The organism is Clostridium sp. AM33-3 (assembly GCF_003480315.1).
GTDB lineage: Bacteria > Bacillota > Clostridia > Lachnospirales > Lachnospiraceae > Brotaphodocola.
This window is the reverse complement of the sequence record NZ_QUIV01000001.1, coordinates 115,344-172,859: the sequence shown is the minus strand read 5'-3', so window position 1 is coordinate 172,859 and position 57,516 is coordinate 115,344. Positions and strand designations below refer to the sequence as shown.

Below are 57,516 nucleotides of genomic sequence, written 5' to 3'. Positions count from 1 at the left end.
CCGGAAAAGAACCGTCCGGAAGCTGTCTGGCGGAATGAAAAGAAAACTGATGGTCTGCCGTGCACTGTTAACAGAACCGGAAATATTATTGTTGGATGAGCCAACAGCCGGAATGGATGCTCTGGCCCGCAGACAGATGTGGAACCTTTTAAAAAAACTGAACCAACAGAACCTGACGATTCTTCTTACTACACATTATATGGAAGAGGCGGAATCACTCTGCGACCGTGTCGGCTTTATGTGCCGCGGTGTGCTACGAGAAACGGATACGCCCAGGCACATGATTGAAGTGCTTGGGCGCTATGCGGTAGATGAAACAAAACCGGACGGTGTCAGATGTCATTATTTTTCAGAGAAGGAGGAAGCAATCCGTTATCTGTCCGACTCGCCATATGAGACATCACTGCGCAATACAACGCTGGAAGATGTCTTTCTTGAGCACATCGGAAAAGAAATGGAGCGCAGATGACCATGGGAATTCTTACTGTATTATGGGAAAAATGGGTGGAATTCCGCCACAATTTTTTTAAGATCACATCCGCAGCCATGATTGCTCCACTCCTGTATATTCTGGTATTTGGCTTTGGTGTCCAGACCGTATCACACGGCCAACCCTATCTGAACTTTCTGATCCCAGGTGTAGTGGCTCTTACTACCATGAACGGAAGCTTCAATGCTATTGCCCAGACACTGAATGTACAGCGCCTGTATGAAAAGGCATTTGACCAGGTCATGATCTCGCCGACTCCTCTCTGGCAGTTTATTGCGGGTCAGATCATCGGTGGAAGTCTGCGTGGTGTCTATGCGGGAAGTGTAATCATACTTCTGGTCCTTCCTCTGCGGACCGGCCTCTGCTTTAACGGCTGGTCATTTCTGTTTATGTTTCTGAACGGAGCGGTGTTCTCCACCATTGGTGTTGTAGTTTCCTTTTACGCAAAAAACCATGCAGATGTGCCGCGGTTTTCAAACTATGTTATCATGCCGATGGCGTATCTGTGCAACACCTTTTTCTCCGCCCAGAATATGCCTGACGGGATCCGGCAGCTGATCAGCTGGCTGCCTCTGTCACAGACCAGCGCTGCCCTGCGTCAGATTGCCAATCAGGAAGCATTCTCCCTCACAGGAATCTGGATTCTGGTATTATATCTGGCCTGCTTTTCTGCTGCCGCATCCTGGTTTCTATACAAAAAGAAAAACCTGTGATCAAAGCTCCTTCACTGCAGCAAGCAGCTCTTCGGCTGCTTTTTTCGGATCATCTGCCTTCATGATAGCAGATACCACTGCAATACCGTCCGCTCCGCTCCCCTTTAAAATATCCATATTTTTCCGGTTCAGTCCTCCGATGGCAACCGCCGGGATCGGAACGGCCTTGCAGATGGCCGCTAGTGTAGAAACCTCTGTAAGCACTGTGGTCACCTTGGTTGTGGTCGGATAAATTGCTCCGACTCCAAGGTAATCTGCGCCATCCTGGTAAGCCTTCTGCGCAGCTTCAACGGTTTTCGCGGTTGCTCCCACAATTTTATCCGGTCCGAGAAGACGGCGAACCTCTGCTACCGGAAGGTCTGATGCACCAACATGAACACCGGCAGCACCGCAGGCCATGGCAACATCCACACGGTCATCGATGATCAGCGGAATATGATAACGGTCTGTAATCGCACGAAGCTTGCAGGCTTTTTCCAGATAATCCCGCCCGCCGGTATTCTTCTCGCGAAGCTGCACCATAGTAACACCACCCTTGCACGCTTCCTCTACGGTATAAAGAAGAGATTCTTCGGTATGGTAAGTACTGTCAGTTACAAGATATAAGCTTAAATCCAGGTTGTTTTTCATCTTAAGTTCCTCTTTTCTATGAATGGCATCTGTGTTACCCGATACGGCGTATCTGTGCTTGATTCTGGAGCTGACTGTCAGTCATGCAAAAAACCTCATCCAGAAGAGCTGCCTGAAAGCTTCCGGGACCTTTGGAGCCGGATGCGGCATGTTCTCCTGAAATTCCCATGGTAATGGCTGCCAGCAATGCAGCAGGTGTACCGGTGAAAGCCAGTGCTACGCTTGCGGGAAGGTATGCCGCAGTCAGTGCTCCAACCATACAGCCGGTTCCCGTAATGCCGGATAATGCAGTATGTCCGTTGGCGATCAGAAATGCCTGATTCCGGTCTGCGATCAGATCCAGTTTTCCGGTAGCCATGACCGTACACCCCAAATGCTCTGCAAGCTTTTTGGCGGTAGTGCAGTAGCTTGCCTCATTCGCCTGTGATATCGCATCCTGGGAACCGGCATCGATTCCGGTTCCGTGAAAAGGGAGATCTGCCGCAGCCAGGATTTCAGAAATATTCCCCTTAATCACGGCAAACCTTCCATCTGTCAGCAGTTTTCTGGCAAACTCGCGCCGCAGACTGCTGCAGGTGACACCGACAAGATCCAGCAGCACCGGGATTTTTCGTCGGTTTGCTTCTTTCAATGCGCGCTGAATTGACTCAATGCGGGCATCCGTGATATTGCCAAGATTTAGCATCAGTGCAGAGGCAACTGCTGTAATTTCAGCAACTTCTGCCGGATGCTCCGCCATGATCGGGCGGGCACCGGCAGCCAGAATGATATTGGCGCAGTCGTGAATTGAGATCGGATTTGTGATGCAGTGGATCAGAGGCGCTGCTTCTTTAGTATACTTTCGAATTTCCGCTATATTCAGCTCCTGCGGTATTGTGTTCGCTTTTTCTTGTATTTCTGTCATAAACTTTTGCTCCCAGACTTTCCTGAAATTTCGCAAGCATTCCTGTCTGGCTTAACGCCTTCAGAAAGATGTATGCGGCAATTCCGCCCATGATCGTAGCGGAAATAAACATCGGCGTATAATAAAATGCGTTCAGTCCTTCTCTTCCCATCAAAAAGGCCATGACCGGATAAGATACCAGGGAACCGATGATGCCGGTTCCAAAGATCTCACCAAGTACGGCGCAGATGATTTTTCCTTTGGATGCCCGGTAAAATACACCGGAAATAAAGGCTCCAAACACGGCACCGGTCAGCGCTAACGGCGGGATTCCCATAAACATCATGCGGATGACGCCGATCATGCATGCACACAGCAGAGAATACCATGGTCCCATAAATACAGAACAGGTAATGTTGATCAGATGTGCGGTAGGACACATTCCCTCAATTCGTAAAATGGGGGAGATTACGACACCAATTGCTACCATCATTGCCAGAAACACCATGCGAAACGTTTTCATTCTTTGTTTTTCCATTCTTCATTCCTCCTGTTTTTCCGGATTCCTGCCGCCAAAACTTCGAAATGAATTTCCAGAAAAAAAGCGACAGTTATCCCTTTTTCGGTCGAAGTTCCATTACTTCCTCTCACTCCGAAAACACGGATTCCCATCGCTATGTAAACTCCTTCTGCCCGGCCGCAGGGCGCTCCCCCTCCGGTCTTCTTTGCCAGCACGGAACAGATGTACAGACACTTTCCGCTGTGCAGTTGGATTTTGTGTTCTTTTTATTCATATGAAAAGGAATGTGCCTTGGCGCATCCTCGCGGAGCGTTTTTGTATGATAGGACGTAATTTCCTATCATACAAAAAAAGTACACCCTCCGGCCAATGCCAGAAGATGCACCTATATTCTTGTTGCTTCCCTCCGTTGGCATGACCCAAATCAGGTACGGTCGAAGATTTATCTTCCTCTCAGCCTGTCACACAGACTCCCGCGCTTTTATTGTCCTTATATCGAAGGTAAGCATAGCACAGACCTTATTTTTTGTCAACAACTGACTTTTAGACAGTAGCAGCACTGCTTGCGCAGCTTTGGGATTCCTGTGAATGTAAGCAGCATTATGACTACTTTCCATCTCTCACTGCTTTCATTCCGAGCTGCCAGAATGCAACGGCGCTGGCAGCTGCCACATTCAGGGAATCCACTCCATGAGACATAGGAATACGGATGGTGTAATCGCAATCGGCAATGGTTTTTTGGGCAAGCCCGTCTCCCTCTGTTCCAAGCACAATGGCCAGTTTTTCTTCCGCAAGAACAGATGGATCATCAATACAGACTGACTTGTCCGTCAGAGCCATTGCAGCAGTTTTAAAACCAAATTTCTGTAATTCCGACATAGCAGGCTGCGGCCATGCGTGTTCACGGTCAAAGATGGTCCATGGAATCTGGAATACAGTGCCCATACTGACACGAACAGCTCTGCGGTATAAAGGATCACTGCAGCCGGAAGTGAGAAGCACGGCATCCATATTCAGAGCCGCAGCAGAACGGAATATGGCTCCGATGTTTGTGGGATTGACAACATTCTCCAGAATGGTAATACGGCTTGCTCCTGCACAAATCTCTGCCACAGAAGGAAGCGGCCTGCGGCGCATGGCACAGAGCAGACCACGCGTCAGAGCAAAGCCCGTCAGCTGCGTGAGCACCTCCCCCGGTGCCGTATAAACAGGAATACCGTGACAGCGGCTGATCAATTCTGCGGAAGCGCCATGTAATTCACTTTCTTCTACCAGAATGGAGATCGGCTCATAACCGGCATCCAGAGCCCGGCCGGCTACAATAGGGCTTTCGGCTATAAAGATGCCTGGTCCCGGTTCAAAATAATGAAGCAGCTGATTTTCTGAAAATCTGGAATACAACTCCAGTTCCGGCAGTTGCAGATTGGTTACATGTATAATATTTGCATGCGGCATTGATTCTTCCTCGCTCAGTATAGAATAAATAAAATAATAAAACAAATCTAATTATAACCAATACCGCTGCGATATGCAATCTGCAAATTATTCCGCGAAATATACGACCGTCAGATATTCTCCTGAGTGAAGCTGTTCCGATTTCAATCCGTTCATGCGCTTCAGCTCATCTATGTACTCCTGACGGGAATAACCACTCCCTTGGCGGTATTTGTCTGCCAGGTTCCAGAGACTGTCTCCCTGACGGATCTGAACACTGGTATAATAGCGGTTCCATTCCGGACGTGCCTTCTCCTCTGCTCTTGCGTTCAGCAGTGTGTGGCCGAAAAAGCCGGAGCAAAATGCAAGGATCATAAGCAGAATGACAGTAAGATTACGAAGATGGCGTCTGATAGTTCTTCTGGTTCTCATAAGGATTCCCCCTGTTCGGATAATTCGAACGTACGTTTGTTATGTTTCTATTATAGGATCCGAACATTTGTTTGTCAATATGTTTTTGCAGAAAAACCGAACAAAGGTTTGCTTTTTACAGAAAGCTGTGTTACTATATTTGTAGAAAAACATACACCACAGAATAGAATACATCCGCATGGAGGAAACAATATGGGTCAGGGTAAGATTACCGCAAAACAGCAGGAAATTTTAACATATATCAAAGAATGCATCTTAAAGAAGGGCTATCCGCCGGCAGTCCGCGAAATCTGCGAGGCTGTTCATTTAAAATCCACATCATCCGTCCACTCTCATCTGGAATCTCTGGAAGCCAACGGCTACATCCGCCGGGATCCCACCAAGCCGCGTGCTATTGAGATCCTGGACGATGAATTTGCGCTGAACCGCCGCGAGATGGTCCAGGTACCCATCATCGGCACCGTGGCCGCAGGAGAACCAATCCTCGCTCAGGAACATATTGAGGACTACTTCCCGATTCCTGCAGAGATCCTGCCGAACACTGACACCTTTATGCTGAAGGTAAAAGGCGAAAGCATGATCAATGCCGGTATCTTCAACGGTGACCGGGTCATCGTTGAACAGACAAACACCGCAGAAAACGGAGAGATCGTCGTTGCGCTGGTGGACGACTCTGCCACGGTTAAGCGTTTTTACAAGGAAAACGGTCATTACCGCCTTCAGCCGGAGAATGACACCATGGAGCCGATTATCGTAGATCACGTGCAGATTCTCGGCAAGGTCATCGGACTGTTCCGCATGATGGACTGAATGGTCCGGGTCTGAAACGTGCGCCGCCGGGCGCACTCACAGAATGAGGGCTTCCCATCACCCGATGGGAAGCCCTCATTCTGCATATGATAGGAAATTCACCAAATGTTCACCATTTTGAAAAAAACTTAATAAAAAATCAATGGTATTTTGAATGGCTTTGTAGTAAACTCATCATTGTCGATTTCTTATTTCCAGTCGGCAAAGAAAAATCAGAGGAGTGATATATTATGAAAAAGGCATTACTTATTACTGCTATCGCAGCAGTTTCCATCAGTGCAGCAGCCTGCTCCAGCAAAAAAGCAGCAGAGACCACTGCAGCTCCGGCAGAAACAACCACCACAGCTGCTGAGACTTCCAGCGAAGCTGAGACTGAGGAGGACTACACCAGCGGCGTGATCACCGCAATTGACGGTGATATCCTTACCGTAAAAGATGATTACGATGACCAGGAAAGAAAGTATGATATCTCCAAAGCAGAGGTTACCAAAGATTTTCCTCTCTCCGAAGGTGACTGGGTAGACCTTACCGTCCCGGCAAACAATGCAGAGGATCCGATTCCGGCTATAGCCATGGAAGTTACTGCTTCCATGTTGGAGCAGAGCATGGATCCGGTTGCTGACGGCACCGTCAAGGATGTTGCTTCCGATTCCATGACCCTGGAGGTTGACGGAGAAGACTACAAGGTTCTGACCGGCAACGCATATGTTGTTGGCAAGGACGGTATCCAGGCCGGCGCAGCCGCAGAGGTAACCTATCTCGGTGATCTGGATGATGAGCCGTTAGCCATCAAGATCGTTATGGATGACGCAAAGGATACTGACGAAGCCCAGATCGACGCATTTGTCGGCAAGGTTGCACAGCTTGGTGAAGACGGTGATCACATCGTTCTGGAAGCACAGACCGGTGACTTCTTCACATTCGTATCCGACAGCATCGATCTCAGCCAGTACGCTGAGGGTGATACCCTTCAGATCCAGTATGACGGTTCTATCAACGACAAAGAGATCAAGGCTGTAAAAATCACCAAAAAGTAATTTTCTATCATGAAAGCGTGCGCCTCTGGGCGCACAACGCAAAAAAGGCCGCCACTCTGTGACGGTCTTTTTTGCGCGAGAATGTACCATTCAGATATCATATCCGATCATGCGGATATAATCCTTGATCAGCTCAACGACCTGATCCAGTTCCAGCTTACTTGCATTGATCGGCAGATCATAGTTTGTGACATCTTCCCATTCTTTTCCGGTAAAATACTTATGATAAGATTTACGCTGTTTGGTGATCCTGTTTAATTTGTTAAGTGCTTCCTTGGTATCGGTGATGCCATCGGTTTCCTGGGTTCTGCGTACACAGGTGGAAAGGTCTGCATACACAAAGATCTTGACCAGATCCGTCTTTCCGGAGGTCTCCAGAATATAATCTGCACAGCGGCCCACGATGACGCAGGACTCTGCGGAAGCAAGTTCACGGATAACCTCAGCCTGGAAACGAAACAGGTTATCCGGAGAGGTGACATCTCCTTCTTTTTTCGGTTCCTCAAAAATGCCGACAGGGAAACGGAGATTGCCTACGATCTTACGCAGCAGGTTATTTCCTGCCTTTTCATCAGCAAGACGGAAATACTTCTCTCCTACCGCACTTTTCTCTGCGGTCATACTTAAGATTTCATCATCATAAAAAGAAATACCCAGCTCCTCCGCCAGCTTTTTTCCGACGATACGTCCGCCGCTTCCGTACTGACGCTCAATGGTAATGACCAGTTTGCTTTTATCCATAAGAAATCCTCCTTTGGGAAATCAAAATCCAACTGTATTTATTATCTTTAGTATAGCACAAAACCGGCAGAGTGCCAAATCATTTACACACTGCCGGTCATTCTGTACCAGTCTTTTATTTTGCAAGCATCATACGGTCATTTGCAAACTCCTCGCCGCTGGCCTCCTCAAATTTATGCAGCAGGTCATCCACGGTAAGATTCTTCTTTTCCTCCCCAGCCACATCATAAATAACATTTCCTTCATGCATCATGATCAGGCGGTTGCCCATGTGGATGGCATCACGCATATTGTGCGTGATCATCAGAGTGGTAAGCTTCTGCTCTTCCACCATTTCTGCCGTCAGATCCAGCACCTTCTTTGCGGTTTTCGGATCCAGCGCCGCGGTATGCTCATCTAAAAGCAAAAGCTTTGGACGCTGCAAGGTGGACATAAGAAGCGTCAGTGCCTGACGCTGTCCGCCGGAAAGAAGTCCCACCTTAGAGGTGAGACGGTCCTCCAGACCAAGGCCAAGCCGTTTTAACATATCAACATAAAGCTTGCGCTCTTCATTTTTGATTCCCGGCTTTAAGCTTCGCATTCTTCCGCGCCGCAAAGCCAGAGCAAGATTTTCCTCGATGCCCATGGTTGCCGCAGTTCCATTCATCGGATCCTGAAAAACACGGCCGAGAAATGCGGCACGCTTATATTCCGGAAGTCTTGTGACATCCTTTCCGTCTATGACAATGGCACCGCTGTCAACCGGCCAGACACCGGCTATCGCGTTCAGCAATGTGGATTTTCCTGCACCGTTGCCTCCGATCACCGTTACGAAATCCCCGTCATTTAACGTAAGATTCACACCGCGCAGCGCCTTCTTTTCATTGACGGTTCCCTTGTTGAAGGTTTTTGTGATATTTTTTATCTCCAGCATACGTTCCTACCCTCTCTTTCCCATATTTGAAAAATAGCGGCTCTTCCAGGTAGGGATAGCCAGGAACACGGCAACAACTCCTGCGGATAACAGTTTTAACAGATCTGTGTCGATGCCGAGCCAGATCACGACCTGCAAAACCAGGTAATAGATGATCGAGCCCAGAGCAACCGCAAGCAGCTTGAAGCCAAAATTGCGGAACACTTTTCCAAAGATCGCTTCACCGATGATAACTGCAGCCAGGCCGATGACAATAGCACCGCGGCCCATATTGATATCTGCAAAGCCCTGATACTGGCAGAGCATAGCACCGGAAAGTGCTACCAGACCATTGGAGATCATAAGTCCCAGCACACGGTTAAAATCAGTGTTGATGCCCTGTGCGCGGGCCATCTTATCGTTGCAGCCGGTAGCGCGTAAGGAGCAGCCAAGTTCCGTACCAAAAAACCAGTATAAGACAACGATCAGAAGAATGATCGCAATCGCCACGATCAGGATCGTGTTTTTATAAAACGGAACCTTCCGGATAAAGCGCAGGGAAACCAGCAGGTCATACTTGTCGACATTGATTGCCTGGTTTGCCTTCCCCATGGTCTTTAAATTGATGGAATACAGACCAAGCTGGGTCAGGATTCCGGCCAGGATCGCCGGGATTCCCATAAAGGTATGAAGGATTCCAGTTGCAAGGCCGGCTGCCATGCCGGCTGCCGTTGCGCCTGCCATGGCTACCCATACATTCTGCCCGGACAGCATCAGCATAATACATACCGCACCGCCGGTTCCGAGGGATCCGTCTACGGTCAGATCTGCGATATCCAGGATACGGAAGGTCAGATACACTCCGATCGCCATAATGCCCCAGATCAGGCCCTGTGCCACTGCGCCAGGCAGGGCATTTATCAAACTCATCATATGTCAGTTACTCCTCGATCGCAATATAATCATCCGGAACGGTAATGCCAAGAGCCTCACAGATGGTCTTGTTATATTTCTTGGTAAACTGCGGAGCATACTCGATCGGCATCTCAGAAATGTCAGCTTCGCCGGTCAGGACCTTCACAGCCATCTTGCCGGTTGCCACACCCAGGTCGTAGTAGCTGATGGACAGAGTAGCCGCGCCGCATCCGCTGCAGATTCCTTCCTCACCTGCAATGATCGGCACCCCTGCCGGCTGACAGATGTTGTTGATGATCTCAGTGTTTGCTGCAGCAGTATTATCAGTCGGGATGTAAATCACATCACAGCCGTTTGCTGCGTTCGTGGCAATGGTTGCCAGGTCATTGGAATCAGAGAATGCGTAATATTCACATGTATAGCCAAGCTTCTCCAGCTCTGCCTTTACGGTATCTACCTGATACTGGGAGTTTGCCTCTGCGGAACAGTATAACAGACCTACGTTCTTTGCATTCGGGAACAGCTCTTTTAACATGGCTGCCTGCTCATTCAGCGGCGCAAGATCTGCGGTTCCGGAAATATTTCCGCCGACAGTTCCGTTAAAATCATCAATGCCAAGTGCCACACCATACTCAGTAACTGCGGTTCCGAGAACCGGAATGGTATCGGTACCTGCCTGTGCTGCCTGAAGGGCCGGCGTTGCGTTCGCAAGGATCAGGTCAACATCCTCTGCGACAAAATTGTTGATGATGGTAGAACAGGTATTGGAATCACCCTGGGCATTCTGCTCATCAAAGGTCACCTTGTCACCGAATTCCTCTGTCAGCGCATCTTTGAAGCCTTCTGTCGCTGCGTCCAGCGCCACATGCTGTACCAGCTGGCAGATACCCACTTTATAGGAAGCTCCGTCAGCTGAAGCCTCTTCTTTTGTCTCATCTGCTTTTTCTGCAGCAGTATCTGCAGCAGCCTGTGTGGTTTCTGCAGCTTTACCGGAGCCGCATGCGGTCATGGATGCGGTCATCAGTCCGGCCAGGATCAGTGCGAGTGCTTTCTTTGTCTTTTTCATAATACATCTCTCCCTTTATCTCATATTCTGGCTTCAATGCGAAACGATTGAACTTTTTCCATCATACTACACTTTGAGCACTACGTCAATTTAAAGCTTTAATTTCATGTGGATTCAACGCATTAAAGTGATAGGGACATCTTTATATAGGTCATAACTTATTAAGTATTTGCACTTTATATAGTATTCACCTATAATTATATACGTAACAACTAAGTAGTGTTCTGAAATCCAATACAGCTTCTGTTTCAAAACCGATGGCGTTCAAATCCGATTTCTGCCAAATGATCGTGAAAAGCTTCTGCCATGCGAATGAAATAAGAAGCTTTATTGGCATATATAAATTTATTTATGCACAGGGGGATTTTTATGGAAGAAGTTAGCCTGCAGGAAATGCTTGCTGCCCGCGAACAACGCTCTGCTCTGCAGACCAGACTGCTGCAGCAATACAAAAAAAGTCTGATCAGTTTCACCTTGAACATCCCGGGTCCGGTAAAAGTCCCGGATGGTGTTCCCCAGGCATTTGCCACCGGCTGCCAGCGGATCGAGGCATTGCTGAAGGACCGCCTGGTTCTGGTCCAGCATATGGAAACGATCAAAGAAAAAACCGGATATGAGGCGTTCTACTGCATAGACGCGAATCCGGAATTCATCAAGACACTGATGGTCACTCTGGAAGACCAGGACCGCCTTGGCCGCCTGTTCGATATTGATGTCATCCGGCCTGACGGCAGCAAGGTTTCCAGGGAAGAGCTTGGCCGCCCGTCAAGGACCTGCCTGCTGTGTAAAGAACCTGCCCATGCCTGCAGCCGCAGCCGCCGTCACAGCGTGGCAGAGCTCACGGCCGAGATCGGCCATATTTTAAAAGATCTGTATTGATATCTGCATTGGGGAGGAATTCGGGGATTATGATCTCTTCTGTTTTTTCAGAAACATGTGCCTACGCACTGATGGCGGAAGTAGGCGCCACACCAAAGCCGGGCCTGGTAGACCGCTGGGACAGCGGTGCCCACGCCGATATGAACTATGCAACCTTTGAGGCCAGCACAGCTGCTATTGTCCCATATCTGACTCAGATGTTCGAGCAGGGTACAGCATGGGAATCCCATGATTACAATATGCTGTTCGAAGCCATCCGTCTTACCGGAATCGAGGCAGAAAAAGCTATGTTCGCTGCCACAGATGGCGTAAACACTCACAAGGGCATGATTTTTTCCATGGGCACCATTGCAGCAGCAGCCGGCCTCTTCTACCGGCGCCACGAACACTTTGACGCGGAAAAAATCCTGATGCTTGCCGGTTATCTCTGTTATGATGCCGTGCGAAAGGATTTTCAGAAAATCGACCGGAAGAATCCGAAGACCAACGGAGAGCTGCTCTATCTGCGCTACAGCAACAAGGGAATCCGCGGAGAAGCGCAGAAGGGCTTTCCTTCGGTCCGCACGATCTCTCTTCCGGCAATGCGGACTGCCTTCTCTGCAGGCCAGACCGAAAACGAAGCTTACCTGGACACACTTCTGACGCTCATGGCCAATGTCGATGACACCAATGTCTTAAGCCGGACCAACACCGTGACACAGGGATATGTCAAATCCGAGTCTGCCCTGATCCTGAAGATGGGCGGAGCCTCCACCCCGCAGGGAATGGAGGCTCTGAAAAAGCTGAATCAGAAATTTATCCACTTGAATGTCAGTCCCGGCGGCTGCGCCGATCTTCTGGCTGTCACCATACTGCTGTACCGTCTGGAAAACGGTTTATAACAATTCCTTATATACACGCAATACATTTTCAGAAAAGACTGCTTCGATCTCTCCGGTGGAAAAGCCTTCACGGCTCATCTCATCTGCCAGGAGCTGCATTCCGGAGCAGTCTTTCATTTCAACCGGACTTCCAAATCCATCAAAATCTGATCCAAGACCAATACAGCCGATTCCGCCGACCTGTTTCATGTGCTTCATATGTGCCACCATATCCCTGCAAAGAGAAAGAGCTGCTTTTCCGTCCACGCGGTCTTTCACAAAGGCATCAAAATAGTTGATTCCGGCTACACCGCCCCGATCAGCCAGGGCACGGATCATCTCATCCGTCAGATTGCGCGGATGCCCGGCCATTGCTCGCGCATTCGAATGACTGGCAACAAACGGCTTTCTCGTGTAGCGGAATACATCCCAGATGCCTGCATCGTTCAAATGCGAAATATCTATAATCATGCCAAGCCGTTCCATCTCCTGCACAAAGGCAATGCCGGTTTCCGTCAGTCCATGCACCGTATCCGGAATGGCCCGGGCCGGAGTCACACTCTCATCTTTTCCGTTTGGAAAACCAAGCTCATTTGGAAAGTTCCAGGTGATCGTCATCATTCTGGCCCCCATCCGGTAAAAATCCCGCAGGCAGGAAAGATCACCGCGGCAGACGCCTCCCTCTTCGAGGGTCAGCAGGGCTGACATCCTTCCGGCCTTTCGGTTCTCTTCAATCTCCTTCCAGTTCTTTACGATGCCGATCCGGTCGGAATATGGTTCCAGTTCCGTGTAAAACAGATCGATCAGTTTCATTGCCGTATAAAACGGATCCTTCTCACGTCCGAGATGCACAAACATGGCAAAATTCTGCAGAAGATAATCTCCCTTCTGCATTTTGTTCAGATCGATCTGGAGATGATTCTCCAGCATGGTGTCATGCTCCCACTGCTTTCTTATATGCAAAAGCTCCGAAATGGTATCACAATGCATATCCACAACCTTCATAATACATCCTCCCTGTTCAGATTCGAAAAAGGACGCGCCTGCAACGCGTCCTCAGTTTCAGGCAGCTTATAAGGTTTCTGCCCGTTCCTCGATATTCCGTTTGAAATTGATGACCTCATGCTGGTAATCTCTGTTCATGAAACAGGATGTGATCATGAAGTCCGCGGTGGCCTTATTGACCGCCATAGGAATGTCGTAGACCTGAGCGATACGCATCAGGGCCTTCACATCCGGATCGTGAGGCTGTGCCGTCAGCGGATCGGAAAAGAATACTACAAAGTCAATCACGCCTTCTACGATCTTGGCTCCGATCTGCTGGTCGCCACCGAGAGGGCCGCTGTTGTAGCCTTTTACGGTAAGACCGGTCTGGTCCGTGATCATGCGGGCCGTTGTGCCGGTGCCGTAAAGATTATGCTTCATAAGTTCGTCTTTATGCTCCCTGCACCATTCAATGAGCTTCGGTTTTTCGTTGTCATGAGCGATCAATGCAATGTTCTTTTTGCTGCCAATAGTAAATGTAATGTATTCCTGAGACATATAACAGATCCTCCTTACTTTTCTTTATAGAATGTATAGAATAGTTACAACGTATCACACATTTTAAAAACACTCAAGTGAAATCTTCGTAAAATCTGTCTGATGTTATTCAGACTCTGTCACCGGCTCTGCCATTTCCGGAGCCGGATTCTGCAAAGACTCAATGAGCGCCCAGATTTCATCTCTTCCCTGCTTGGTCTCGGCGGAAAACGGGATCAGAATATCCTCCTTCGCAAGACCAAGTCCTTCACGGACCATCTTCACATGCTTCTGGATCTGGCTGCGTTTCAATTTGTCCAGCTTCGTGGCAATGATAACCGGCTTGTAGCCATTGGATACGATCCAGTCATACATCAGCTTATCGTTCGCTGACGGATCATGGCGTATATCAATGAGCAGGAAGATGCATTTGAGCATCTTTGATTTTTTCAGATAACGCTCGATCATCTTGCCCCATTTTGCTTTTACCTCAACTGATACTTTTGCATATCCGTAACCCGGAAGATCAACAAAATACAGATCATCATTGACATTGTAAAAATTGATCGTCTGGGTCTTTCCGGGCTGTGAGGAAGTCCTCGCCAGCGCACGGCGGTTCAGCAGGCCATTGATCAGGGAAGATTTTCCAACATTGGACTTCCCGGCAAAGGCAAATTCCGGCAGAAGATTTTCCGGCAATGTACTGGTAATGCCGCAGACCGTCTCCAATTCCGCTTTTCTAATAATCATCGTTCTTCCTCACTTTTCCTTTTATGCAAGTGCTGCAGCCAGCACATCCTCCATGCTCTTCATATAGAGAATGGTCAGTCCCTTTGTGATTTCCCGGGAGAGCTCCGCAATATCCGCGCGGTTCTTCTCCGGCACCAGAACAGTCTCCATGTGAGCCATTTTCGCCGCCAGGATCTTCTCCTTCAGGCCGCCGATCGGAAGTACACGGCCGCGCAGCGTGATCTCGCCGGTCATGGCTACTTTAGCCAAGACCTTGCGGTTAACAACGGCTGAGAACATGGCGGTTGCCATGGTAATTCCTGCTGACGGGCCGTCCTTCGGAACTGCTCCCTCCGGGATATGAATATGGATGTCATGCTTTGCAAAATAATCATCCGGCACATCGTACTGCGGACAGATGGAGCGCACGTAAGTCAATGCAGTCATGGCAGATTCCTTCATGACATCGCCCATCTGGCCGGTAAGCTTTAACTCGCCCTTACCCGGCATGACATTCACCTCGATCTGAAGGGTGTCACCGCCCACACTGGTCCATGCAAGTCCCCGGACAATACCAACCTGATCCTCCTCATTGGCATCCTCAAAGGTAATCTTTTCCTTGCCAAGATATTTTTCCAGATTGGATTCTGTCACACGGATGTGCTCTTTTTTATGCTCCAGGTACTCTCTTGCCGTCTTTCTGCAGATTTCTCCTATGCGGCGCTCGAGATTTCGGACACCGGCTTCACGGGTATAATTATGGATGATCTTTTTCAGCGCGGAATCTGAGATTACCAGCTGGTCTTTCTTCAGGCCGCAGCGGTCTTTCTGCTTCTCCACCAGGTAATTGCGGGCAATATGGAACTTCTCATTTTCTGTATAGCTGTTGACCTCAATGACCTCCATACGGTCTAACAGCGGTCCCGGAATAGTCTGGGTCGTATTGGCTGTGGCAATAAACAGTACATTGGAAAGATCGATCGGAAGCTCCACATAATGATCGCGGAACTTCACGTTCTGTTCGCCGTCCAGGACCTCCAGGAGAGCAGAGGACGTATCTCCCTTGTAGTCACTGCTGACCTTATCAATCTCATCCAAAAGCATCAGCGGATTGGATACACCTGCCTGGCGCAGTCCGTCTACCAGACGTCCCGGCATGGCCCCAACGTAGGTCTTTCTGTGGCCGCGGATTTCCGCTTCATCATGGACGCCGCCCAAGCTGATGCGCACATACTTTTTATTCAGGGCCCTGGCTACAGAGCGGGCAATAGACGTTTTTCCCGTTCCCGGAGGTCCCACCAGGCAGATGATCGGGCTGTTGCCCTTCTTTGCCAGAACGCGGACCGCAAGATACTCCAGCACCCGCTCTTTCACCTGCTCGAGACCATAATGGTCCTCCTCCAGGATCTGCTTTGCATGCCTGATATCGTTGTTGTCCTTCGATATTTTATTCCACGGAAGCTCCAGCAGGGTCTCGATATAGGTGCGGATGACATTGCTCTCCTGACCACCGCCCGGCATACCCTTTAAGCGGTCAATCTCCTTCTGGAGCTTCTCCTTGACCTCTTTATCTGCCTTTAAAGATGCCAGCTGCTTTTCGTACTCATCTGCATCCGATAAAGGATCCTCGCCAAGCTCCTCCCGGATTACCTTCAACTGCTCCCGCAAAATGTAATCCTTCTGGTTTTTGTCAATATTCTCCTTAACCTTTTCCTGCAGCTCCCTGTGGATCTGGGATACCTCAATCTCATGGATCAGATTTGAGAGCAGTACCTCGTACTGGCCTGCCAGCGTAGCCTCTTCCAGATATGCCTGCCGGATCCTGTAATCCCACGGAAGGTCACTGGCCATCTTAAGCATCAAACTCTCGAGATCTTCACAGACCATCATGCCAGGCAGGATCTCCTTGGCAAATTTCGGATGCTGGTGTCCATAGGATTCCAGCTTTTCTTTCAGGATGCGGGACATAGCCTCCGCTGCAGCACCGTCAACATCTGCCTCCTGTTCCTGCGTAAACAGGACTTCGCCCATCAGGGACGGCTCTGTGCTGTCAAGATCAAGAAGCTCAGCGCGTTCCTGGCCTTCTGCCATGACGCGGACTATGCCGCCCGGCATTTTTACAAGCTGCTTTATGTAAGAAACCGTGCCAATGTGGTAAAGCTGATCCAGAGACGGATCCATGATTTCCGGATCCTTCTGTGCCACCAGGCAGACTCTCTGGTCACCGACCATCGCCTTTTCCACAGCCGCGATCGATTTCTTTCGGCTGATATCAAAGCTGATGGTCATCTCCGGAAGCATGGTAAGTCCCCGGAGGGCGATCACCGGCATGGTTATAATCTTTGTATCTTCCATCAGGTTCCTCCTAAATAGATATGAACAGACTGAAACATAAAAATGGGAGCTTATAGCTCCCATTCTCGCCATCCGGCATTATGCGATCTCGCCGGATGTTTCTTTCTTCAGTCTCTGGGAGAGTGTTTTGCGCGGCACAGCCGTATCCCGGTATACCAGCTCCGGCTCTCCTGTTTTGTCTACGACATCTTTGGTAATGGTGCAGATGCCGATATTATTGTCAGACGGGATCTCATACATCAGATCCATCATGACGGATTCCAGAATAGAACGAAGTCCTCTGGCTCCGGTTTTTCTCTCTACCGCAAGCTTTGCAACCTCTTCAATGGCTTCCGGGGTAAATTCCAGTTTAACGCCATCCAGCTCAAACAGCTTCTGATACTGCTTGGTCAGGGCATTCTTCGGCTCGGTCAGGATCCGGCTTAAGGAATGCACATCGAGAAGGTCCAGGGAAACCGTTACAGGTACACGGCCGATAAACTCCGGGATCAGGCCGAATTTCACAAGATCGTGCGGTTCTACCTGGCGTAAGAGCTCATCGATGTCGGTCTTGTTCTTGTCTAAGACCTCTGCGTTAAATCCAATAGAGCCGGCGCTTAAGCGGCTCTCGATGATGCGCTCCAGACCATCAAACGCTCCTCCGCAGATAAACAGAATATTGGTCGTATCGATCTGCAGAAGCTCCTGATGCGGATGCTTTCTTCCTCCCTGCGGCGGCACGCTGGCTACGGTTCCCTCGAGGATTTTTAAAAGTGCCTGCTGGACACCCTCACCGGATACATCACGGGTGATAGATACGTTCTCAGATTTCTTCGTGATCTTATCGATCTCATCCACGTAGATAATACCGTACTCCGCCTTGCTGATATCGTAATCTGCCGCCTGGATCAGCTTTAAGAGAATATTCTCAACATCCTCACCTACATAACCGGCCTCAGTCAGCGCGGTCGCATCCGCGATGGCAAATGGTACATTTAAGATTTTGGCCAGAGTCTGTGCCAGATAAGTCTTACCGGAACCAGTCGGTCCCAGCATAAGAATATTGCTCTTCTGCACATCCACATCACTGCCTGCACCGGAGGTGATACGTTTGTAGTGATTGTAAACCGCTACAGACAGTACCTTCTTGGCTGCATCCTGTCCAATGACATACTCATCCAGAAATGCCTTGATCTCCTTCGGCTTTAACAGGTTAATGCCAGCTAACGGAGATACCGGCTCCTTCTCTTCCTCCTCTTCCAGCTCCTCCGCGAGGATTTCTCCGCAGAGTTCAATACATTCGTCACAGATAAATACATTGTTGGAACCGGCAATCAGTTTTCTTACCTGATCCTGGGTCTTTCCGCAGAAAGAGCATCTGACCCTGTCATCTGTTCTTGTCGGCATAAAATAACACCTTGTCCTTTCCTGGTTGTAAGAATTCTTGAGCGTAAAGCAGCCTTAGTGCTTTGCGATCACCTGGTCGATCAAGCCATATTTTAAGGCTTCTTCCGCGGTCATGTAATTGTCGCGTTCCGTATCGCGGCAGATGACCTCGTAGGGCTGTCCGGTATTGGCTGCAAGAATCTCATTTAATTTCTTTTTGGTCTGCAGGATTTTCTCAGCAACGATCTGAATCTCGGTTGCCTGACCCTGAGCACCACCAGACGGCTGGTGGATCATAACCTCTGCATTCGGAAGCGCGAAACGTTTGCCCTTTGCGCCGCCGGCCAGAAGAAATGCACCCATGCTGGCTGCCATACCGATGCACACGGTAGATACATCGCATTTGATGTAATTCATGGTATCGTAGATGGCCATGCCGGCAGTCACGGATCCGCCCGGACTGTTGATGTATAAGTTAATATCCTTGCCCGGGTCCTCAGACTCCAGGAACAGAAGCTGAGCTACGATCAGGCTTGCGGAAACGTCAGTTACTTCTTCCCCAAGGAAAATAATTCTCTCTTTTAACAAGCGGGAATAGATATCGTAGGAGCGTTCTCCTCTGCTGGTCTGTTCAATTACATAAGGTACCAATGCCATCGTCAGATCCTCCTGTCTTTCATTACTGTCTTTTGCAATGATAGGTGCAGACTCCAGGTCTGGCCCGAAATCTGCACCTAGTCATAGTGTTAGTATTCCTATACTGGAAAATATTATACTAATTTAGCCTCAGCTACCAGGAAATCTACAGCCTCCTGAACAGCCATGTCAGCCTTCATCTGAGCCATTCCTGCCTCACCCATGATGGTCTTGATCTGCTCAGCGTCCATCTTGTAGTTCTCGGACATCTTCTTGATCTCAGCCTCAACTAACTCGTCAGACGGCTCGATCTTCTCTGCTGCTACAACAGCCTCGAGTACCAGGCGGGTACGCAGTCTTAACTCAGCCTGCGGACGCATCTGCTCCTGTAACTGCTCGATGGTGCTGCCGGTGAACTGCAGATACTGGTCAAAGCTGATGCCCTGGCTCTGCAGTCTGCGTGCGTAGTCCTCGATCATGTTGCGAACCTGCTCATCCACCATCGGTGCCGGAATATCCATCTGAGCGTTATCAACAACCTTCTGTACAACGTTGTTCTCGTTCTCAGCGGTAGCCTGTGCCTGCTTGGTCTCAGCCAGTTTGTTCTTAACGTCCTCTTTGTATGCGTCAAGAGTCTCGAACTCAGAAACCTCGCTTGCGAACTCATCGTTCAGCTCCGGAAGCTCTTTCATCTTGATCTCTTTGATCTTAACCTTGAAGGTTGCCGGCTTGCCAGCCAGCTCTGCTGCATGATACTCAGCCGGGAAGGTTACGTTTACTTCTACATCCTCACCGATGTTCTTGCCGATCAGCTGATCTTCAAAGGTATCGATGAAGGAATGGGAACCGATCACCAGAGTGTAGTCCTCAGCCTTTCCGCCCTCGAATGCCTTGCCATCTACAAAGCCCTCGAAGTCGATCACGGTCTGGTCACCGTCTGCAACTGCGCGGTCCTCAACGGATACCAGTCTGGAGTTCTGCTCCTGAACCTTCTTTAACTCTGCCTCTACGTCAGCGTCGGTTACTTCCGGTTTTGCTTTTTCTACTTCAATACCCTTGTACTCGCCCAGGGTTACCTCCGGCTTGGTAGCTACGGTTGCAACGTAGATGAAGGATTTGCCCTTTTCTACCTGCTCGATGGAGATTTCCGGTCTGGAAACGATCTCAAGACCGCTCTCTTTTGCAGCATCCGGATAAGAAGCGTTGATTGCCTCATCTACAGCATCCTCGTAAAATACGCCGACACCGTACATCTTCTCGATCATTGCCTGCGGTGCTTTGCCCTTACGGAAGCCAGGAATGTTAAACTTGTTTTTATTCTTGTTATAGGAAGTTTTAAGAGCTGCCTCAAACTGCTCTGCCGGTACTTCTACGGTTAATTTCGCCATGTTTTTTTCTAATTTTTCTACCTGTAAACTCATAATATGGGTTCCTCCTTACATCTATGTATGGCCGTCCCGGCAGGGCGCCACACTTCAATTCACCATTATAGCATAGACTTTTTATAATTACCAGTCCTATTTTTGCAATAACTTACGCATTTTTTCGATCACATATGGGTTTACCGGACGGATTTCCAGCTCCGGCCGTCCGAAATAATAACCCTGGAAGAGATCAGCTCCCAGAAGCAGCATAGTGTGAACCTCCTCGATCCGCTCCACACCCTCTGCAAGTACCAGGATATTGCGTTCCTTGCAGTAGTGGATCAGGTTTGCGGCAAGCTCCTGCTTGTCCCGGTTTTTATCGATTCCGCTGACCAGTCCCATATCCAGCTTTACAATGTTCACCTCCATATTCAGGAGCGTTCCCTCACTGCTGTATCCGCTTCCGAAATCATCCAGCGCGATCAAGCTTCCGGTCCGGCGGATGGTCTCCATTTTGAATTCCATATCACGGCTGCTAATGGCCTCTCCCTCCGTGATCTCCACGACAACATGTTTCAGAAAATCCGGATATTTCCGGAGCAGTTCATTCATGCAATCCGGGTCAAGAGATACATTGGCAATGGAATTGATGAAGATATGGCAGTCGGATGGTATTTCAGCCTTGTGTGTAAAAAGCCACCGGAAGGCGCCAACCCAGGTCAGTCGTTCAAACTGCGGAAGCTTTGCCTGACGCTTGGCCAGATTCAAAACCTCCTGGATATTTTTGAAATTCCTGGTTTCCGGACGCATCAGCAGCTCATATCCATACAGACTTCCGTCACGGCAGACGATCGGCTGTGCCGCAAATGGGACATCATCCTGCTCGAGAAGACGGTTGATCTCCTCCTGCCCGGACAAAAGATAGGAATTCTTCTGATAGCTTTCCAGATCAAATTCCTGAAGTACGCCCTTGGTACTGTGCTTTGCCATGTACATGGCAAAATCGGCATACCGGACAAGCGTTTCAAAATCACGGGCCTGGCGCGGATACCAGGTAACCCCCGCTGAGGCGCGCAGCGGAAGCTCATACTGGTCGGACACCTTCAGGCTGGCTGCGCACACTACGGTGCGCAGCTCACAAAGGATACCGCGTAGTTCTTCCTCACTGCTTCCGCAGAGAAACGCCATAAATTCATCGCCGGAATGGCGCTCTACCACAGCACCGTACCGGTTCAGGGTTTTCAGCTGATCTGCGAACAGACGGATATAGCGGTCTCCCATCTCATGACCATAGTTATCGTTGACATATTTCAGATTATCCAGATCCCACATCAGCATGGCACCGCAGCTGATCCTTCCGCTTTGCAGAAGCTTTAGCGTATTTCTGCGGAAGGCCGGCCGGTTATAAAGCTCTGTCAGCGGATCGTAGTCACGCTCCAACTCCAGACGTTTCTGGTACTCCAGTTCTTCTGTCACATCAAGCAGGACGCCTGTCTCATTGCCATTTTCCGCCCGGACGATTTTTAAGCGGAAATAGCGTTCCTTTCCGTTCGCCTTCAGATGATAAAGCCGGACATCCTGGTGCTCCTTAACCCCAGGCCCCAGGATCTGCATCATCTTCCGGAAGCCGGTCTCTTCCAGGTACGTATAATCCCGATCCGTCTGTTCAAGTCCGAGAAGCTCAAACAGAGTCCGGCTGCAGAATACCTTTTTCCGGTCTGGCAGATATTCAAATACGCCAATGGGAACACCGGAGCCTTCCAGGATCCTGGATATACGCAGGGCCGATTCCGCCACATCTGCGCTCAGATATTCAATCGCGTGGCTCAGCTCATCCAGCTCGCTGATATAGGTTGGCTGAAGATGGATCCGGGAATCATCCTCCGCAGAGCGCAGCTGGCAGATCAGCCTGCGGATCGGCAGGCTGAAGTACGTTCCATACATCAGGGCAAACAAAATCCCGGGGATCATGGCGAACGCACAGCCGGAAAGAAGGCCGTTCAGAAGCTTTTGATAGAAGGAGCGCATCACGCTCTGACGCCTGAGCACCACGATCTGCCAGCTCGTTCTGTAAAACGCGGAATCGCGCCCATATACCGGAAGCTCCCTGGATGCAAGATACCACCAGTCTCCGTTCTGATCCTGTGTTTTCTGAATGTCATTCCACCTGGTGGCAGTCCCGCCGATTCCGTTCATGCCTTCAAAGGACCGGTGAAAGGACATACCGTACGTCAGGACCGGGGTCAGGACCGTTTCATTTTCTCCCCTTTTCGCGAGCATCAGGATGGTGTCCTCATCTTTGTGAAGCAGTTCATTTTTCAGAAGTGAATAAATCTGCTCCTTCAGCATGGTTCCGCCGAGAACACCGATCACCGTGCCGTCTTCTGCTGTCAGCGGTATAGAGTAACTGACCCCGTCCGTATCTGCCTGCAGTGCGCCGGATATGGGCCCCAGGAAGGCAAAGCGAGCAATATTACCTTTGAGCTTCTGTCCCTTTGTCAGAAAATACGGATTGTAAAAGCCAGATCCTATCTCTTCTGACATGTCAAAATCAAGCTTCCAGTCGCTGGCCAATGGAATCTTAAACTGCTTTGAGATAACAGCAGCGCCACGGGAAAGCTGGAGATCGGAATTATCCGCGGCAAAGCTGCTGCTGTCCGTATCCAGCACGGAAATACCGGCCTGATGGCCTTCGGCACTCTGCTGTGCAGAGGGACCGTCCAGGACCACATAAATACTGTTGCCATAGCTTCGGTGGAGCAGTTCCAGGACATCCGGCATGATTTCCCCTATGATCCGCTCATTGAGCTCCCAGTCATGGGAAATGTCTGATGCTTTTTTCCCCTCTTCCTTAAGGACACTCTGGATCGTTGTCTGGATCGTCACCGAGCTTCGGATGTCATTCATCCAGTGCTGCAGCACCTCCCGCTCCAGAAGAAGCCCGCTGTTTTCCACATCCTTTTTCAATGAACGGAGTTCTGTCTGATAAAGGCCTTGGGCAACATTTCCGGTGGATAGAAATGCCATCATGAAAATAGTCTGAAAAATCAGGATCAGACAAAATGGAATCACAAGCCTCCACTTCATAGACCGTGTTTTTTTCATACGCTCAACCTCATCACTTCAAATTTATAAGCTGCGCTTTTGTGTCTTCACACCAGCTTTCAAATGCCTCTTCTGTATTGCATTCCGAAACCGCTGCCTCCAGGGACATCCCGGAGCTTATGAGCTCCAGAACCTTTTGCCGGTCTGACATGGCACGTTCCGGCAGTGTAGAATCAATCACCTTTCTCGCATCCTGGGCGCCGGGAAACGGAGTTGTCGTATAAAGACGATATTCCTTAACCTGCGGGATCGCTGTTTTCAGCATAGTCTCTACATTCGGGTCGAGTTCCAGGTTATGCTCCTTCATGCAGGAAATGCATCGCTCCACATCACTGGCAGTTTTTGTTACCGGAAGATATCCGGATGCCATACAGAATGGGATATTGTTTTCTTCCCTGGTCAGCCATTTTAAAAATGTGACAACGGCTTTTTCTTTTTTCTCATCCGTGCGGAACATAACCGCACCGGCTCCCTGCTGGACTGCGCAGGAAGACGCTCCCGCAAAGCCGGGCAGCGGGAGGATGTCACACCGGATTGTCTCGGTCGAGCCATCATCATAAGTCACCTGATCCGGCGCATAGACAGCTCCGCTGGAAGATCCGACATAGGCGATCAGCTTTCCTGTTTTCAGGTCATCGCTGCGGAATCTCCCCTCCTCCAGATAATAACCGCTGATGTAAGGCACATAGAAGTTATCCCAGAGGCGGCGCATAGTGTCCGGATCCACATCCACGGATATACTTCCGTTTTCACCGGAATAAATAGTATGTCCGAGCTGATGACTTCCAATGAGAATATAATTTGCGAAGGAATCGCGCCCAAAGAAGGCCTGGCCGTCATTGGGTGTCTCCGTCTTTGCATCGGTCCATTCATAATATGCTTTTGCTGTCTGAGCAAGTCCCTCCCATGTGGAAAGCTCCTCCAGTGAAGCACCGGTCTCGCTGGCAAACGGTTCCCAGGCGGTACTGTTGATCGTCAGCACTTCCGTTGATTTGGCCACCGGAAAAATCATCATGGCCGCATTGGTTCCAAAATTACCTTCCTCCAGATAGCCTGAAATATAGCTGTCATACTCCTCATCCGTCAGATAAGGACGAAAGTCCGAAATTTTATCCTTTTTCCAGAGGTCATATGCCGCGTCCGCATAGGCAGAGCAGAAATCCGGAAGCGGATCACTTCCGGTCTTTCCGTCCGTACTGTCACGCACCGCATCCTCAAGTTCCGATACGCTTCCTTTGCTGACAGATTCCACCACGATTTTCTGTTCCAGCCCAACCGTATCATTGAACTCCTGTACAAGTCGGTCCATCTCCTCTTTCTGTGCCCCATTGTAATAGTTCCACATCGTGATCTGTACCGGTGTGTTACTTTTCACCTTTTCTGCGCCGCTACAGGCAGTAAGCACCGCCGTGCCAAGCAAAGCCGTACAGAAATAATGCCTGATATGCTTCATGATCTGATTTTCGTCCTCTCTGTCCTGTATTATTTACGTGATTCCCACCATCCGGTGACATCTCGTTTTCAAACAGCTGCAGTCCGCAGAGACAGCACGGACTGTAACAAAAACACTCTTATCATAACACATCCTCTTCCGCTTTCCAACATTTTCGTGTATACTTCATGTAAAACAAAGAAAGGAAATCACTGTATTTTTTATATAATATCACAAAATACAGTCCGGGAAATATTCTTATGGAAATTGAAAGAAAGTATCTGGTCACTGCACCGCCCTCAGACTATGACACCTGGGAGGCCGTTCAGATGGAGCAGGCTTATCTCTGCACCGAGCCGGTTGTACGCGTCCGCAGGGAAAATGATTCCTATGTGCTCACCTATAAATCAAAAGGGCTCCTTGCGCGGGAGGAGTACAATCTTCCGCTTACAAAGGAAGCCTATGAGCATCTGCTCTCAAAGGCCGATGGCATCATCATCACAAAGACACGCTATAAAAAGCCGATCAGCGGAACCGGGCTTGTGATCGAGCTCGATGTTTTTTCCGGGACCTATAAAGGGCTGATGCTGGCGGAGGTAGAATTTCCGAATATCGAAGCGGCGGAGCACTTTGTGCCTCCGTCCTGGTTCGGGGAAGATGTAACCTTCTCCGGAAAATACCAGAACAGCAGGCTGAGCCAGACGCGCTGAAAGGACAACGAAAAAGAAGCAGGGAGTTCTGCTGCAAAACTGCAGAACTCCCTGCTTTTTTCGATACGTGATCATAAAAGATTACTTCTTCGCGATGTATTTGCGGATATCCAGTGCAATCGCTACGATGATAACGATACCCTGTACAATGTACTGATAGTTGGTCGGGATTCCAAGGAACTGCATGGAGGATTTCAGCAGCTCGAATACGAGAACACCGATGACAACACCGGAGATACGGCCGATACCACCGTTTACGGATACACCGCCGATGGTGCAGGCTGCGATTGCCTCCAGCTCGTAACCCTGACCCATGTTAACGCTGGCACCGCCGGCCTTTGCGCCGAGAAGGAAGCCTGCGATCGCATACAGAGCGGCTGCGGTTACGTAGATGATGATCTTGGTTTTCTTTACGTTAACGCCGGAAACCTCAGCAGCAGCCTCATTGCCGCCGATCGCGTACATGTATTTGCCATGACGGGTATAGTTAAATACGAACCACATGATCAGACCGATCACAAATGCAATGATGAACATATACGGAAGCTGTCCGAACAGCTTGCCGGTTGCGATTGCGGTATATGCCTTACGATAGCCGCCAAGCGGTGTTGCGTTGGTATAAACCAGGCAGATACCATAGACAGCCAGCTGCATGCCCAGGGTACCGATGAAAGCCGGTACATTCAGGTAAGCGATTACAATACCGTTGATCAGGCCAAAGATGGCACAGATCAGGACACATAACAGCAGGACTCCGAATACTGGCATATCGCCCAGGTTCGGGAAAAACTTACCGCTGTAGTCTGCGGTCTGAAGTAAGGTACCTGCGATACAGGAAGCAAGACCTACCATACGTCCTGCGGAAAGGTCCGTACCTTTCGTGATCAGACAGCCGCTGACGCCGAATGCAATGATGACGCGGGCTGCTGTGTTTACGGAAATATTGGATAAGTTGTTCCAGGAGAAGAAATTATCCTTCGTGATGCCGGTGAGCAGTACCAGCAGAAGCAGTACAATGATGATTCCATTGTCCAGCAGTGTTTTCTTAATATCGATATTTTTCTTATTCATGCTCGTATCCTCCTTAATTAAACTGAGTAGCCATACTCATGATATTCTCCTGAGTTGCTTCCTCTCCGGATACCTCACCGGTCAGCTTGCCGGCACACATTACCAGGATCCGGTGTGACATACCGATCAACTCCGGCATTTCGGAGGAGATCATGATGATCGATTTGCCCTGTCTGGTCAGCTCGATCATGATCTGGTAGATCTCATACTTAGCGCCGACATCGATACCACGGGTCGGCTCATCCATGATCAGCACGTCCGGATTGTTGGCCAGCCAGCGGGCAATGATGACCTTCTGCTGGTTTCCTCCGGAAAGAGACTGGATCAGCGTTTTGCTGCTCGGCGTCTTGATTCTCAGTTTTGCGACATTATCCTTTACAAGATCCTCGATCTTTTTGGTGTCAAGCATCGGGCCGATCTTCAGATAATTGTTCAGGGAGGAGATGGATACGTTATCTGCAATGGAAAGGCATCCAAGGATACCGGTTCCGCGGCGGTCCTCCGTGATCATTCCGATACCATCTCCGATCGCATCACGCGGTCTGGAAACCTGGATCGGTTTTCCGTGAACAAGCACCTCTCCACTCTTGATATGCCGCATTCCGAAAATAGCCTCCATCAGCTCGGTTCTCTGCGCTCCGACCAGTCCGCCAAAGCCCAGGATCTCACCCTTCTTTAACTGGAAGCTGATATGCTGGAAGGACCGCTCGTGGATGCTGCACAGATCCTTCACTTCAAGGATCACATCATCCTTGATGGTATCTTCCTTAGGCGGATATACATTGGTCAGCTCACGTCCTACCATCTGGCGGACGATTTCATCATCACTGATGTCTTTTACTTCCCAGGTACCAACATACGTGCCATCACGCATGATGGTAATATCATCGGCGATCTCACGGATCTCAGCCATCTTATGGGAGATGTAGATCATGGATACGCCTCTGGATCTAAGATCCCGGACAATACGGAACAGAGCGTCTACCTCGTTATCCGTAAGGGAAGACGTCGGCTCGTCCAGGATCACTACTTTCGCATTCATGGATACGGCCTTTGCGATCTCGACAGACTGCATCTGAGCAATAGAAAGCGTGCCAAGCTTTGCTTTCGGATCGTAAGGCATTTTGATATTTTCCAGCCATTTGGCTGCTTCTTCATTCATGGTCTTATGGTCAATGTACTTGAGCGGTCCCACCGATTTCAGCGGATAGCGGCCAAGATACATATTCTCCGCGATCGTCCGCTCCGGGATCGGCTGCAGTTCCTGATGAACCATAGCCAGTCCTTTGTGTAATGCATCATCCGGATTCAGGATCGTCATCTTTTCGCCATCCAGATAGATTTCACCTTCATCCATTTTATAAATTCCAAACAGGCATTTCATCAACGTTGATTTTCCGGCTCCGTTCTCTCCCATCAGTGCGTGAACAGTACCGGGACGGACTCTTAAGTTGATCCCGTCAAGGGCTTTGACACCCGGGAAGCTTTTGCAGATTCCCTTCATTTCCAACCTGTACTCTGCCATCCCATTCTCTCCTTTCTGATTCCAGACCAGATTCAAAGCCGGTCTCTTTAAAAATCGGGTGTGTCAGACGACACACCCGAAGCATGAATCACTGTAAATCACAGGTCAGAGTCTGACTATTTGATGATGTCAAGAATATCCTTTGCATTGTCAGGAGTAACCTTTACATAGTCAACCATGTTAACCGGATCAACAGTCTCGCCGTTTAAGAACTTCACAGCCATGTCTGCTGCGGTCTTTGCCTGGCCCATGTAATCGTTGAATACGGTACCGGTCATCTTGCCCTCGGTGATATCCTGAACAGCCTCAGTCAGAGCGTCAACACCTACCAGATAGATATCCTCATTTACTTTTCTGCCTGCTGCATCGATCGCCTGCAGTGCGCCAAGTGCCATTGCATCGTTGTTACAGAAAACAACCTCGATCTTGTCGCCGAACTGGGTTAAAGCATCCTGAACGATCTGCTGGCCCTTTGCCTGATCCCAGTCACCTCTCTGAAGGAGAAGTTCTTCAACTTCCAGACCTGCATCGGTCAGTGCCTTTACAGAGAACTCGGTTCTGTACTGTGCATCTACGTTCTCCGGATCGCCCTGAACCATGATGTAGCTTACTTTGCCATCGCCGTTGATATCGCCCTTGTTAGCGGTCTCAACGATCTCTTCACCCTGATAGGTACCGGACTGTCTTGCATCTGCACCAACATAGGTTGCGCTGATGCTGTCAGAAGCCCATCTCTCTTCCTCTGCGGTATCCGGCTCACGGTTGATGTAAACAACCGGGATACCTGCATCCTTACACATATCGGTTACCTGCGGTGCGGAGGAAGCCTGTACCAGGTTCAGGATCATAACGTCAACGCCGGAAGCGATGAAGTTCTGGATCTGGTTTGTCTGCTCTGCCTGATCGCCCTTACCATCCTGGATGGTGATGTTTTCTTTCTTGAAGCCAAGCTCCTCGGTTAAATATCTCTCCAGCTCGGTACGGTACAGAGTCATGAAGTTATCATCGAATTTATAAATGGAAATGCCGACTTTCTTATCGGAAAAATCGCCGCCTGCTGCCTCTTTCACTTCTGCTGCGGTGGTCTCTGCCTCTTTTGCTGCCTCAGTAGTAGCGGCCTCGGTAGCTGCTGCGGTGGTCTCAGCCGGTTTGCTTCCGCCACATGCTGTCATGGACAGGATCATGCAGGATGCCATTGCCATTGCGGTTACTTTTTTAGTTAATTTCATAATGTAAATCCTCCCTTAAATAAAATTGTCATGTTTGTAAGTTTTTGTTTACTTTCTCCATCTGACAAGCTTATTATAATGGTGGATTGTGCATTTTTCCATAGGATTTTCTTTCCTGGATTATTGAATTTTTTCGATTATACAATTTTTTATGGATTTATTTTCTCTTTTACGACATTATTCTGCCGGCTCCAGTAATATTTTCCTTTGTCCAGCGTAATTTCGCCCGGAATTGGTTCACCCATTCCGGCTGCAGCGGCAATCGTAAAGATAGCATTCGCATAGCCGGTTTTATCCGACGACACAGTTCCCAGCATCTTTCCGCTCTGCACGGCATCCTGTCCCTGCGTAGTTCCGTCAATCCCCACAACGCTGATTTTCTTTCCTCCGGCACGGTCCAGGGCATCAATCGCTCCCAGAGCCATATCGTCGTTGTTGCTGAGAACTAGCTCAATCGTATCCGGATACAGCTCCAGCCACTGCTCCATCAGGGCCGAGGCCTGAGAGCGCTCCCAGTTGGCAATGCCTCCGGTGATTTTTTCAATAGGGACGCCCCGGTCCTTTAACGTCTGGACAGACCACTCTGTCCGGATCAGGGAATCCTGGTGATTGCTTTCTCCCTCCAGCAGTACATAGCTGATAACACCGTCCCCGTTTTTGTCCAGGGAAGCCGGATCCTTTTCATACTGGTCCGCCACGATTTCCGCCTCCAGTACCGCGGATTCTTTGGCATCCGCACCAACATAGTAAAGCCTGTCCCAGCGATCCATATCCTCCTCGACGGGCTGCCGGTTAAAAAACACTACCGGTATATCAGCAGCCGCTGCCGCATCTATGATCCCAGAGGAGGTTGTGCGGTCCACCGGATTGACACAGAGCGTATCACAGCCCAGCGATATAAAGCGTTCCACCTGCTTATTCTGGACGTACTGATTTCCCTTGGCATCCTGAATGTCCAGTGTCACCTTGATGCCCGTCTCCTGTTCATATTCCTTTGCCCTCTTTTCCAGCTCCGACCGGATATTACCGATAAAGGTATCATCTGCCCGGTACAGGCTTACTCCGATGCGGATCGCATGCTTCTTCTCTGAGACTGCTCCCGCACGGCAGCCGGAAAGCAATATGCAGGCCAGGGCCATGCAGGCCGCAGAAACTATCTTCCGGTCACATTTTTTCTTATTCCTGTGTTTTTTCATTACGAACCGCCTCCTACTCAATGGGATAAAGCATTTTCTCGAATTCCGGGCTGCGCAGGTCTTCTTTCCGGATATAATAGCTCTCCAGCACCGTTGCCTCTTCCGTTTTCTGATTGGACAAAATCTCCACGGCACGCCGGACGCTTAAGTATCCGGTACTGAAATCATCTGTCACACTAAGCCCGCTTATCACGCCGCGGTCCAGATAATTCAAAAGCGGCGTGGCAGTCCCGCGGCCGTACAGACCGCTGACATGCTCCGGATATACACTGCTATCGGCCAGGATCTGTGCCGTCTCAAGAAGCGTTTCCGCATCCAGGGCAATGATCACTGCCTGGGCGGATTCCGGGTAAACCAGCTCTTCCACGATCTTGCGGATGCTTCCGTCACCGTGACGCTCAAATTTCTTGATTTCACAGCCGCCCCCACGCAGAACCGATTCCACGCCATCCTGAAAATGCCGTCGGGCCGCCGATTTTCTGGAGCTGTAAAACAGATAATAAGGAATCTGGTTTCCATGCTCATTCAGAGCCTGTCTGGCAAGATTCTGTCCCATGGCATCGTAATCGGTGGAAACCACTGCTGATACCTTATCCCGCGGAAGCTCAGCATTGACAAGCACCAGCGGGATCTGTACCCGTTTATCCGCCAGGGCGGATTCCAGGGCAGATTCCTCCACAGGCATCACGATCAGTGCCCTCGCACCGTCCTGCTGTTCTCTTGCCATCCGCTCGATCTGCTGGGAAGCATCACCGCCCTCATACAGCGTGATCATGCTTACATCCGCATTCAGCTCAATGGCTGCCCGGTCCACGCCCTTCTTAAAATTCTGGTAAGACTCATCCGTCGTGTCATCCAGGATCACCGAAACCGGATAAATTTCGTTTTTCCGCTCCTTGATCAGAAGATCCGTAGAAGAAATCAGATACAGAAAGAGCAGTACGAACCCATAAATGACCCAGAGCCATGTATCCCGTTTTCTCATACCGTTTTCTCCTTTTCCTGAATTTCCCGGTAATCCACCGCCGGAAGATGGATGCGGATCGTGGTGCCCTCATCCGGCTCCGACTCAATAAACAGTCCGTATTCATTTCCGAAATACAGTCTTATCCGCTCATTCACATTTTTAACGCCGATCCCGGAGCCGCGCTTTGAGGAAACATGCGCGTGATCCGTCAGAAGATTTTCTACCTGTTCCTCCGTCATGCCAAGGCCGTTATCCAGCACGGTAAACCAAAGTCCGTCTTCCTTTTGTTCTGCTTTTATTTCAATGATGCCGTCCCCGTCCTTAAATTCCATGCCATGATAGATTGCGTTTTCCACAAGCGGCTGCAGCATCAGCTTCAGACTTGCATACCCCAGAACCTCCGGCGCCGCGTCAATGGTATAGGTGAACTTGTTCTTAAAACGCATCTGCTGGATCATCAGATAGTTGCGCACATGCTCTAATTCGTCCCGCACGGGAATGATACTCTTTCCCTTGCTTAAGCTGATGCGGAAGAAACGGGCCAGGGCCGTAACCACCCGGACCGCCTCCGACTTCTGTTCGTTCTCAATCATCCACACGATGATATCCAGGGTATTGTAAAGAAAATGCGGATTGATCTGGGACTGGAGCGTGTCAAATTCGCTTTTGCGCTTGGATTCATGCTCTGCCACAATGTCCTGCATCAGCACCTTGATCTGGCGCGCCATGTCACCTATGGAACGCCCCAGATGCCGGATCTCATAGGATCCGCCCTGATAAACCTCCACATCCAGGTTCCCGTTCTCCAGCGCGTTGACTGATTTTTCCAGCTCCCGGATCGGGATGGTAATGCGGGAGGAAATCGATGCATTGATGATCATCAGCATAAACAGGAACAGCGCGATCAGAAATACCATAAACAGTTTGGTCTTTAACGTATTCAGATAGCTTTCTTTTTCAGGTGTAACGCCCACCAGCTTCCAGCCTGTATAGCCCACCGATTTGACCGTCACATCCCGGATCTCGCCCTGATAGGACTCCCGGCAGTTGCCATCGCGGTAACCGGCAGCAGCCCGGAAATTTTCCTGCATCTGCCCCGCGTCGATCAGCTGCATCTGCGGGTGGTAGATCAGCTGTCCGCCCGGACTCACCAGATAAAGGTAGCCGTGATTTCCCATGGTGATGCTGTCTAACAGCTGCTTTAAGCTTCCATAGGTAATGTCGATCAGTAAAATACCCTGCTCGGCCGAAACGCCCTTCGTGATCTCCACCGCACGGGTCATGGTAATGACCCAGGTATACTGGTTTTCATCACTGTCAAAAATATACTGTACATGCGGCGTCGTAAAGTGCAGATTTTCCGTGCGCTCCAGCGTATCCGTAAACCAGTCCTCCGCTGTCACATCCAGCCCGGTCTTTAAGCGTGCTGCCGGAAAGGTATCGATCAGCTCTCCCTGCCTTGAAAACAGCGCAATATTAGACACACAGTCCCGGTTGTTATCGTAAAGAAGGTTCAGCTCGTTATGGATACTCTCCGTGGAAAGATCCGCATTCTTTATGACGTCATAATAGAGGGAATCCGACAGCTTCATAATGGTACGCAGGTAGGAATCTACCGAATGGTTTACCTGAGCCAGCATCGTCTGGTTTTCCTCCTGGATGGCCGCCGTCATCTGCCCTACCAGACGCCCGTAGAACGAAATCCCCATCAGGATCAGGGCCGTCAGCGCACTGATGGTGAAATACAGATAGATGGTAGAGCGGATGCTGACACGGCTGAAAAATTCCGTCAGTTTTTTCTTTGCCATAGCGCCTCCTCATCAGCCATTCTGGGTGCCGCGGTATTTCGTCGGTGAAATACCGAAGCGCTTCTTGAACACGTAGCTGAAATAATTCTGCTCCTGATATCCCACCTTCTGGGCAATCACATAGGTCTTGTCATCAGTCTCATTTAAGAGCTCCACTGCCTTCTGCAGACGCACCTCCGTCAGGTAGGCAATGTACGTCTGGCCCGTTACCTTGCGGAACATCGTGGAAAAATAAGCCGGACTCATATGAAGCTCCCGGCAGATCATTTCCACAGAAAGAGAGGGATCCTGATAATGGTTTTCAACGTAGCGCCGCGCTTCCAGGATCACCTTCTTGGTGGTATTGTCACGTTCCCGGTTTATGCCCTCATGGATCCTGAAAGATACACCCAGGATCCACGATTCAAATTTCTCCGGCTTTCCAATGGCTGCCTGGATATCCAGATACTGTTTTTCCGTATCAAAAATCTCACGGGTGGTGAGATCATACTGCTGCATCAGACGGGTCACGCAGTTAAACAGAGAAAGCATGTACAGCTGCTGCTGTCTGACATGTACCCGGGCATCATCCATGCGTGTCATCAGACTGTGTATGGTTTCCCGGATTTTTTCCTCCGGGCCGAATTTCACCGCTGTGATGAAATCATTTTCATCCGCATTGTCAAATTTCAGTTTGCCGCGGCTTACCGGTTCTACATCATTGATATAAATCGTCTGGCCCACACCGACAATACTCCGGTAGCCCAGTGCATCCACCGCAGACTGATACATCCGGCTGAGTTCGGAAAGCTTCTGGCAGCTGTGTCCCACCGCAATGGTCACCGTGACCTCCAGAACTCTCCGGCACTCCTTGCAGATATCTCCCAGGTGATCCAGAAGACCGGTCTGGGAATTGTTCTCATCAATGGCCGCGATCAGAGTAATGCCGGCCGACGAGTTAAAGATGGTAAACCGGCAGTAATCTCTTAAATGGTCCTCCGCGATCTGCCGCACGGAGATCGGGATCAGCTCCTTTTGCAGGGCGTTCGGTCCTTCCGCGTTCTCTGCCTCAATATGGATCAGCGCCGTCAGCCATTTTTTTGCATGAAGAATGTCTACACTGTATTCCTTAAGCTTCTCTTCGATCATACCGGAATCGGCAGTTCCCCTCATCAGATCGTTTAAGAATACCGCACGGAGGATCGGCAGACTTTTCTGATAGCTCTCCCGCAGAAGAGCCGCATCGCGCCGCTGGCTGATCTCCTCATCCAAATTTTTTCTGACCCGGGTGAGGATTTCAGAAAGCTCCTCCACGTTCACCGGTTTTAAAATATACTCCGTCACGTTCAGCTTAATGGCCTGCTGCGCATACTCAAAGTCATCGAAGCCGGAAAAGATCAGCACCTTCATGGACGGGTACTTCTGCCGGATCCGTTCTGTCAGCGCCAGACCGTCCATAAACGGCATACGGATATCCGTCATGACTACCTCCGGCTCCAGCTGTTCAATCTTTTCCAATGCCTCTGCTCCGTTCTCTGCATCTCCGACCACCTCAAACCCCAGGTGATTCCAGTCAATCTTTCGTATGATGCCCTTGCGCACTTCCTCCTCATCGTCCACAAGGATGATCCGATATAAGTTCATGATCTGCCTTCTCCTTTGATTATTTTCCTGTTTCCTCCAGAATCTGCTCCAGAGTATGGACCAGGATCTGGTTTTCCTTCTGTCCGCTTACGCAGATCCGGTAATATCCACAGGCAAGTCCCGTAAAATTGCTGCAGTCCCGCAGCAGGATCCCCCGCTTTAAACATGCCTCATACAAGTGGAGAGGCCTTGGTTCTTGCCCGTAAAAAAACAAAATAAAATTGATATCGGAATCGTAAACCAGAAATCCCATTCTGCGAAGCTCCCGGGTAAGATATACCCTTCCTGCTTTTAAAAGCTCCCTTGCTTCGTTTAAATAGACGCTTTCCCGCAGTGCCGCGCATCCTGCCTCCTGGGCCGGCACGGAAATGCTCCAGGGCTGGCGTCCTGCAGAAAGCCTGCGCAAAAGCCCGCGGTCCGCACAGATCCCGTAGCCCAGTCTCAGCCCCGCCATTGCATAGGTTTTGGTAAACGCTCTCAGAATAAACAGCCCCGGAAAATGCTCTGCTTCCGGTACAACACTGTATGCTTCCGGGTGATCCAGAAGGTCACAGAAGCATTCATCCAGGATCAGCCTGGTTGCGGTCTCCTCACAGCGCTTTGCGATCTGCAGGATCTGTTCCCTGGGAACGGCATGCCCGGTCGGATTATTGGGATTGCAGAAAAAGATAAGGTCCGTATCCGGCGTGATCTGCTCACAAAGCTGCTGCACATCCGGAAGAAAACCGTTTTCCGGGTAAAGACGGCTGTAGCGGATCTCACAGCCTGACCGGGCAAGTGCCTGCTCGTACTCTGCAAATCCCGGTGAAAGCAAAAGTGCCTGCCTTGGCTTTATGGTCTGCACCAGCCCGTAAATGAGATCGGCCGCACCGTTGGAGCAGAGGATCCTGTCTGCCGCAATCTGATGATAATCGGCAAGTGCTCTCGTAAGCGCTTCACACTGCGGATCCGGATAGCGTCCCCAGTCCTCCACAGTTTCTTTCAGCCTCCGTTTCACCCCCTCCGGCATGCCAAGGGGATTCAAATTGATGGAGAAATCATACCGGACCGGATTTCGGTAAATATCTCCGCCGTGCCGGACCGCCTTGTCCGGCTGACAGGTGGTTATCTGCTGTTTTTTCATAGTCCCATACCTCCCGGTGCGAACATACAACAGATCAGCGCCACTGCCGCCGCACAGACTACCAGAGTCAGAACCGAGGCCACATACATCAGGCGGTTGGCTCTCGGGATATCCTCCGGTTCTATCGGGCGAAGGGCATCGCCGATGGCAGGCTTATGATACAGCTCGCCAAAATACCAGGCATCCCCCGCCAGCTGTACGCCCAGTGCCCCGGCGCAGGCCGATTCACTCTGGGCCGAATTCGGGCTCTTATGGTTTCTGCGGTCCCGCCGCCAGATTTTAAATGCGTTTTTGCCGCTCATTCCGGGGATCAGGCAGGCCGCCGCCGCAAAGGCCAGGCCGGTAAGCCTCGCCGGAATATAATTGACCAGGTCATCCAGCTTCGCCGCCGCGCGGCCGAAATACAGGTACTTCTCGTTTTTATACCCAACCATGGAATCCATGGTGTTGACTGCCTTATAAAAGAAGCCCCCAACCGGACCGAAAAAGAGCAGAAATAACAGAGGGGCAATGACACCGTCCGACGCATTTTCCGCCACAGTCTCCACCGCCGCCCTGGTGACGCCCTCTGCCGTCAGTCTCTCTGTATCACGCCCAACGATCATGGATACCGCATAGCGGGCGCCGTTTAAATCCTTCTCCTTCAGTCGCCGGTATACCTTCATGCTCTCCGTTTTCAACGAGCGGGCCGCAAGGATCCAGCCATCCAGCACACACATGAGGACAAAACGGAGATAAGGATGGATGAAGCCTGCTGCCAGCAGAAGCACTGCCGTAATCATCACCGTCATACAGGGAATGGTCACGGCCAGCGCCGCCCCGGCCAGAAGCAGATTCTGCGGGGTATCTTCCGTATTCTTTCGAAGCTTCTTTTCCATACGGGAAATCAGGCTGCCGATCCCGCAGACCGGGTGCCAGAGTCCCTGCGGATCTCCCACGATAAAGTCGATCAGAAAGCCAATACAGGCTGCTGCCGCATATTCCATCCAAAGCTGTGTTAATCTCATGCTGCTTTACATTCCTTTTTTCTTTTATTTGATCCGGACTGCAATGCCGCACTGCATCCGGTAAACCTCTGCTGCCGCTGCCGCTAACATCTGTCCGGCATGGCCCACGGCCTCGCGGTAGTCCCGCTCTGACTTCTCCAGCGGGACTATGCCGCAGCCCACCTCATCCAGCGTGATCACCGCGGGCGGGTCTGTGAGAAGCTGTCGAGTAAACGCTTCCGGATCTTCCCCGGCTTCCAGTACCGCGCGGATGCGGTCCTGAAAATCGGCAAGGATCCTTCCGTCTTTGCAGATCTGTGCTGCATATGCTTTCTTTCCCTGAAAGCTTCCTCCGATAATCAGAATCATGCTATGTAAACTCCTTACTGTAGTTTCCTTTTTCGCGGCAGGCCCTGTACATCTCACCGAATTCATGTCGGAGCACTGCCAACGTCATGCCTGCCTACAGGCGGCCGCACACGGCCAGTGCCGCAACCATCACCAGCTCCGCGGTCTGTAAAAAGTATCCGGCCAGATCACCGGTGGTTCCGCCAAATTCATGCATGGCCATGTGATGATACCAGAGAAACACTGCCGCTGCTGCCACTGTCAGGACCACTGCCGTGACGGTACCGGATACCAGAAATACAAACGCAATTCCCACCAGAAGCCAGACTGCCAGCACTGCTTTGACTGCCGGTGCTCCGTTTCCGGTTCCTTTGGCAAACGTAGCTGCCAGTCCATCCTTTCTTGCCTTTGGGAAACAGAGAACCGAAAGACCGCTCAGGGCCCGTGTCATCACATAGATTCCGCCAATGGCCGGAAAGGCCTCCAGACGCAGCTCTGAAAAGGCTGCCGTGTACAGCAGCAGATAGACACCGCACCCGGCAATGGCAAAGGCTCCGGCGTGAGGGTCCTTTAAGATTTCCAGCTTTCGTTCCCGGCTCTGGAAGGAGCTTCTGGCATCCGTCACATCCAGAAATCCATCCATGTGAATGCCTCCGGTGATGAGCAGCGGGACAGCCGTTCCCAGAAGGGAAAAAGCCAGAATACCAAGCCCGGCCTGCACGGACAGCCAGCAAAAGGCGCAGACACACGCGCCGATCACCACACCGATCAGCGGGAAAAAGCAGAAGGCGTACTTCATACCGCACTCACTCCACTCCACAAAGGGCATAGGGATGCGGGAATACATGGAAAACGCGATCACAAAGCTTTCCAGAATTGAAGGCAGGGTTTTCTCATTGCTGCTCATTCGCATCTTCTCCTTTCCGGCGGATGGGAATTCCATACACAACTTCTGTTACGGCATCCGCCTCCTCTGCCATCCGGATATTAAGGTTTCCGAGAAGTCTTATGTAGCGGACGGTCTCTGCGTCATAACGGCATCCGTCTGAAAAAATCTCGTTCGTCACGATGATCAGATCTTCGGTCTGTTCCTTTAAATTCTGAATGCCCTGTTGGATCCGGTCCAGGATTTCCGCATCTGTTCCGCCAAGCTCAAACTGCTCATTGGCTAACAGGTTGGACATGCACTCCAGCATCAGGCTTCCCTTTTCCGGCAGGCGTAAAGCATCCAGTGTGTGGAAGGCTTCGATGGTCTGAAAACCCTTTCCCTCCCGCATGGCACGGTGCTTTTTCACCCGTGCCGCTCCTTCTGCGCCCCAGGGACGCATGGTGGCGATATAATATTTTTCTGCGCTCTTTGCAGGTACAAGCAGATTTTCCGCGTAGGCGGATTTTCCGCTGGCGGAAGCGCCGGTCACAAGATGCATCATGTTGTTTCCTCTCCCTCAGGACCGGATAAAAAGCTCAGGATCAGATCCGGTCCGGATAAATAATAAAGATGCGGAAAGCCCGCTAGCAGACTGTCCGTCCGGTACATACAATCCCAGCCGCGGTCCGACTGCGGTTTTTCTGCCCGAAACGCTGATCCCGGTGCGGTGCTCTCCCAGTAGTGGAATTCATGCCCTTTGATCCGTACTGCGCCATTCTGCGTCAGAGAAATATATCCGAAACGGCCAAGTTTTTCTGTGCGGAATCCGTCTGCGTGGATCAGTCCGGCCATAGGCCAGCAGTTTCCCATTTCATCCTCCAGGTGCTCCTGAAGATACAGAAATCCGCCGCATTCCGCCAGAATTTTGATGCCCTCTGCATGAGCGTTTCGGATGGACACAAGCATCGGCTCATTGGCAGACAGCTCCTTTGCGTAGAGCTCCGGGTATCCGCCGCCCAGTAAGATGGCATGAACCTGCTCCGGCAATGCCACATCGTGGAGCGGAGAAAACGGAACCACTTCCCAGCCGTGCTGTCTTAAAAAGTCCAGATTTTCCTGATAGTAGAAGCAGAAGGCCTCGTCCATAGCTACCGCCATGCGGCGGGTAGGAGGTTCACTCTCCGAGTCTATGGGGCGGATCTCATCCTGTTTTGTTTCTTCCTGGTTCAAATCTGTCTGGTTGGATTGCTCAGTTTTTCCGGCTTCCGGCAGTTTCTCTCCGGAGTATCCCGCCAGCTCCAGAATCCCATCGACATCCAGATACTCCTCCAGCTGTTTCGCAAAGGCATTCAGATGCCCGCGCAGTTCACTCTGCTCCTGCGGCATCGTGAGTCCCAGATGGCGGCTCTTGATGTCCATGATCTCACAGACCGGCACCGCGCCAAGATAACGCACGCCCAGCTTTTCAATCTCCGGACGCAGGCGTTCGCCTACCATTTTGTTCGTTTTATTTAAGATCACACCGCAAATATGGCTGTCCTTCCGATAGTCCAGAAATCCTTTGATTTGCGCCGCCAGAGAAAGGCTGCTGCCTTTTCCATTCACCACAAGAATGGCCGGAGTATCGGTTATTGTTGCCACCTCATAGGTGCTGGCAGAAGTGGAATTGCCGCCAATCCCGTCATAATAGCCCATCACGCCTTCCAGAACGGAAAGCTCCGCGTCTGCCGCCCGTTTTCGAAACAGCGCCTGCAGCTCCTCTTGCGAAAGAAAGAAGCTGTCCAGGTTGCAGCTGTCGATACCCAGAACGTATTTGTGAAACATCGGGTCGATGTAGTCCGGGCCGCATTTGAAAGAACGGCAGCGGATGCCGCGGTTCTGAAACAGGGTCAGAAGGCCGGTGATAAGAAGAGTCTTGCCGCTGCCGCTTCCCGGAGCTGCCAACAGGATACGGGGAAAATCTGCATCTTGCTGCGCGCGTCCGTTCTGTCCGGGCGCTACCGGCACGTTCTGTGATTGCTGTGTCTGTTGCCCCTGTGCCGCAAGGATATAGATCGGATTCTGCGCCTGCATCATGTGGTACGGGCCGCGCTTTGCCGCCCGGGATACCTGCATGCAGACCACCTCCGGCTCCCATCCCTTTTTCTGAAACCATGCCATGGCCTGATTCAGGCTCTCCAGGGCGATCACATTGACCACGAGCTGAACTGCCGGGTTTAATTCCGTCACCAGATCCAGGATTTCCTCCATATTGCCGCTGCTTCCGCCAAGGAACACCCGGTCCGGGGCCGGGTATCCAGCCAGTGACTCCGGTGCTTTCCCCGGAACCACGGTAAGATTGGTTAAGCCCGCCTTTTCCGCGTTTGCCCGGATCAACGCACAGCCCTCTTCCTTCTGTTCAAAGGCATACACATGGCCCTTCGGCACCTTAAGTGCCGCCTCCACGGAAACAGATCCCGTGCCTGCCCCAATATCATACACAATGCTGTTCGTCTGCAGTTCCAGCCTGGAAACGGAAACTGCCCGTACTTCACTTTTTGTCATGGGGATTTCTCCCCGGATAAACCATTCATCTCTCATCTTTTTCCCGCTCCAGAAATACAGCCGTCAGACTGTTCGTCTCAATATCTGTCAGTTCTTCTGCTGTTCCGTAAATTTTACGTTCGTCCTCATATCCCATACGGATACCCGCGTAAATTCTGGTATTTCCCATGTCAGCATCCTTCAGGATCCGGCAGATCTGTCTCAAATTCATACTGCTGTCCAACAGCAGAAATACTTTTTCATGCTCCTTGAGGAGCGCCGCCGCATCGCAGTCCCGCCCATGGGCACTGGCGAGACAGGCATCGTCCCAGGATATCCCAAAGCGTGCCGCAAGGGCCGATACAGAAGAAATGCCCGGAAAAACCGTTACCTCATAAGGACTGGATTCCACTTCACCAAAACGTGCTTTCAGTTCCCGCATCATGCTGCCGCTTCCGCTGTAAAACCCGGTATCCCCGGAGCAGACCACCACGGCATGCTGACAGGCTCTATTTTTTTCCAGCCAGTCCAGAATCTTTTCCGGCTGGTAATAGGTTTCCTGATGTTTTTCGCGGATCAACGGTGCCAGGTCTGCGAGCATCCGGGACGCACCGAACACAATATCACTACGCTCCAGCACTTCCAGGGCTTCCAGGGTAAGCTGCTTTGCGCCGCCCATGCCCATGCCGATCATACTGAGAAAACGTCTGCCCGTGCCATCTGCTTCGCTGTTTTCCGGCGGCCTGGCCGTCCGGTATGCATCCATCTGTCTCTTTGCCTCTTCCAGCGAGATTCCTTCCTCGTGGACCGGCCGCCGGATCACGACCACGGATACGCCGCACTGCCTTGCAGCCTCTATTTTCTCCGCAAAGCCGCCGCGCTTTCCGGCTTCCTTTGTGACAAGCCACCCTGCCTGCACGGTACGCAGCAGCGCATAATTCAGTTCCACCGAAAACGGTCCCTGCATGGCAATGATGTGGGCGCCGTGAAGGCCAAGATCCTCACATTTTTTAAGGACCTGACTGTCCGGAAGGACCCGTGCAAAGATGCGTTCCCGCAAAACCGGATCCCCGGCAAACGCTTCCAGTTCCTTGCTTCCGGTGGTAAGGAGAACCGGGCGGCCATCCTGTTTCAGACACGCAGCTGCCTCACTTACAGAATCCACCACAAATACAGGCGCCAAATCCTGTCTGTCTTCCTGCATCCCTGAGTTCTGTCCTGCAGCTTTCTCAGTCTCTGATCCCCTTAAAATCCGCTGATAAGAAATTGCAAGCTCCCGGCACAGCGCTGCCACCTGCTCCGTCACCACTCTGGCATAGGGATGGGTGGCATCCAGCACAAGCTTCGGGGCTGCTTCCAGCAAAAACTGCCGCATGGCAGCTTCATCCAGCGCTCCGGTATGTACCTGAACCAGATCACTTTCTCTCAGCAGACTTTCCCCGTAGCCGGATACCACACTGACCAGAACCGGAATATGACGCGCCTCAGCATACTCTGCCAGCTCACGTCCCTCGGATGTCCCTCCAAATATCACAACAGATGCATGTCTCTGCATGGTCATTTCCCTCCTGTTTTTTCTGCCACAGCTACCGTCACGCCGTTGTGCACCTGTTTTTTCACGATCAGGCGTCCGCCTGTTCCCGCACAGCAAAGAGCCGACCGCTCACAGACATTTCCGACTCCGGTCACCTGACGCACAAACCCGGACTCCGAAAAGTCTCCCTGCACAGCCGCCAGTTCTTCACTGCTGTATGTAGAAAAAGGAATGCCAAGACCAGTTGCTGTTTCCAAAAGTCCGGCCTCGTCCTTCTTTAAATCAATGCTCGCTACCCCGGACACTCCGTGTATGTCCAGATGATGCTCTTCGAGAGTTTCCCGCACTGCTGTTTCTATGACATCTCCTGGCGTACCCCTGCGGCAGCCAATACCAAGTACCAGCTTCTTAGGAATCAGACGCAGAAATATGCCCGGCGCCTCCTGCCTGCGGCAGGTTACCCAGACATTCAGCCGGTGCACTACGTCTGCCTCATACCCGGTTCCCTCCGGCTGCGAAATCGGATAATCGCTGAAATATCCGACCGTTTCTCCATCCAGAAGCGCCGCCGCAATCTCCTTTGCCAGCTTCCGGTCTGTCAGCACAAGGCCGTGATCCACTGCCCAGACATCGATCGCAGTGCGCCCCCGCACGTCGGAGGACGTTGTCACAACCGGTACTGCATCCAGGATTTTCGCGATCCATTCCGTCAGACGGTTTGCGCCGCCCACATGACCGGAAAGAAGGGAAATGGCAAACTGTCCGGCCTCATCCACCACAACCACAGCCGGATCCGTAAGCTTATCTTTCAAGTATGGAGCAATCAGCCGCACCGCGATCCCGGCGGCGCCGATAAAGATCAGTCCGTCACATGCGGCAAACTGCTGCCCGGTCCACTCTGAAAGTGTCCCGGATACGGGCTGTAACATCGAACCTGCATTGCCTGTTTTTCTTCCGCTATAGCCTGGGCAGTCTGCTCCCGCCGCACTCAGCGCCTTTGACAGCTTTTCGCAGATACCTTCGCCTGTCCTGGTAAAGCTGATCACTGCAAGTTTCATAAAGAGTCCTTTCCCCGGCCGGATGTCTCCAACCAGGCATCAAATGCTTTCTGCCAGTTTTCTGTCGCTCCGAGCAGCTGATGTGCAATGGAAAAGGTAACTGCTTCCACTGCGATCTGCCCTCCGCTCCAGATTTCCATCCAGTGCTTAACACAGAGAGCAGTCCGGTCAAGAAGCGGCTTTGCAAGATCCTGTTCTTTTAACAGCGCCAGCGCGTCATCTGTGGTATTGCAGACACGGATCTGTTCCTGCAGCTTGGGATGCCCCAGTTCTTTTGTCAGCACCGCCATCTGTTCCATGCGGCCGTCTCCATACCTGGAATGGGTATTTTCCACACCGGCAGACACCTTGATCAGCTTACCGATGTGTCCCACAAACAGCAGCTTCCGAAAGCCCTCCATCTCTGCCATCAGCACCGCTTCCTTCACAAAGTTGCTGCAAAGAACGGCGCTTCCCATCGGAACGCCCAGCTCCTTCTTTAAAAATTCTTCGCCATAGTTTCCGGGCGCCATCAAAAGCACCTTTGCCCCGTTCACTGCTTTCATGTGAATTTCCAGACGAATGGTCTCCAGCAGTGCCTCCTCACTCATAGGCTTTACAATTCCGGTAGTGCCAAGAACCGAGATACCGCCCTGAATTCCCAGCTTGGGATTGAAGGTCTGGAGTGCCAGCTGCTCCCCTTCCGGGATCCAGATGGTAACGATCAGATATTCCTCAAAAGCAGCTGTTTGCACAACATCCGCCACCGCCCCCAGGATCATGCTGCTCGGTACCGGGTTGATGGCATAATGTCCCACCGGACAGCTAAGCCCCGGCTTTGTCACCATGCCGATACCCCGGCCGCCGTTTAAATAGAGCTGTGGGTATTCTTTCAGATAATATCCGGCACCCGCATGGCACAGGGATTCAAACTCATTCCGGTCCACCTGACGCACGCTGGCATAAATGTTTGTTCCGTTCGTCACATCTGGATCATCCCCGGAATCCTTCTGCACAAAATAGCAGAACGCCGGAGACTCCGTTTCCTGCTCCGGCTCATACCGCGTTACCGGGATCCGGCAGACAGTTCCGCCCGGAAGGGTAAGTTCCGAATAGTCCAAATCCGCTTTTCCACATAACAAAAAAGCGGCCGCCGCCTTCGCCGCAGCCGCCGCACAGGTCCCGGTTGTATATCCATTCCTTAGTCTTTTCTCTGCCACTTGTTTTCTCCGTTTCAGCATACGCTTTTTTGTACACTGTAATCGGTTTTTATTATACTTGCTTTTGCGTGGTTTGACAAGCATCAGACCTGGGCGTTTCTCTCAGTTTCCTTTTGCATCTGCTTCTTTCTTTTTGTGATGAGGCCGCCGATCCTGCCGCTTTCCTTGGAGGTCAGGCAGCGCCAGCCATCCTTCAGGACCCGGTCTCCCAGGCCAAGCTCCTCCGCAATCTCAAATTTCAGCTGTTCCTCCGGGGTCATATGTTCCGGATCAAAGGGCTTCTTCTCTTTTTTCTTAGACATAACGGGCACACTCCTTTTCTCTGGAAGTGTGCCCGTTTCGCTGCGCTTTATTCATAAATTGTAAAAACCTATTCTTCATCCGGGTTCAGCGGCATAATGACCGCTGCAATAATATAGGCAATCAAGCCTGTTCCGGAGCAGGCGATCAATACCCATATCAGACGCACAACGGTCGGATCCACACCAAAATATTCTCCAAGACCGCCGCAAACGCCGCATATTACTCTGTTTGTACTGGAACGATACAGTTTTTTATTCATATCCATCTTTCATTCCTCCAGGCATATTCACACCTAATACTCTATATAATCATCCAGATGCTCCTCAATCTCATCTGCATGATGGTAATACTCTCTCAAATAGCTATTCGCATTCCTGGCTCCGCCCTTCATAAGACCGGCTGTAATGATTCCCGTGCCGAAAAGGCAGAACAGGATGCCCACCACTAAAAACCACTTAACGCAATTTTTCATAAGCTTTCTTTCCTCCCCGAAGCAGTCCCTTCAGAATGTTTACAATCGTCCGAATGCACCATGGCACAAATTTTCCGTATGTAAGAATCGATAACGCAATTCCGATCAGCACACAGCCAAACGTGAATACTGCAAATCCAACAACGGTAATACCGCCCCATAAGTCGGAGACCAGGATAGCTGCACCCATTACCGTCAGAATCACAGTGCCAAAGCAGGCCGCTATGGTCAGGAAGCCGATTCCAAGCACTGCTATGGCGATAAGAGCAAGCAGCGTGGAGATCGCGGCAATGGCTCCGCTTCCCATGCCGAGGATAACCGGAAATAAAACTAAGACCAGAAGCAGCGGAAGAAGAATTCTCCGGCGTGTTCCTTCTTTTTTTCGTGACCGTCCATGTTCATACTCTGTCCGTTCCCGTCCCGCTGTCTGTGCATGACCGTCATCATTTCTTTGTCTGTTTTCCTCCAGCACCTCCGGAAGATCTTTCCGTTTTACCACCTGGTACCCAGGCTCCCGGAAACGCTCATCCTCAAACCCATTCTCGCTAAAAATGCCGCCGTCTTCCAGATCCACTTGTAAATTGCTCCGGATGATGGAGGCGATCCGTTCCGGGCTTCCGAATTCCCGCAGTACTTCCTGCTCCCGCTCCGTTCCGGCCTCATCGAGATAATCACGGTAAAAGGCTATTCCGTCTTCCCGGTCTTCTTGCGAAAGATCCTGCAGCAGATATTCCAGCTTTTCCATAAACTCCGCTCTACTCATGTCTTATGACCTCCTCAAGTATTCTGGATATCTTCTGTGCGTAAGTATTCCATTCTCCACGGTAAAGATTCAGCTGAAGCCTTCCGCTCTCCGTGATCCGGTAGTACCGCCGGTTTCTTCCGTCGATTGCCAGATCATAGCTTTCGAGACATCCGTCCTTTAAAAGACGCCGCAGCACCGGATAAAGGGTAGACTCTGAAATGTCCAGCACCTCACGCACCTCCTGGGTGATGCGGTAGCCGTAGGTTCCATTCTGATCCCTGGAGACAACGGACAGCACAATGGCATCCAGAAGTGCCGCGCCCGTATTAAAAACCATATGATCCCGCCTTTCCTTATAGTGTAATATTGTAAAATTCCATATATTATACAATGTATAATACTGCTGATGGATATACTATATAGCATATAATATTATTTGTCAAGTGGCTTTTTTTACAAAGGAAAGCAGGTACGCTCTGGTTTTGCCCGGCCGCACCTGCTTTCTTTTTGTTCGTCCTTGTCTGGAGAAGGCATCAGCCCTCCAAAAAAGTCAGAATGTCTTCCGGAGTTTTGCGCTTCGGCTTTTCCGGGTCAATGTCACGGTAGCCGACAGCGATCACAGCTACTACCTGCTCTGTCTCTGGAATCTGAAGCATCTCATGGATCTTCTCTGCGTCACGGATTCCCATGATCAAGGTGTCCAGACCAAGCTCTTTTGCCTTTAAGATCAGGTTCTCATTCTGCAGGCCAAGGTCGTAATAGCCCCAGCCGTTTCCGCATTCATTATCCGGCGCTCCGGTCTCTCGGTTATAACCTGCCCGGTTTTTGACAAATGTAGTCACAAGATAAGAAGCACCTTTGGAACTGTCCCGGTTAAACTGCGGCAGGCAGCTTTCAGAAAATTCCTCACACTTTGCTTCCTCTAAAATGGCGTAATAACGTGCAGTCTGGCTGTTTTTCCAGGATGGTGCCTGAATCGCAGCCTGTACCATAGCGGTGATCTGCTCCTTCGTTGCACGTCTGCTGCTGTTATATTTACGGATGCTTCTGCGCTCTTCGATCAGTTTTTCAAATTCCATTGTCATATCCTCCTGCTCATTTTTTTACCATCATAAGTAACTGTTCAGTACCTTCACAGTCACGAGCAAAAATCCATGAAAAATTGCCTGCGGCAATGGGATTTTTGCCTACCCGCCTATGTTTTCTTACGGTCAGCGCAGTAAATGCGCAGACCTACTGAACAGTTACCATCATACCACATTTAGAGCAGTTCTTGTAGAAAAAACGTTTTTTTCGATCAATGCAGAATCCGAAAATGTCCAATAAGCGGAAGTTCTTTTGCTTTTCCTGTAACAGCATTTGCCACTCCCATGCAAAACAGCACCAGAATCAGCAGATATCCTACTCCGGACAGTGAAAGCAGGAAGCGAAACTGCCACCAGTACCGGTCAAATACCAGATTCAGCATTGCAGATATAAACTGCCATCCCATCGACACAAGCAGTAACATAAGCCCCTGATTTGCATGAAATCTGGCGTACTTTGAATCCTTCGCGCACAGGATTGGCAGCAGCACCAGGAGCGAGAAATACGAAAGCACAGCCATGAGCTTATTTTGTTCTACATCGCTCTCCTGAAATTCTCTGCTCAGATCACGCATCTGACCTGCCTGATCCCAGGAAAACGTACCGGAACTGCCGCCTCCTGATTGCGAAACGGAAGTACCCGCGCTCCCTGCTCTCCAACCGGTGTGCCGCACCTGGGGCAGAACCTCGCCCCCTCATTCAGTTTTTTTCCGCACTTTGCGCAAAATACCATACTCCTTCTCCTTTCTGTGGATTTCTCTATGGCAATCGTTATAGACTCTGCGCTGCGGAAATTCTGTTACATTACAGCGTTTCCGCACTTTGCGCAAAAGTCTTTATGCCCGTATAACAGATAAAACTGGGAAAATACATAGAATGTATGTAAGAGAATGAAAAGACACTGTCTGAAAAACAGACTGTACATAGATTGAAACCAAGTATAACATGAGAACTTGTTTATCACAATCAAAACAAGAAAGCTCTCATCGCAAAAAACTACAAAATTCTCCTTCCGATCCCGATACAGCAGAAATATTCCGTAAAAGACACACGTAACATTTCTGCTGTGCCAGTGTTATTATATTTATTTTTTCTCTGCCGTAAATACAATGTCCTTCAGTTTACGTTTCGGCACATAATGAACATCCTGTTCATCACGGTAATAATTCGTACTTTCTTCTGGCTCCACATCTTCCAGGACAATTTTTTCTTCCGGTTCGCCAATTGCCACCACCAGCACCGGCACGTAAGATTTATCCAGGTTCAGGATTTCCCTGATATTCTGCGCATGAAAGCTTCCGATCATGCAGCCGCCAAGCCCCTTCTCCGCGGCTGCCAAAAGCATAGTCTGTGCTACAATTCCGACATCCTTTTGGAACCGTGTCATAGAATCATTAATCTTTGTATCCTGCAGAATCACAATAAAAGCAGGTGGTTCCATGCCGGGATGCGGCAGCTTCATATGTGTAATTGCGCCGGCCCAACGGGTCTGTTCCTGAATCCTTGCCACTTCATCCGGTTCCCATGCGAGATAATAACAAAGAGGCTGAATATTGGCCGAAGAAGGACAAAGTCTTGCAATGTCCACCAGTTCCATAAGTTCCTCTTTTGTTACTTTACGACTTTTGTTGTATCCGCGATAACTACGATTTTTAAGCACCAAATCTGTTAACATGATATAGCTCCTTTCCAATTCTGTCTCCTGTCACATCCATTTGCAGTGATTCCGAAGCACCATTTTCTCCATAGTAGCACGATTGTTTTCACATTTCCAGCACTTGAAAAAAGATGCTGGACACACATGTGTGCCCAGTAACAAAAAAGCACCATGACACGGAACTTTTCATTCCACGTCATAGTGCTTTAAAATTTTATTTAATTCAGATTACTCAGCGTCTGCCTCGTTCTGCTCAGCCGGAGCCTGCAGAGCTTTCATGCTTAAGCTGATCTTTCTGTCTTCGCCGTTGAAATCAACAACCTTAGCCTCGATCTCCTGACCGATGGTCAGAGCATCTGCCGGTTTGTCAACGTGATCTCTGGAGATCTGAGATACGTGAAGCAGAGCGTCTACGCCCGGCTCTAACTCAACGAATGCGCCAAAGTCAGTCATACGAGCAACACGACCGGTTACTACGTTGCCTACAGCGTACTTCTCAGCTGCGTCAGCCCACGGATTCTGCTCCGGGAACTTTAAGCTCAGAGCGATCTTCTCGCCGTTGATATCTTTGATGAGAGCCTTTACATGATCACCGGTCTTGAATACCTTCTTCGGATTCTCAACACGGCCCCAGGACATCTCGGAAATATGAAGCAGGCCGTCAGCACCGCCCAGGTCTACGAATGCACCGAAATCGGTAACGTTCTTAACAGTACCCTCTACGGTGTCACCTGCATGGATGCGCTCGAAGAGCTCTTTCTGAAGCTCAGCCTTCTTAGCAACCATAAGCTGCTTTCTGTCGCCGATGACTCTTCTTCTCTTCGGGTTGAACTCAGTGATAACAAAATCGATATCCTGACCTGCGTATTTGGTTAAATCTTTCTCATAAGTGTCAGATACCAGGCTTGCCGGGATGAAGACTCTAGCCTCATCAACAACAACGCTTAAGCCGCCGTCCAGTACCTGTGCAACCTTTGCGGTAAGAACCTCGTGGTTTTCGAAAGCCTCTTCCAGTCTCTTGTTGCCCTTGTCTGCAGCCAGTCTCTTGTAAGACAGTGCAACCTGGCCCTCGCCATCGTTTACCTTAACAACTTTTGCTTCCATCTCGTCGCCAACCTGAACCTGGGTTCTGAGATCTACGTTTGCTTCGTTGGTGTACTCACTTCTCGGGATGATACCATCAGACTTGTATCCGATGTTCAGGACGATCTCGTCCTCTTTCACATCAATGACTTTACCAGTGACGATCTCTCCCGTACGTATTGTCTTTAATGATTCCTCCAACATTTGTTCAAAACTTAATTCTGACATTAGTATGAACCTCCTCAATAATTTGATTCGGGGTGGATGCCCCCGCTGTAATACCTACGCTGCGCACAGAATTCACACATTCAGGGTTGAAATCGCCGAGTGACTGGATAAAGTAAGTATTCTTACATTCCTTTTGGCATATCTCGTAGAGTTTCTGTGTGTTGGAACTATGCCTGCCGCCTATGACAATCATAGCATCCACTTCAGAAGCAATACGTCTAGCTTCCACTTGTCTTTCCTGTGTTGCATTGCAAATCGTATTTAAAACAAGTATATCATAACCCTTTTTCTCGAATTTTTCAACTAAATCTTGAAATTTCTTGTAATTAAATGTCGTTTGTGATACGACACACAGCTTTTCTCCGATCCCCACCGGAAGATTCTCGATCTGCTCCGGCTTTTCCACCACCAGAGTGGTGTCATTGCCCCATCCGCGGATGCCCTGCACCTCTGGATGCTCCGGGCTTCCGATGATGATGACACGGCGTCCCTCTGCCGTCTGCTGCTCCACGATCCGGTGGATCTTTTTCACAAACGGACAGGTTGCGTCCACCACCGTGATATGATGTGCCTCAAGCAGCTCATAAATATGCTTCCCGACACCATGGGAGCGGATGATGACAATTCCGTCCTTCAGGGCGGCAAGCTCTTCCTCGGTGTTCAGCACCCGCACGCCCTTCTCCTCGAGATCCTTTACTACAAACTCGTTGTGAATAATGGGACCGTAGGTGTAGACCGGCTTTTTTGCCTTTTCGATCTGCTCATAGACCTGCTCTACCGCACGCTTCACACCGAAGCAGAACCCGGCTGTCTTCGCAACGATAACCTCCATCAGGCTTCCTCCTTCAGGCCGCGGGCTTTTGCGGTATCGATGATGGCCTGCACCACCTGCTCCAGGGTCATCTCGGAGCTGTCCAGAAGCACTGCATCCTCCGCCTGCTTCAGCGGCGCAGTCTCCCTGGTCATGTCGCGGTGGTCTCTCTCAATGATATCTTGCTCAATTTCTTCCAGATTACACATGGTACCTTTTTCTGTTAATTCTTTGTAACGGCGCATGGCACGGACCCGGCTGCTGGCCGTTAAGTAGATCTTGGCCTCTGCGTCCGGAAGAATGCAGGTGCCGATATCACGGCCGTCCATGATCACGTTGCGGCTGGCCGCAAGGCTTCTCTGCAGTTCTAACAGATGGGCGCGCACGGCCGGATACACACTGACAGCCGAAGCGGTATTGCCCACCTCCTCCGTGCGGATCAGGCCAGATACATCCTCACCGTTTAAGATGACCTGCTGTGCTCCGTCCCGGTAGCAGATGGTGATGTCCGCGTTCTTTACAGCCTCACTGACTGCCGCCTCATCGGCAGTATCCACGCCGCTGCGCAGCAGATACAGCGCGATGGCACGGTACATGGCACCGGTATCCACATAGATAAAATCAAGTTTCTTTGCCACCAGCTTTGCGATGGTGCTCTTTCCGGCACCGGCCGGGCCGTCGATCGCGATATTAAATGCATGTTTTTCCATAGCTTTTTCGTCTCCTTGTTTCTATCGTTTCATCCCTTACTGTGGAATGGAAATTCCTGCCAGGTATCCGGTAGACCAGGCAATCTGCAGATTAAACCCGCCGGTCACCGCGTCCAGATCCAACACCTCGCCCGCAAAATAAAGTCCTGCCGTCTTTCTTGACTCCATGGTGGACGGATTTACCTCCCGAACGGACACGCCTCCCTGGGTGATGATGGCCTCCTTATAATCCCGCAGTCCCACCAGAGTGATACAGAAATCCTTCACAGCACGCACCAGCTGATGGCGCTCCTCCCTGGTGATCTCGTTCACCTTTTTCTCCGCAGGAATGCCGCTTCTCTCAAGGATGACCGGAACCAGCTTGGCCGGAAGCAGATGGTTTAAGGAATTCTTGTACTGCTTATTCTTAGCCTCCTCAAAATCCCGCAGGATCCTGGCATCCAGCTGTTCCTCGGACAGCGCCGGCTTTAGGTCAATGGAAAGAGTAAGCGGTCCCTTTTTCAGCGTGGAGGCAACATAGCTGCTGGCAGAAAGAAGTACCGGTCCGCTGACTCCGAAATGGGTGAAGAGCATCTCGCCAAACTCCTCATACAATACCTTCTTTCCGTTCCGGATCTGTACGCTGATGTTGCGCAGGGACAGGCCCTGCAGATCCTTACAGACTGCTTCCTTTGCCTCAAAGGGCACCAGGGCCGGGGAAAGCTCGGTAATGGTATGTCCCAGCTCCGTCGCGAAACGGTATCCGTCGCCGGTAGAGCCCGTAGACGGATAGGACAGGCCGCCGGTGGTCACGATCACGGCATCGGCCGGGACCACCTTCTGTCCGCGTTTTAAGCGCACGCCGGATACATGCCCGTCCTCTGCAAGGACCCCGGACACCTCCTCATGAAGCTCCACCTCCACGCCCAGTTCCCGAAGCGCCACCGTCAGCGCGTGAATGACATCGGAGGACTTATCCGAAACCGGGAACACGCGGCCTCCGCGCTCCGTTTTTAACGGGCAGCCATGCTTCTCGATCAGGTCCATGACATCGGTATTGGTAAAGGTGTAAAAGCTGCTGTATAAAAACTTGGCATTGTGGACCACATTCCGGAACAGCTCCTCCGTATCGCAGGCGTTGGTCACGTTGCAGCGGCCCTTTCCTGTGATGTAGATTTTCTTACCAAGCTTTTCATTTTTTTCATAGATGCAGACCTTATGGCCCGCACCGGCTGCGGCGATCGCCGCCATCATGCCTGCGGCACCGCCGCCGATGATGATCACATGACTCATACTGATTATTCCTCCGTCTGCAGTCCCAGAGCGATTCTCACGGCACTGCGGTATGTATTCAGTTCTTCAAACTGATAAAAATAGCGTACGCATTCCTGATAGCTTCCGGGGCTGTCCACAGGCATCTCTGCCAGAACGTACATGGCAAACGCATCCGCAAGCTCCGGCAGGGTTTCCTGCTTCCGGGTGATGCTACTTCCGGGTGCTGCATCCACAATCTCCCGTGTTCCGGCTTCCAGGCCTTTTACCAGGGCCTCGTATCCGTCTGCGTAACGCTCCGGCTCTGCTGCGGCAAGAAGCAGTCCATAGGTCCGCTCCAGCGTTATCAGCGCTTCGGTGCGATCCTTCATGCCGCCGTCTTCCCGAACGAAATCCGCCGGGTCAATGTGTACTTCCCAGATGTCAGAAGTCTCCGCGTCTTTCACCACCGAAGCCGTGCGGCCGCCTTCGCCATCTGACTCGAACACCAGCTGTGCGGCCTGGCAGGCTTCCTCCTGCGGGCAGAACATGGTACTGCACAGATCCTTCAGGGACTTTAATTCCGGCGAAAGGGCCTGTTCTCCCTCCGGCTGCGTTCCGTCCGAGTTAAAACGCGCGATCGTTTTCAGCTGCGGCGTATAAGCGCAGATCTCGATCTCAAAGCTGTCTTTTCCGGGGATCAGCTCCAGCTGCATTCCCCTCTGCTCATCCAGCCAGACGCAGTCCAGGCCATACGGGCCAAGATTCTTTTTGTGCGGCTCTCCGTACAGCAAGGAAAGCTGCTCCTGCATTTCCTTCGCAGTCAGCCGGTTCCCGCCGGGTATCAGGCTGACCAGATCAAGCTGCTCATCCGTAAAATAGCAGCAGGTCTTAAACGGCTGATCCATGTCAAACCAGTACATGGAAAACTGATATCTCTCAATGGGACGGTTCTTCGCATCCCGGGTTACCACAGCCAGCTTTCCCGGAATACCAAACAAGGCCTGAAGCCGGTCTGGCGATACCCCGAACAGAATTCTCTGTCCCGGATCCTGGGAATAGACAAAATCATTCCAGTTATTCTCAAAATGTGCCTTTGCGCGCATGGACGGGCTATCCAGACTCATGATCCCGGATACCGACTGACACAGCGTATCCACGATCTGCGACAGACACTCCGCATCCACCGTGTCTACGGTATCGAGCGGTGTCCCAAAATCAAAGCTGTCGAAGCGCTGTCCCACCTGGACAGCCGGAATCCCGTAAGAGGCAAAGATACCATTCTCCTGCCCCGCCTGAGCCGCAAACTCCCACTCACGTCCGGTGACTCCGCCTGAAGCCTCCCGGATCAGCTCTCCCAGCATGGTCCCTCTGCCATCCTGGGTAGCCAGGACCGTGTCCTGGGTGTCAACCGCGCCACACGGGCCAATGGTGATCACGCCAATGAGCCGTTCCCGCTCCCGCTTGCTCAGGCTTCTGGCATACATCCGCGCTCCAAGCGCATCCCTCTCATGAGCCGACAGACTGACGAAACGGAGCTCCGTATCCGTCGGAAGACCGGAAAGGAGACGGGCTGTCTCCAGAAAAACCGAAACACCGGATGCATTCTTTCCGGCACCCGGACTGTCCGGAAGCGAGTCATGCCAGGTACAGACCAGCAGAATATCCGCATCCGGATCCTCCGCCTGGCGCACCGCCGTCACATTGGTGCCGATGACCTCATCATGCTCCGTCTTCTGGCGGAAGCGCTGACGGCTTACCGCATAACCGTAGTCCTTTAAAAGCTTCTGGATATAGCGGGCGGCACTGTCCTCCTCCCGGCTTCCGGCCGGGCGCGCAGAAGCGGAAAGGATGCCCAGCGATTCCTGCAGATAAAAGGAATTTACCTCCTCCACCACCGGGATCTCATCCGGAACCTCCTGCATGGTTCCGCCCTGCCGCTGCGGCAGCACTCTGGTAGACGGACCGGCGCAGCCGGACAACAGCGCAGCAGTCAAAAGCAGCAGGCCCTGTTTCGGGACCTGGCATCTTGTTCTGTTCATGAAACTCCCCTCTTTGTTCTTATCTTTCCTGATTCCCGTAAAACACCGGTCCGCAGGTCAAAACTTAACATCCAGTATAGCACATTTTCTCCCACAACGAAAGAGGGAACCGCGCGCCGGCAAATGTCCTGCGTGAGATTCCCTCATGTTTCGGAGCCGGATCAAATATCCGGCATATCGTTTAGATTGCTGCGGTGATAAAGATGTCGTAGATAGCCTTGATGGCGGTCTCAAAATCAGAATTCTTCACACCGATGATGATGTTGAGTTCACTGGAGCCCTGATCGATCATCTTGACATTGATGCGGGCATGTGCCAGTGCTGAGAAGATTCTTCCGACGGTACCGCGGGTGCCCTTCATACCTCTGCCAACCACTGCGATGAGAGCAAGGTCTGCTTCCAGATCTACCAGATCCGGCTCTACCGCGCGGTGGATACCGGCAATCACAGACTGCTCGTACTCTTCAAATTCGTCCTGGTGTACCATAATGGTCATGGTGTCGATCCCTGACGGCATATGCTCAAAGGAGATTCCGAACTTCTCGAACACACCAAGAACTTTCCTCCCAAACCCAACTTCGGAATTCATCATGGCCTTCTCAATGTTGATCGCGCAAAAGCCCTTTCTTCCGGCAATACCGGTGATGGTGTAGTGCGGCTTTCTGCAGGTGCTCTCTACGATCAGAGTACCCTTGTCCTCCGGACGGTTGGTGTTGCGGATGTTGATCGGGATACCCTCTTTTCTTACCGGGAAGATAGCGTCCTCATGCAGCACGCCTGCACCCATGTAAGCCAGCTCGCGGAGCTCCTTGTAGGTGATGGTCTCGATGACCTCCGGATTTTCCACGATGCGCGGGTCGGTAACCAGGAAACCGGAAACATCGGTCCAGTTCTCGTACAGGTCTGCGTGGATCGCGCGGGCCACGATGGAACCGGTCACATCGGAACCGCCGCGGGAGAAGGTCTTGATGCTGCCGTCGTGCTTTGAACCATAGAAGCCCGGGATAACGGCACGCTCAACATGCTCCAGACGCTCAGAAAGTTCCTTGTTGGTGAGTTCTGCCTCAAAGTTGCCATGCTCATCAAAGAAAATGACCTCTGCCGCGTCAATGAACTCGTAGCCGAGATAATTTGCCATCACAATGCCGTTTAAGTACTCGCCGCGGGAAGCTGCGTAGTCTTTGCCGATTCCCTTTACGAAATTCTCCTCGATGGTAGCAAACTCATGATCCAGATTTAAGTTCAGCTCCAGGCCGTCAATGATCTCCTGGTAGCGTGCCTTGATCGCCTCCAGGATCTTTTTGTAGGATGCTCCGGCAGATGCAGCCGCATAGCACTCATACAGCATATCCGTAACCTTGGTATCCTTGCTGTTTCTCTTGCCCGGTGCGGACGGGATCACATATCTTCTAGTCTTGTCTGCACGGATGATATCTCCGACTTTTTTGAACTGACGGGCACTCGCCAGAGAACTGCCGCCAAACTTCACAACCTTCTTCATATCGCTGTCTCTCCTCATAATGTTCCCGGATCTTTCCGGGGCAGTTATTCCAAATAATACTTTAAATCGCACTTTCTGTCAATACCCGACAAACTGAAAAACGGGGCGCCGCCATCTATGCTGCACCCCGTCAGGATCTATCGCTTATTACTTAAAATACTTCACGCCGCTCTCAAAGATCTTCATATCCTGCTCACCGTAGATGTTCATGGCTACCGCCTCACCGCGGCGCTCAGAATGAGCCATCTTACCCAGGATACGTCCATCCGGGCTGGTAATGCCCTCGATAGCCATATAAGAGCCGTTCGGGTTCCAGAACTCATCCATAGTAGCGTTTCCGTTTTCATCTACGTACTGGGTAGCGATCTGGCCGTTTGCTGCCAGCTTCTTTAACCACTCATCGTTTGCGACGAAACGGCCCTCACCGTGAGATGCCGGATTGCAGTATACGCCGCCAAGCTCAGCGCCGGCAAGCCACGGGGACTTGTTGGTGACAACCTTGGTGTATACCATTTTGGAAATATGGCGTCCGATGGTGTTCATGGCCAGAGTCGGAGACTCAGCGGTCTGCTCACAGATACGTCCCTCCGGAACCAGGCCAAGCTTGATGAGAGCCTGGAAGCCGTTGCAGATACCGAGCATCAGACCGTCACGCTCGTTTAAGAGCTTCTCGATCTCCTCACGGATGACTGCGTTGCGGAATACCGTAGCGAAGAACTTCGCGCTGCCCTCCGGCTCATCGCCGGCAGAGAAGCCGCCCGGGAACATCACGATCTGGGCTTTCGCGATCTCCTTCTTATATTCCTCTACGGAATCACGGATATCCTCCGCGCTTAAGTTCTTAAATACCTTCGTTACAACCTTTGCGCCGGCACGCTCAAAGGCCTTTGTGCTGTCGTACTCGCAGTTGGTGCCCGGGAATACCGGAATAAATACAGTCGGCTGTGCCAGCTTGTGGCTGCATACATAGAGCTTGTCTGCCTCAAACAGCTCAGACTTCACCTCAGTCTGCTTTACACCGGAGGTGGTCGGGAATACATTCTCCAGGGTCTTAGTCCAGGAGCCTAAGGCC

57 protein-coding genes and 1 riboswitch (2 of these 58 running past the window's edge) are annotated in these 57,516 nt (G+C 50.9%); of the genes, 7 read left to right on the top strand and 50 right to left on the bottom strand.

All coding sequences use genetic code 11. The features are described 5' to 3' along the window. Positions 1–469: the 3' portion of an ABC transporter ATP-binding protein gene (locus DW819_RS00875; protein WP_118731648.1), read on the top strand. Its footprint begins 374 nt before the window's first position; 469 of the gene's 843 nt are visible here — the last part of the coding sequence; the start codon falls outside the window, past its left edge; it ends in the stop codon at positions 467–469. 2 nt (positions 470–471) lie between these two features. Next, positions 472–1,203 (top strand): ABC transporter permease, encoded by a 732-nt coding sequence (locus DW819_RS00870; protein ID WP_118731716.1) that lies wholly within the window; start codon positions 472–474, stop codon positions 1,201–1,203. Here the strand turns inward: DW819_RS00870 and thiE are convergent, their stop codons facing one another. The 5 genes from thiE to DW819_RS00845 form a co-directional block, all read right to left on the bottom strand. Beyond that, positions 1,204–1,833 carry a thiamine phosphate synthase gene (thiE, locus tag DW819_RS00865; protein ID WP_118540610.1) on the bottom strand — a complete coding sequence of 210 codons (630 nt, stop codon included), beginning with the start codon at positions 1,831–1,833 and terminating at the stop codon, positions 1,204–1,206. A gap of 34 nt (positions 1,834–1,867) precedes the next feature. Beyond that, positions 1,868–2,737 carry a hydroxyethylthiazole kinase gene (thiM, locus tag DW819_RS00860; RefSeq protein ID WP_118731647.1) on the bottom strand — a complete coding sequence of 290 codons (870 nt, stop codon included), beginning with the start codon at positions 2,735–2,737 and terminating at the stop codon, positions 1,868–1,870. After that, complete coding sequence (gene thiW, locus DW819_RS00855) at positions 2,664–3,254, bottom strand: energy coupling factor transporter S component ThiW (RefSeq protein WP_118731646.1); 591 nt, start codon at positions 3,252–3,254, stop codon at positions 2,664–2,666. Before thiW ends, thiM begins: the two co-directional genes overlap by 74 nt. Before the next feature lie 365 nt (positions 3,255–3,619). After that, positions 3,620–3,723: riboswitch (TPP riboswitch) on the bottom strand. A 119-nt stretch (positions 3,724–3,842) separates the two neighbouring features. Then, complete coding sequence (locus DW819_RS00850) at positions 3,843–4,691, bottom strand: RNA methyltransferase (protein WP_118731645.1); 849 nt, start codon at positions 4,689–4,691, stop codon at positions 3,843–3,845. 87 nt (positions 4,692–4,778) lie between these two features. Further along, positions 4,779–5,102 (bottom strand): LysM peptidoglycan-binding domain-containing protein, encoded by a 324-nt coding sequence (locus DW819_RS00845; protein WP_118731644.1) that lies wholly within the window; start codon positions 5,100–5,102, stop codon positions 4,779–4,781. Positions 5,103–5,294: 192 nt separating this feature from the next. Between DW819_RS00845 and lexA the strand changes: the two genes are divergently transcribed. Both lexA and DW819_RS00835 read left to right on the top strand, forming a co-directional pair. Then, entirely contained in the window at positions 5,295–5,912 is a 618-nt protein-coding gene (gene lexA / locus DW819_RS00840; RefSeq protein ID WP_118731643.1) for a transcriptional repressor LexA, read from the top strand. Between the two features lie 230 nt (positions 5,913–6,142). Continuing rightward, on the top strand, positions 6,143–6,949 hold the full coding sequence (locus DW819_RS00835) for a hypothetical protein (protein WP_118731642.1): 807 nt from the start codon (positions 6,143–6,145) through the stop codon (positions 6,947–6,949). Between the two features lie 90 nt (positions 6,950–7,039). Here the strand turns inward: DW819_RS00835 and DW819_RS00830 are convergent, their stop codons facing one another. From DW819_RS00830 to DW819_RS00815, 4 genes are all read right to left on the bottom strand, one after another. Next, positions 7,040–7,690 (bottom strand): cytidylate kinase-like family protein, encoded by a 651-nt coding sequence (locus tag DW819_RS00830; RefSeq protein ID WP_118731641.1) that lies wholly within the window; start codon positions 7,688–7,690, stop codon positions 7,040–7,042. Between the two features lie 115 nt (positions 7,691–7,805). Continuing rightward, positions 7,806–8,603: an ABC transporter ATP-binding protein gene (locus DW819_RS00825; RefSeq protein ID WP_118731640.1), complete on the bottom strand. Its 798-nt coding sequence runs from the start codon at positions 8,601–8,603 to the stop codon at positions 7,806–7,808. 6 nt (positions 8,604–8,609) lie between these two features. Next, complete coding sequence (locus DW819_RS00820) at positions 8,610–9,515, bottom strand: ABC transporter permease (protein ID WP_118731639.1); 906 nt, start codon at positions 9,513–9,515, stop codon at positions 8,610–8,612. 7 nt (positions 9,516–9,522) lie between these two features. Continuing rightward, complete coding sequence (locus DW819_RS00815; protein ID WP_118731638.1) at positions 9,523–10,563, bottom strand: ABC transporter substrate-binding protein; 1,041 nt, start codon at positions 10,561–10,563, stop codon at positions 9,523–9,525. Positions 10,564–10,932: 369 nt separating this feature from the next. Between DW819_RS00815 and citX the strand changes: the two genes are divergently transcribed. Both citX and citG read left to right on the top strand, forming a co-directional pair. Beyond that, entirely contained in the window at positions 10,933–11,442 is a 510-nt protein-coding gene (gene citX / locus DW819_RS00810) for a citrate lyase holo-[acyl-carrier protein] synthase (protein ID WP_243025464.1), read from the top strand. A gap of 29 nt (positions 11,443–11,471) precedes the next feature. After that, entirely contained in the window at positions 11,472–12,323 is an 852-nt protein-coding gene (citG, locus tag DW819_RS00805) for a triphosphoribosyl-dephospho-CoA synthase CitG (RefSeq protein WP_118731637.1), read from the top strand. On the opposite strand, the gene DW819_RS00800 is transcribed toward citG, so the two are convergent. From DW819_RS00800 to DW819_RS00760, 9 genes are all read right to left on the bottom strand, one after another. Further along, a complete protein-coding gene (locus DW819_RS00800) occupies positions 12,318–13,307 on the bottom strand; it encodes a dipeptidase (protein ID WP_118731636.1) in 990 nt (329 codons plus the stop codon). The two genes, citG and DW819_RS00800, sit on opposite strands and share 6 nt — an antisense overlap. A 66-nt stretch (positions 13,308–13,373) precedes the next feature. After that, the gene (locus tag DW819_RS00795) at positions 13,374–13,844 is read right to left on the bottom strand and encodes a methylglyoxal synthase (protein WP_177303576.1); all 471 of its coding nucleotides are present in this window, start codon (positions 13,842–13,844) and stop codon (positions 13,374–13,376) included. A 105-nt stretch (positions 13,845–13,949) separates the two neighbouring features. Then, complete coding sequence (gene yihA / locus DW819_RS00790) at positions 13,950–14,573, bottom strand: ribosome biogenesis GTP-binding protein YihA/YsxC (protein ID WP_118731634.1); 624 nt, start codon at positions 14,571–14,573, stop codon at positions 13,950–13,952. A 21-nt stretch (positions 14,574–14,594) separates the two neighbouring features. Next, positions 14,595–16,907, bottom strand: coding sequence for an endopeptidase La (gene lon / locus DW819_RS00785; protein WP_118731633.1), 2,313 nt, complete (start codon positions 16,905–16,907; stop codon positions 14,595–14,597). A 78-nt stretch (positions 16,908–16,985) separates the two neighbouring features. Further along, positions 16,986–18,293, bottom strand: coding sequence for an ATP-dependent Clp protease ATP-binding subunit ClpX (gene clpX, locus DW819_RS00780; protein WP_118731632.1), 1,308 nt, complete (start codon positions 18,291–18,293; stop codon positions 16,986–16,988). A 54-nt stretch (positions 18,294–18,347) separates the two neighbouring features. Further along, complete coding sequence (gene clpP / locus DW819_RS00775; protein WP_279220323.1) at positions 18,348–18,968, bottom strand: ATP-dependent Clp endopeptidase proteolytic subunit ClpP; 621 nt, start codon at positions 18,966–18,968, stop codon at positions 18,348–18,350. A gap of 74 nt (positions 18,969–19,042) precedes the next feature. After that, positions 19,043–20,329, bottom strand: coding sequence for a trigger factor (gene tig / locus DW819_RS00770; protein ID WP_118731631.1), 1,287 nt, complete (start codon positions 20,327–20,329; stop codon positions 19,043–19,045). Positions 20,330–20,425: 96 nt separating this feature from the next. Further along, a complete protein-coding gene (locus tag DW819_RS00765) occupies positions 20,426–23,377 on the bottom strand; it encodes an EAL domain-containing protein (protein WP_118731630.1) in 2,952 nt (983 codons plus the stop codon). 13 nt (positions 23,378–23,390) lie between these two features. Beyond that, entirely contained in the window at positions 23,391–24,830 is a 1,440-nt protein-coding gene (locus tag DW819_RS00760) for an extracellular solute-binding protein (protein WP_118731629.1), read from the bottom strand. Between the two features lie 239 nt (positions 24,831–25,069). On the opposite strand from DW819_RS00760, the gene DW819_RS00755 reads away from it, so the two are divergent. Continuing rightward, on the top strand, positions 25,070–25,519 hold the full coding sequence (locus tag DW819_RS00755; protein ID WP_118731628.1) for a CYTH domain-containing protein: 450 nt from the start codon (positions 25,070–25,072) through the stop codon (positions 25,517–25,519). A gap of 81 nt (positions 25,520–25,600) precedes the next feature. Here the strand turns inward: DW819_RS00755 and DW819_RS00750 are convergent, their stop codons facing one another. The 32 genes from DW819_RS00750 to DW819_RS00595 form a co-directional block, all read right to left on the bottom strand. Beyond that, positions 25,601–26,590, bottom strand: a complete 990-nt coding sequence (locus tag DW819_RS00750) for a beta-methylgalactoside transporter (RefSeq protein WP_118731627.1) — start codon at positions 26,588–26,590, stop codon at positions 25,601–25,603. Between the two features lie 13 nt (positions 26,591–26,603). After that, on the bottom strand, positions 26,604–28,115 hold the full coding sequence (locus DW819_RS00745; protein WP_118731626.1) for a sugar ABC transporter ATP-binding protein: 1,512 nt from the start codon (positions 28,113–28,115) through the stop codon (positions 26,604–26,606). Between the two features lie 116 nt (positions 28,116–28,231). After that, the gene (locus DW819_RS00740) at positions 28,232–29,344 is read right to left on the bottom strand and encodes a galactose ABC transporter substrate-binding protein (RefSeq protein ID WP_118532386.1); all 1,113 of its coding nucleotides are present in this window, start codon (positions 29,342–29,344) and stop codon (positions 28,232–28,234) included. Between the two features lie 149 nt (positions 29,345–29,493). Further along, positions 29,494–30,540, bottom strand: a complete 1,047-nt coding sequence (locus DW819_RS00735; RefSeq protein WP_118731625.1) for a galactose ABC transporter substrate-binding protein — start codon at positions 30,538–30,540, stop codon at positions 29,494–29,496. 13 nt (positions 30,541–30,553) lie between these two features. Next, the gene (locus DW819_RS00730) at positions 30,554–31,525 is read right to left on the bottom strand and encodes a substrate-binding domain-containing protein (protein ID WP_118731624.1); all 972 of its coding nucleotides are present in this window, start codon (positions 31,523–31,525) and stop codon (positions 30,554–30,556) included. Beyond that, positions 31,522–33,315, bottom strand: a complete 1,794-nt coding sequence (locus tag DW819_RS00725; protein WP_118731623.1) for a sensor histidine kinase — start codon at positions 33,313–33,315, stop codon at positions 31,522–31,524. The genes DW819_RS00730 and DW819_RS00725 overlap by 4 nt, the downstream gene beginning before the upstream one ends. 12 nt (positions 33,316–33,327) lie before the next feature. Next, positions 33,328–34,938 carry a response regulator gene (locus DW819_RS00720; RefSeq protein ID WP_118731622.1) on the bottom strand — a complete coding sequence of 537 codons (1,611 nt, stop codon included), beginning with the start codon at positions 34,936–34,938 and terminating at the stop codon, positions 33,328–33,330. Between the two features lie 19 nt (positions 34,939–34,957). Next, positions 34,958–36,061, bottom strand: coding sequence for a threonine-phosphate decarboxylase CobD (gene cobD, locus DW819_RS00715; protein WP_118731621.1), 1,104 nt, complete (start codon positions 36,059–36,061; stop codon positions 34,958–34,960). Beyond that, positions 36,058–37,068 (bottom strand): adenosylcobinamide-phosphate synthase CbiB, encoded by a 1,011-nt coding sequence (gene cbiB / locus DW819_RS00710; protein WP_243025462.1) that lies wholly within the window; start codon positions 37,066–37,068, stop codon positions 36,058–36,060. The genes cobD and cbiB overlap by 4 nt, the downstream gene beginning before the upstream one ends. 24 nt (positions 37,069–37,092) lie before the next feature. Further along, entirely contained in the window at positions 37,093–37,416 is a 324-nt protein-coding gene (locus tag DW819_RS00705) for a bifunctional adenosylcobinamide kinase/adenosylcobinamide-phosphate guanylyltransferase (RefSeq protein WP_177303565.1), read from the bottom strand. Between the two features lie 94 nt (positions 37,417–37,510). Beyond that, on the bottom strand, positions 37,511–38,302 hold the full coding sequence (locus DW819_RS00700; RefSeq protein WP_118731619.1) for an adenosylcobinamide-GDP ribazoletransferase: 792 nt from the start codon (positions 38,300–38,302) through the stop codon (positions 37,511–37,513). After that, a complete protein-coding gene (locus DW819_RS00695) occupies positions 38,289–38,825 on the bottom strand; it encodes a bifunctional adenosylcobinamide kinase/adenosylcobinamide-phosphate guanylyltransferase (protein WP_118731618.1) in 537 nt (178 codons plus the stop codon). The genes DW819_RS00700 and DW819_RS00695 overlap by 14 nt, the downstream gene beginning before the upstream one ends. After that, entirely contained in the window at positions 38,822–40,843 is a 2,022-nt protein-coding gene (locus DW819_RS00690; RefSeq protein ID WP_243025460.1) for a cobyrinate a,c-diamide synthase, read from the bottom strand. The genes DW819_RS00695 and DW819_RS00690 overlap by 4 nt, the downstream gene beginning before the upstream one ends. Continuing rightward, entirely contained in the window at positions 40,833–42,341 is a 1,509-nt protein-coding gene (cobK, locus tag DW819_RS00685; RefSeq protein WP_182432525.1) for a precorrin-6A reductase, read from the bottom strand. Before cobK ends, DW819_RS00690 begins: the two co-directional genes overlap by 11 nt. A 2-nt stretch (positions 42,342–42,343) precedes the next feature. Further along, the gene (locus DW819_RS00680) at positions 42,344–43,378 is read right to left on the bottom strand and encodes a cobalt-precorrin 5A hydrolase (protein WP_118731616.1); all 1,035 of its coding nucleotides are present in this window, start codon (positions 43,376–43,378) and stop codon (positions 42,344–42,346) included. Next, a complete protein-coding gene (gene cbiD, locus DW819_RS00675) occupies positions 43,375–44,577 on the bottom strand; it encodes a cobalt-precorrin-5B (C(1))-methyltransferase CbiD (RefSeq protein ID WP_118731712.1) in 1,203 nt (400 codons plus the stop codon). The genes DW819_RS00680 and cbiD overlap by 4 nt, the downstream gene beginning before the upstream one ends. 83 nt (positions 44,578–44,660) lie before the next feature. Next, a complete protein-coding gene (locus DW819_RS00670; RefSeq protein ID WP_118731615.1) occupies positions 44,661–44,879 on the bottom strand; it encodes a small, acid-soluble spore protein, alpha/beta type in 219 nt (72 codons plus the stop codon). 68 nt (positions 44,880–44,947) lie between these two features. Next, complete coding sequence (locus DW819_RS00665) at positions 44,948–45,139, bottom strand: PspC domain-containing protein (protein WP_118731711.1); 192 nt, start codon at positions 45,137–45,139, stop codon at positions 44,948–44,950. A 33-nt stretch (positions 45,140–45,172) separates the two neighbouring features. Next, positions 45,173–45,352, bottom strand: coding sequence for a hypothetical protein (locus tag DW819_RS00660; protein ID WP_118731614.1), 180 nt, complete (start codon positions 45,350–45,352; stop codon positions 45,173–45,175). Continuing rightward, complete coding sequence (locus DW819_RS00655) at positions 45,336–46,115, bottom strand: hypothetical protein (RefSeq protein ID WP_118731613.1); 780 nt, start codon at positions 46,113–46,115, stop codon at positions 45,336–45,338. Before DW819_RS00655 ends, DW819_RS00660 begins: the two co-directional genes overlap by 17 nt. Further along, positions 46,108–46,434 carry a PadR family transcriptional regulator gene (locus tag DW819_RS00650; protein ID WP_118731612.1) on the bottom strand — a complete coding sequence of 109 codons (327 nt, stop codon included), beginning with the start codon at positions 46,432–46,434 and terminating at the stop codon, positions 46,108–46,110. The genes DW819_RS00655 and DW819_RS00650 overlap by 8 nt, the downstream gene beginning before the upstream one ends. 196 nt (positions 46,435–46,630) lie before the next feature. Beyond that, on the bottom strand, positions 46,631–47,176 hold the full coding sequence (locus DW819_RS00645) for a nitroreductase family protein (protein WP_118731611.1): 546 nt from the start codon (positions 47,174–47,176) through the stop codon (positions 46,631–46,633). A 218-nt stretch (positions 47,177–47,394) separates the two neighbouring features. Further along, positions 47,395–47,757 carry a hypothetical protein gene (locus DW819_RS00640; RefSeq protein ID WP_147353151.1) on the bottom strand — a complete coding sequence of 121 codons (363 nt, stop codon included), beginning with the start codon at positions 47,755–47,757 and terminating at the stop codon, positions 47,395–47,397. Further along, positions 47,745–47,915, bottom strand: coding sequence for a zinc-ribbon domain-containing protein (locus DW819_RS00635; protein WP_118731609.1), 171 nt, complete (start codon positions 47,913–47,915; stop codon positions 47,745–47,747). The genes DW819_RS00640 and DW819_RS00635 overlap by 13 nt, the downstream gene beginning before the upstream one ends. A gap of 351 nt (positions 47,916–48,266) precedes the next feature. Then, positions 48,267–48,857 (bottom strand): nitroreductase family protein, encoded by a 591-nt coding sequence (locus DW819_RS00630; RefSeq protein WP_118731608.1) that lies wholly within the window; start codon positions 48,855–48,857, stop codon positions 48,267–48,269. Positions 48,858–49,067: 210 nt separating this feature from the next. After that, positions 49,068–50,150 carry a 30S ribosomal protein S1 gene (gene rpsA, locus DW819_RS00625; RefSeq protein WP_118731607.1) on the bottom strand — a complete coding sequence of 361 codons (1,083 nt, stop codon included), beginning with the start codon at positions 50,148–50,150 and terminating at the stop codon, positions 49,068–49,070. Continuing rightward, a complete protein-coding gene (gene ispH / locus DW819_RS00620) occupies positions 50,131–50,982 on the bottom strand; it encodes a 4-hydroxy-3-methylbut-2-enyl diphosphate reductase (RefSeq protein WP_118731606.1) in 852 nt (283 codons plus the stop codon). The genes rpsA and ispH overlap by 20 nt, the downstream gene beginning before the upstream one ends. After that, the gene (cmk, locus tag DW819_RS00615) at positions 50,982–51,671 is read right to left on the bottom strand and encodes a (d)CMP kinase (protein WP_118731605.1); all 690 of its coding nucleotides are present in this window, start codon (positions 51,669–51,671) and stop codon (positions 50,982–50,984) included. The genes ispH and cmk overlap by 1 nt, the downstream gene beginning before the upstream one ends. 36 nt (positions 51,672–51,707) lie before the next feature. Then, positions 51,708–52,943, bottom strand: coding sequence for an NAD(P)/FAD-dependent oxidoreductase (locus DW819_RS00610; protein ID WP_243025458.1), 1,236 nt, complete (start codon positions 52,941–52,943; stop codon positions 51,708–51,710). A 5-nt stretch (positions 52,944–52,948) separates the two neighbouring features. Beyond that, positions 52,949–54,943, bottom strand: coding sequence for a M28 family peptidase (locus tag DW819_RS00605; RefSeq protein ID WP_118731603.1), 1,995 nt, complete (start codon positions 54,941–54,943; stop codon positions 52,949–52,951). A gap of 181 nt (positions 54,944–55,124) precedes the next feature. After that, complete coding sequence (locus tag DW819_RS00600; protein WP_118731602.1) at positions 55,125–56,444, bottom strand: aspartate kinase; 1,320 nt, start codon at positions 56,442–56,444, stop codon at positions 55,125–55,127. A 147-nt stretch (positions 56,445–56,591) separates the two neighbouring features. After that, a protein-coding gene (locus tag DW819_RS00595; RefSeq protein WP_118731601.1) for a phosphoribosylformylglycinamidine synthase crosses the window boundary here: on the bottom strand, positions 56,592–57,516 show its final stretch. It continues 2,840 nt past the right edge of the window; only the last 925 of its 3,765 coding nucleotides appear in the window; its start codon lies beyond the right edge, outside the window; the stop codon is at positions 56,592–56,594.

What these genes read in the sequence shown, in the direction of transcription:
- DW819_RS00820 (WP_118731639.1), bottom strand. Translation starts at nt 9,515, where the DNA reads ATGATGAGTTTGATAAATGCCCTGCCTGGCGCAGTGGCACAGGGCCTG.
- DW819_RS00845 (WP_118731644.1), bottom strand. Translation starts at nt 5,102, where the DNA reads ATGAGAACCAGAAGAACTATCAGACGCCATCTTCGTAATCTTACTGTC.
- cobD (WP_118731621.1), bottom strand. Translation starts at nt 36,061, where the DNA reads ATGAAAAAACAGCAGATAACCACCTGTCAGCCGGACAAGGCGGTCCGG.
- DW819_RS00665 (WP_118731711.1), bottom strand. Translation starts at nt 45,139, where the DNA reads ATGAATAAAAAACTGTATCGTTCCAGTACAAACAGAGTAATATGCGGC.
- citX (WP_243025464.1), top strand. Translation starts at nt 10,933, where the DNA reads ATGGAAGAAGTTAGCCTGCAGGAAATGCTTGCTGCCCGCGAACAACGC.
- tig (WP_118731631.1), bottom strand. Translation starts at nt 20,329, where the DNA reads ATGAGTTTACAGGTAGAAAAATTAGAAAAAAACATGGCGAAATTAACC.
- thiW (WP_118731646.1), bottom strand. Translation starts at nt 3,254, where the DNA reads ATGGAAAAACAAAGAATGAAAACGTTTCGCATGGTGTTTCTGGCAATG.
- DW819_RS00725 (WP_118731623.1), bottom strand. Translation starts at nt 33,315, where the DNA reads ATGGCAAAGAAAAAACTGACGGAATTTTTCAGCCGTGTCAGCATCCGC.
- thiM (WP_118731647.1), bottom strand. Translation starts at nt 2,737, where the DNA reads ATGACAGAAATACAAGAAAAAGCGAACACAATACCGCAGGAGCTGAAT.
- DW819_RS00695 (WP_118731618.1), bottom strand. Translation starts at nt 38,825, where the DNA reads ATGATGCATCTTGTGACCGGCGCTTCCGCCAGCGGAAAATCCGCCTAC.
- ispH (WP_118731606.1), bottom strand. Translation starts at nt 50,982, where the DNA reads ATGGAGGTTATCGTTGCGAAGACAGCCGGGTTCTGCTTCGGTGTGAAG.
- DW819_RS00705 (WP_177303565.1), bottom strand. Translation starts at nt 37,416, where the DNA reads ATGATTCTGATTATCGGAGGAAGCTTTCAGGGAAAGAAAGCATATGCA.
- DW819_RS00670 (WP_118731615.1), bottom strand. Translation starts at nt 44,879, where the DNA reads ATGTCTAAGAAAAAAGAGAAGAAGCCCTTTGATCCGGAACATATGACC.
- DW819_RS00745 (WP_118731626.1), bottom strand. Translation starts at nt 28,115, where the DNA reads ATGGCAGAGTACAGGTTGGAAATGAAGGGAATCTGCAAAAGCTTCCCG.
- DW819_RS00835 (WP_118731642.1), top strand. Translation starts at nt 6,143, where the DNA reads ATGAAAAAGGCATTACTTATTACTGCTATCGCAGCAGTTTCCATCAGT.
- DW819_RS00660 (WP_118731614.1), bottom strand. Translation starts at nt 45,352, where the DNA reads ATGAAAAATTGCGTTAAGTGGTTTTTAGTGGTGGGCATCCTGTTCTGC.
- DW819_RS00605 (WP_118731603.1), bottom strand. Translation starts at nt 54,943, where the DNA reads ATGAACAGAACAAGATGCCAGGTCCCGAAACAGGGCCTGCTGCTTTTG.
- lon (WP_118731633.1), bottom strand. Translation starts at nt 16,907, where the DNA reads ATGGAAGATACAAAGATTATAACCATGCCGGTGATCGCCCTCCGGGGA.
- DW819_RS00700 (WP_118731619.1), bottom strand. Translation starts at nt 38,302, where the DNA reads ATGAGCAGCAATGAGAAAACCCTGCCTTCAATTCTGGAAAGCTTTGTG.
- DW819_RS00740 (WP_118532386.1), bottom strand. Translation starts at nt 29,344, where the DNA reads ATGAAATTAACTAAAAAAGTAACCGCAATGGCAATGGCATCCTGCATG.
- thiE (WP_118540610.1), bottom strand. Translation starts at nt 1,833, where the DNA reads ATGAAAAACAACCTGGATTTAAGCTTATATCTTGTAACTGACAGTACT.
- DW819_RS00690 (WP_243025460.1), bottom strand. Translation starts at nt 40,843, where the DNA reads ATGAGAGATGAATGGTTTATCCGGGGAGAAATCCCCATGACAAAAAGT.
- DW819_RS00830 (WP_118731641.1), bottom strand. Translation starts at nt 7,690, where the DNA reads ATGGATAAAAGCAAACTGGTCATTACCATTGAGCGTCAGTACGGAAGC.
- DW819_RS00755 (WP_118731628.1), top strand. Translation starts at nt 25,070, where the DNA reads ATGGAAATTGAAAGAAAGTATCTGGTCACTGCACCGCCCTCAGACTAT.
- DW819_RS00850 (WP_118731645.1), bottom strand. Translation starts at nt 4,691, where the DNA reads ATGCCGCATGCAAATATTATACATGTAACCAATCTGCAACTGCCGGAA.
- DW819_RS00610 (WP_243025458.1), bottom strand. Translation starts at nt 52,943, where the DNA reads ATGAGTCATGTGATCATCATCGGCGGCGGTGCCGCAGGCATGATGGCG.
- citG (WP_118731637.1), top strand. Translation starts at nt 11,472, where the DNA reads ATGATCTCTTCTGTTTTTTCAGAAACATGTGCCTACGCACTGATGGCG.
- cmk (WP_118731605.1), bottom strand. Translation starts at nt 51,671, where the DNA reads ATGGAAAAACATGCATTTAATATCGCGATCGACGGCCCGGCCGGTGCC.
- DW819_RS00870 (WP_118731716.1), top strand. Translation starts at nt 472, where the DNA reads ATGGGAATTCTTACTGTATTATGGGAAAAATGGGTGGAATTCCGCCAC.
- cobK (WP_182432525.1), bottom strand. Translation starts at nt 42,341, where the DNA reads ATGCAGAGACATGCATCTGTTGTGATATTTGGAGGGACATCCGAGGGA.
- DW819_RS00630 (WP_118731608.1), bottom strand. Translation starts at nt 48,857, where the DNA reads ATGTTAACAGATTTGGTGCTTAAAAATCGTAGTTATCGCGGATACAAC.
- DW819_RS00765 (WP_118731630.1), bottom strand. Translation starts at nt 23,377, where the DNA reads ATGAAAAAAACACGGTCTATGAAGTGGAGGCTTGTGATTCCATTTTGT.
- clpX (WP_118731632.1), bottom strand. Translation starts at nt 18,293, where the DNA reads ATGCCGACAAGAACAGATGACAGGGTCAGATGCTCTTTCTGCGGAAAG.
- cbiB (WP_243025462.1), bottom strand. Translation starts at nt 37,068, where the DNA reads ATGAGATTAACACAGCTTTGGATGGAATATGCGGCAGCAGCCTGTATT.
- DW819_RS00650 (WP_118731612.1), bottom strand. Translation starts at nt 46,434, where the DNA reads ATGGTTTTTAATACGGGCGCGGCACTTCTGGATGCCATTGTGCTGTCC.
- DW819_RS00735 (WP_118731625.1), bottom strand. Translation starts at nt 30,540, where the DNA reads ATGAAAAAACACAGGAATAAGAAAAAATGTGACCGGAAGATAGTTTCT.
- lexA (WP_118731643.1), top strand. Translation starts at nt 5,295, where the DNA reads ATGGGTCAGGGTAAGATTACCGCAAAACAGCAGGAAATTTTAACATAT.
- DW819_RS00800 (WP_118731636.1), bottom strand. Translation starts at nt 13,307, where the DNA reads ATGAAGGTTGTGGATATGCATTGTGATACCATTTCGGAGCTTTTGCAT.
- DW819_RS00645 (WP_118731611.1), bottom strand. Translation starts at nt 47,176, where the DNA reads ATGGAATTTGAAAAACTGATCGAAGAGCGCAGAAGCATCCGTAAATAT.
- DW819_RS00750 (WP_118731627.1), bottom strand. Translation starts at nt 26,590, where the DNA reads ATGAATAAGAAAAATATCGATATTAAGAAAACACTGCTGGACAATGGA.
- DW819_RS00600 (WP_118731602.1), bottom strand. Translation starts at nt 56,444, where the DNA reads ATGAAGAAGGTTGTGAAGTTTGGCGGCAGTTCTCTGGCGAGTGCCCGT.
- rpsA (WP_118731607.1), bottom strand. Translation starts at nt 50,150, where the DNA reads ATGTCAGAATTAAGTTTTGAACAAATGTTGGAGGAATCATTAAAGACA.
- yihA (WP_118731634.1), bottom strand. Translation starts at nt 14,573, where the DNA reads ATGATTATTAGAAAAGCGGAATTGGAGACGGTCTGCGGCATTACCAGT.
- DW819_RS00825 (WP_118731640.1), bottom strand. Translation starts at nt 8,603, where the DNA reads ATGCTGGAGATAAAAAATATCACAAAAACCTTCAACAAGGGAACCGTC.
- DW819_RS00655 (WP_118731613.1), bottom strand. Translation starts at nt 46,115, where the DNA reads ATGAGTAGAGCGGAGTTTATGGAAAAGCTGGAATATCTGCTGCAGGAT.
- DW819_RS00815 (WP_118731638.1), bottom strand. Translation starts at nt 10,563, where the DNA reads ATGAAAAAGACAAAGAAAGCACTCGCACTGATCCTGGCCGGACTGATG.
- DW819_RS00635 (WP_118731609.1), bottom strand. Translation starts at nt 47,915, where the DNA reads ATGGTATTTTGCGCAAAGTGCGGAAAAAAACTGAATGAGGGGGCGAGG.
- DW819_RS00760 (WP_118731629.1), bottom strand. Translation starts at nt 24,830, where the DNA reads ATGAAGCATATCAGGCATTATTTCTGTACGGCTTTGCTTGGCACGGCG.
- DW819_RS00730 (WP_118731624.1), bottom strand. Translation starts at nt 31,525, where the DNA reads ATGAGAAAACGGGATACATGGCTCTGGGTCATTTATGGGTTCGTACTG.
- DW819_RS00640 (WP_147353151.1), bottom strand. Translation starts at nt 47,757, where the DNA reads ATGCGTGATCTGAGCAGAGAATTTCAGGAGAGCGATGTAGAACAAAAT.
- DW819_RS00680 (WP_118731616.1), bottom strand. Translation starts at nt 43,378, where the DNA reads ATGAAACTTGCAGTGATCAGCTTTACCAGGACAGGCGAAGGTATCTGC.
- DW819_RS00720 (WP_118731622.1), bottom strand. Translation starts at nt 34,938, where the DNA reads ATGAACTTATATCGGATCATCCTTGTGGACGATGAGGAGGAAGTGCGC.
- DW819_RS00795 (WP_177303576.1), bottom strand. Translation starts at nt 13,844, where the DNA reads ATGTCTCAGGAATACATTACATTTACTATTGGCAGCAAAAAGAACATT.